This is a genomic window from Enterococcus sp. 3H8_DIV0648, from assembly GCF_002140655.1.
In the GTDB taxonomy this organism is placed as follows: domain Bacteria; phylum Bacillota; class Bacilli; order Lactobacillales; family Enterococcaceae; genus Enterococcus_A; species Enterococcus_A hulanensis.
On sequence record NZ_NGLG01000002.1, the window covers coordinates 759,064 to 800,308 of the forward strand.

Below are 41,245 nucleotides of genomic sequence, written 5' to 3' on the forward strand. Positions count from 1 at the left end.
AGATGTGTATAAGAGACAGGTATAATAGAGAATAAAAGGGGTGTGTTTGATGGGGTTCTCGATTTTAGTGGCAGATGATGAACAAGGGATCATTGATTTTGTTACTTTATATTTGGAAAAAGATGGGTATAAGGTGTTCACCGCTTCCGACGGCGAAGAGGCGTGGACTTGTGTTCAACAGGAAAAAATTGATCTGGCTATTTTAGATATTATGATGCCAAAAATGGATGGGTATCAATTGGTCAAAAAAATTCGCGCAGAAAAAAATATGCCGATCATCTTTTTGACCGCAAAAGATGCCGGAGCAGATAAAGTGTTAGGGCTCGGTATTGGTGCCGATGATTATGTAACCAAACCGTTTGATCCATTGGAATTAGTTGCTCGTGTCAGCGCTCAGCTTCGCCGCTTTTACTCTTTAGGTGCACAAGAAGCTGCCGAACCAAACACACTCACACTCCATGATCTAATTCTCGACCTTGATCAATGTATCTTGTTCAAGGAAAACCAACAGATCAATTTAACGTCAATCGAATTTAAAATCCTGCGTTTACTGATGGGAACCCCGGGACGTGTTTTTACTAAAAAACAAATCTACGAGGCCGTTTGGGAGGATACTTATATCGTCGATGACAATAATATCATGGTCTACATCAGCCGCCTTAGAGAAAAATTAGGAACCAGAGAGGAGGAATCTTATATCCAAACAATCCGCGGATTAGGATATAAGCTAGTGCCATGAGTAAGAAACCCAAAACATTAGGACGCTTTTTGACAAAAAAGTATCTGACGACCTCTCTTCTATTGCTGGTGCTAATTTCTATTTTTACTTTCGCTTTTCAACTTTTCGTCGTCAGTAACGAATCGCCCGCAAAAGATTTTTCTGCCAATACAATCGTCCGATCTGATTATCATAAAATTGATGTCTCTTCTCTTAAATCTGTCGATGGCTGGGTGGAAATACTTGATGAAAATAATAATGTGATTTATACCAAAGGAACGGCTAAAGAAAGAAAAAATCATTACACTCAAAAACAATTATTGGAAATGGATGGTCTGCAGGCCATTATCGATAAAAATATTTATCAATTGGGCCCTGTTTATTTAGAGCTCAACAGTCTAGATTCTGAATACATGGCGACATTTGCACCTTTTAAAGGAAAAGACGGTAAAAATTATACTTGTATCGCAAAGATGCCAAAAAAAAGCTTGCGAGCAAATATCAGTCCTGTCTATCATAACTTTACTTCGATCCTCACAGCATCAAACTTTAAATGGTTGCCATTCATTTTTATAATGCTACTACTGATTTTCATTTATTGTCTACGGCGCTACTCAAAATCAGTCAAGGAGCATCTCGTCGCACCAAATACCGTTCTGATCGATGGTTTGCGAACGATCAAGAATGGCGAGTATTCCAAGAAAATCCATCTGAATGCGGAATACGAATATGTCGAGATTGAAGACTCCTTCAATCATATGGCAAAGCAATTGGCAGAAGCGGAACAACAACGAATCTCTTATGAAAAGGAACGGCAATTACTCTTTGCCAACATGGCTCATGATCTGCGCACACCGATCACCACCATTCAAGGCTCCGCCAAAGCAGTAGCAGACGGCTTAGTTGGTGACGATAAACTAGATCAGACGATGAAAACCATCATCGCGAAAACGGATCATATGAATGAACTGGTCAATCGATTATTGATTTTCTCAAAACTAGAAAGCCCTGATTATCAACTCCAGCGTCAAAATTTAGATTTGTCAGAATTAATTCGCCAAATCTTATTGGAACAGCTTGAACCAGCAGAAAAAAATGACATTGCATTGACTTTTGATCTGCCGGAAACTCCTTTAGAAATTTCTGGCGATCCCGTCGAACTGCGTCGTGTTTTTGATAATTTGATTAGCAATGGTATTCAGCACAATCCAGCAGAGACAACTGTGCACATTCAACTTTACCCACTAGAAAATCAAGTGATTTTTGAGATCAAAGACAATGGAACCTCCATTCCAAAGGAACTGCAAGAACAGCTATTTGAACCCTTTGTCAGCGGAGACAGCTCCCGTTCCACTCAAAACGGCAGCGGACTTGGCCTCGCCATCAGTAAGAAAATCGTGGAAAAACATGGCGGAAGGATTTCTTTTGTGGAGTTGAATGAACACGAGAAGATGTTTCAAGTGGTGTTGTGGCGGCAACAAAAAAACGCTTAAACACTATGTTTAGACGTTTGGAATTTTGTATAAAAAATTTAAAGACGGAAAGGCGTTCATCGCTTTCCGTCTTCATTTTTATCTCCAAGAACCTATTCAAACAAAGAAGCACCATTAGTAGCAATAACCCTGCTGTACCAGTCAAATGATTTTTTCCTATATCGTTTCAGAGTTCCTGAACCATCATCGTTTTTATCCACGTAAATATAGCCATAGCGTTTGCTCATTTGGCCTGTTGAAGCGCTGACTAGATCCACACAGCCCCAAGAAGTGTAGCCAATCAAGCGAACGCCGTCTTTTATGATCGCATCATGCATGGCTAACATGTGTTTTTGCAAATAGTCAATTCGATAATCATCGTTTACTTTTCCATCGATAAGCTCATCCTTTGTTCCTAGACCATTTTCAACAATAAACAACGGCTTTTCATAACGTTCATACAATGCATTTAGAGTAATCCTTAATCCTAATGGATCAATTTGCCAGCCCCATGGACTGATCTCTAAATGAGGATTTCTCAATGTTGGGATCACATTACCAGCCGTTTTCTCTCCAGCTTCTGGATCAGCACTGGTTAATCGAGACGCATAATAACTAAACGAGATGAAATCAACCGTATATTCTTGAAGCAGCTCTTCATCACCTGGCAGCATATCAATGGTAATGCCTAAATTATCAAGTTTTTGTTTCGTGTAGTCCGGGTAATGACCACGTACTTGGACATCACTGAAAAAGAACGTTGCGCGATTTTTCTCTAGCGCATCAAAAACATCTCTTGGATCAGATGAATACGGATAAAACTGACCAGCCGCCAACATACAGCCAATTTGATAATCAGAATCGATTTCTTTGGCTAATTTTGTCGCTAAAGCTGAGGCAATCAATTCATGATGGGCTACTTGATATTTTACCTTTTCCTGATCTTCATCAGGTCGGAACATAATTCCAGCCCCCATAAACGGCATATGCAAAAGCATATTGATTTCGTTGAAGGTGATCCAATACTTCACTTTTCCTTTAAAGGTTTCAAACAAAACTCGGCAATATCTCAAATAGGCATCAATGACTTTACGATCACGCCAAGAACCATATTTTTCAATCAAATGCAGCGGCATATCAAAATGGCAAATCGTGATTAATGGTTCAATCCCATTATCTACTAACTTCCGAACGATTTGTTTATAAAAATCCAAACCTTCTTGATTAGGTGTCTCTTCTTCCCCTGTTGGAAAAATACGACTCCAAGAAATGGAAAAACGATAGACTTTAAAACCCATTTCAATCATATAATCAATGTCTTCTTCCCAATGATGATAAAAATCCACAGCTTCTCTTCCTGGATAAAGGCAATCATTTGGCAAATCTCGATAGTGGAACTTGCCTTCCATCACTTCACGGCGTTTTTCGCCCGCGGGAATCACATCTACCAAGGCCTTCCCTTTGCCGCCTTTATTATAGCCACCTTCATATTGGTTGGCGGCGGTTGCTCCACCCCATAGAAAATTATTAGGGAAACACTTCTTCGTACTCATTATTTCCCCACCTCTAATAATAATTTACCCGCAAGAATATCTTGTTTTGGTGCGGTTCTAATTGTAGAAAACGCATCAAAATTGGTCATAATGATCGGCGTGGTTGTTTCATACCCTTCATCAATAATCATCTCTAAGTCAGCTTTTAGTAATGGATCACCTTTTTTCACTCGATCTCCGCTTGCAACGAATACTTCAAACGGTTTGCCACCCATTTTTACTGTATCTAATCCAACATGAATCAATAGCTCTGCCCCATTATCTGATTTAAGCCCAATCGCGTGTTTCGTTTCAAAGACCATTTCGACAGTGCCATCTACAGGAGAGACAAACAAACCGTTCTCAGGAATAATGCCGCACCCTTTACCAATCGCTTCACTAGAAAAAGCGGCATCTTTAATCTCTGTCAAAGGAATCACCTTACCATCTGCTGGGGAAAAGATGCTGATACTGTTTGCTGGATTACTTTCCGTATATTGATCGTCTAGCAATGTGTCCAATTCTTCAATCGTGTCTTTTTCGATATTTTTTTCTTTATACAATACGAAAGAAACAACGAAAGCTACCGCAAAGGCGATCGCCGCTCCTAAACAAGCAAAAATCAGATTGCGGAAGCCGTCTTCACCAATGTAAACAGGTAAAGTCATCAAACCGGGAGAACCAGACGCGTATCTTTTAACTCCAAATAGTCCGATAAACAGGCCACCCACAGCACCGCCGATCATAGATGAATATAAAGGTGTTTTGAAGCGCATATTGATCCCGAATAACGCCGGTTCTGTGATGCCGCAAACTGCTGTGATTCCGGCGGATACTGCTAATTCCTTAATCGCTCGATCCTTTGTTTTCAATCCGACTGCTAAAGAAGCCCCGCCTTGGGCAATATTTGAAGCCAAATTCCCTGGTCCAATCATCGCATCATAACCAACAGTCATGATATTATTTGCGCCAATTGGAATAATTCCGTAATGAGTACCTGTTAAAACTAATAACGGGAATACTCCGCCAATAACCATTGGTACTAACCAGCCTACGTGTAAATCAAGGAACGTAATACCTGCCGCGATCCCATTACCAATGATATAGCCAACAGGCCCTAACACAACTAAACTCACAATTCCTGTTACTAAGATCGTTATCAAAGGAACCGTGAAGAATTTAATCATTTTGGGTGAATAGCGGTCAGCATATTTTTCAATATAAGACATGAACCAAACCGATAAAATAATCGGTACGACCGATGAACCGTAAGTAGCGTTATAGATCGGTAAAAAGCCTAAACTCAATGCTTCGCCGCTTTCAATTGACGCAGCGACCATCGAAACAAAATTCGGATGAAGTAAAATCCCGCCAACCATCATCGCTAAGTAAGGGTTGCTGCCAAATTTTTTCGCTGCGGAGTTCGCCAGTAAAATCGGTAAGAAATAAAAGCCCGCATCTGCCATGAAATTGATGATCTGATAAGCTTGAGCAGTATTATCCACCCAATGAAAAGCAACTAAAAGTGCTAGCACCGCTTTAATCATCCCTGATGCAGTAATTGCTGGTAAAATCGGTGTAAAAATACTGGAAATCGTATCTAAGAAACGAGCACCAATACTCTTCTTTTCACCGGATTCATTACTGTCGTTGTTTTTTTCCAACTGATTACCGAGCAAACTCATGATTTCGTTGTATACATGTCGAACCTCGCTGCCGATAATTACTTGATATTGACCGCCGCCGACAGTCACACCTACAACGCCAGTCATTTGTTCAATAGCTGATCGATCAGCCTTTTTGTTATCCTTCAAATTGAAGCGCAAACGAGTTGCACAATGAGTCAGGTTGCTAACATTCTCTTTTCCACCAACGTGGTGAATGATTTCTTCCGCTATTTTTTTATAATCCATCATTTTTCCTCCTGTAAAAATCAACCATTAAAAAAAGAAAATACCTAAACAAACTCGCGAAAAACTGCGAGTTTGCTTAGGTATAGCCCTCAATCGGTAACAATCCTAATCTTGATTGGTTATTCTTTTTATGTGTATGGTTAGATAAATCAATTCGTCTTCGTCCAACGGTCTGTTAAAAATACTTTGAACATAATTACTAATTTTCATTGCACAAGCATATTCCTTTTTGTACTGCTCCTTGATTTTCATCATGAATTGAATCGTTTCAGAGTCATTTAAGCGCGCACCGCTGAAAAGTCGTTGAATGAAAAATTTCAAATGAGTCACAAATCGTTCATAGTTCAACGAGTATTCATCAATCTCAACATTAAAATGATACTTAACGATATTCAAGATGTTCTGAATGATCTCGGCCATCTCAGATACTTGACCAATTTCATCCATATCAAGGTTGGCATTGACAATATGCAAAGCAATAAAACCTGCTTCATCTTCCGGCAAAGTCACACCAAGCCTATTTTGAATAATGGACAATGCTTCTTTTCCTATCAGAAATTCATGATTATAGAATCGTTTGATTTCCCATAGTAAAGCATTCTTGATTTCCATTCCCTCTGATTTTCGTTGAATCGCATAGTGGATGTGATCCGTCAATGTCAGGAAAAGATTTTCGCTTAGTTTTTTTCCAAGCGAGACTTTTGCAAAACTGATGATCTCATTGGCAACTTGAATATGTTCTAATGGAATGTCTTCCAATAATCGAATCAACTTATTCTCGTTCCACTCTTTGGTAACAACGTATTTCTTTTCGATATTTGCTGAAGGAATGCTGTCTCCAATCTTCTTTTTGAAGCCAATGCCTTTGCCCATGATAATCATCTCATTATTTGACGCATCTGATGAAATGACTATATTGTTGTTTATTATCTTTTTAATAAACATCTCAGGCTCCCTACATTTATCCAATATATTGAATCTAAATTAAGTATAGCCCGCTATTTAAAGCGGTAACAATCTCCAACTGAGCATAGCATCACTTTTTTTGAATGTCAATAGACTTTAGAATTTTGCCTGATTTATCTTTTTATAAAGTTCGGACGTTATTTTAAAAGTCAAGAAGCTGAAACTAGTTTCTTTTTTAAAGAAATATTACTTGATAAAAAGTGCCTTTTGCTTAAATCTTGATTATTGAGATTGAGGCGTTTGTAAGGAATAAAAATAACGAAAAATGCGGATTACTTTTATAAAAAAATAATCCGCAGTCGATAATTTAATTCAGTTTTTCCCCATTCGTTTCGATCACTTTCTTATACCAATCAAACGATGCTTTTTTCGAGCGATCCAAGGTACCATTGCCTTCATCATCAAGATCTACATAAATGAAGCCGTAACGTTTACTCATTTCACCCGTCGAAGCACTCACTAGATCAATACAGCCCCAAGGTGTGTATCCCATCAAATCGACACCGTCATCTACAGCTTTCTTCATGGCTTCAATGTGTTCCCGCAAATAATCGATCCGATAGTTATCTTCAATCGTGCCATCTGGTTGAACTTCGTCAATTGCGCCTAGTCCGTTTTCTACAATAAATAACGGTACTTGATAACGCCCATATAACTCGTTCATCGCAATGCGCAAACCTTCAGGATCAATTTGCCAGCCCCACTCACTAGCTTTCAGGAATGGATTTTTCACTCCGCCCAGTAAGTTGCCGGATACGCCTTCAGTCTCTTCAGAAGTCTCGTCCACGACCATGGACATATAGTAGCTGAAACCAATGTAATCCACTGGATAAGCTTTTAAGATTTCTAAGTCTTCCTCAGTAATTTCAAGTTCGTTTTGATCGACACCAAACTTATTGTATAAACGTTTCGTATAAACCGGGTACTCGCCGCGAACCTGCACATCGGTACAGAAAAAATTGAATTCTTGATTTTGGACTAGGTTCGCCGCTTGATTGATTGGGTTTGAATCGATACTGTACGTTGTCGCGTAAATGATCATACAGCCAATTTGCAGATCAGGATCGATGTCGTGAGCGATTTTCACTGCTAAGCTGCTTGCGACAAACTGATTGTGCCAAGCTTGGAAGACATTTTGCATCTCGCCGCCGCCATTGGAGATTACCATTCCTTGGCTTAGCGCCGGAAAATGGAAAGCGGAGTTGATTTCATTGAAGGTCATCCAATACTTCACTTTTTTTCCATAACGAGTTAAGACTGTTTTGGCAAAACGTTCGTAAAACGTGATAAGTTGACGGTTTTTCCAGCCGCCATATTCTTTTGCCAGATGCAGCGGCATTTCATAATGAGAGATCGTGATAACTGGTTCGATATTATATTTTAAACATTCGTCGATCAAGTCATCGTAAAATTTCAACCCTGCTTCATTAGGCTGCTGCTCATCGCCCTTAGGAAAAATCCGACTCCATGCAATGGAAAAACGATAACATTTGAAACCCATTTCCGCAAACAAGGCAATGTCTTCACGAAAACGATCGTAATGGTCGATTCCACGATGATTAGGATAGACGTATTTTTCCTCATCAATTTCCCAATCAAACTCAGGTGAACCGATCACTTGAAACCGCTGCTTGCCGCCCGGCATAGTATCCGCCACAGATAAGCCTTTTCCATCTGCCTGATAGGCCCCTTCTAATTGATTCGCAGCAGTCGCGCCGCCCCATAAAAAATCTTTTTTAAACATGAAAAATCTCCCTTCTTTTTTTACAAAAGCTAGTTCGTCTCAACTAGCAGCCACAAGATACAACCTGTTGAGATAAACTGAAATCACCACATAATACACTCGAGAATTTTGAAAATAACTGCGAAAAGTTGCACTGACAGCTAACTCGATCTGAGAAAATCATTTTCCGAAAAACGCGGAAAATGAGTTTTATTCTCATCACGCATACGATCACACTAAACAGCATATTCCTAATTACGAAGATAACCAATTTTTTTCTTTAGACCATATATACTGCAAAAAGTGCGACTCGCAACTAATTCGTTTTGAAGAATGAACTTTTTATAAAGCGAAAAAGTTCGTTTTATTCTCATCACGCATACGATCGCACTAAACAGCATATTCCTAATTACGAAGATAGCCAAGTTTTTCTTTAGACTATATATACTGCAAAAAGTGCGACTCGCAAAAAAAGGCCAAACCAAAATAAGACTGATTGTCTTATTACGGTTTAGCCTGCTTTACCAGTCACTATCCTTTTGCAAAATTATAACAATAAAAACGTTTCCACGCAAATGACACTATTCGAAAAAAGTGAGATTTAAAACTAAATTACTTATCGCTCTGTGGCAAGTTTTCATAATTTGAAAGGTTCTCAAAAATCGAAATGAATTTCTGCTTTCCCACTCTCATCGACTGTGCTGATTTCATAAGACCTTATACCTCTGCAGAGACAGCTCCGGTTTCAATATGAAAAATTTTAAATCAACGTTTCCGCATTGGTTCGAATGACACTTTTATACCATTCGAAACTTTTTTTCTTATAGCGTTGTTTCGTGCCTTGCCCAAAATCATCTTGGTCAACATAAATGAAGCCATAGCGTTTCTTCATTTCTCCTGTTCCAGCACTGACAATATCAATCGGTCCCCAAGACGTATAGCCTAGAACATCGACACCATCTTCATCCATCGCTTGTTTCATCGCCTTAATATGTTTTTTTAGATAAGCGATTCGATAATCATCGACAATGGCTTCTTTGTTGGATACATCATCAAAAGCCCCTAAACCGTTTTCGACGATCATGATTGGTTTTCGATAACGATAATAAAGCTCATTCAACGCATAACGCAGACCAGTCGGATCATTTTGCCAGCCCCAATCGGAAGCAGTCAAATAAGGATTATCAACCACATTGGCGCTTGATTTATAAGAAGATGCTTGATCCTGTAATACCCTAGAACTCACCGTATTGGACATGTAATAGCTGATAGAAATATAATCGACAGTCCCATTTTTCAAGGTTTGCAGCTCTTCCTCAGAAAGATCGATCACGATTTTTTTACGTTCCCATAAGCGTTTTGTATAATTAGGGATCTCTCCATGCACATGAACATCCAAATAAAAGTAGCGGCTGCGCATCTCTTGCTGAGCCAACAGGACATCTTCAGGGTGGCTAGAAAATGGGTAGACGGGAATAAATGCCAGCATACAGCCGATTTCAAAATCTGAACAAATCTTTTTTCCAATCTCGACTACCTTGGCACTGGCAATCAACTGGTTCATTGAGGCTTGATACATGACTTGCAGTTTATTTTCGTCTGCTTGGTATTGAAGACCGCCAGTCACAAAGCTGAAAAATTCGTCCTCAGGATTAAACATATTGTTGATTTCATTAAAAGTCATCCAGTATTTGACTTTACTTTTGTAGCGTTCAAAAACGACTTCTGCAAAACGAACAAAACAATCGATCACCTTTTTACTGCGCCAACCGCCATAAGCTTCGACTAAATGATAAGGCATCTCAAAATGCGATAAGGTAATAATCGGTGCCATTCCTTTTTCAATTAAGCTGTCAAACAGATCATCATAAAATTGTAAGCCCGCTTCATTGGGAACCGCCTCATCCCCATTAGGAAAAATTCTAGTCCAAGCAATCGACGTTCTAAAACCATTAAAGCCCATTTCTTCAAACAACTTTAAATCTTCCTGATACGTGTTATAAAAATCAATCCCAAAATGATTGGGATAATTTTTTCCTGCGATGATGCCCTTGGTGATTTCTCTTTTTTTCTTGTGATTCCCTGAAGTCAGAACATCCGCCACACTGATACCCTTACCATCTGTCTGCCATTCGCCTTCAGCCTGATGGGCGGCAATAGCGCCGCCCCATAAAAAGTTTTCTCTCATTTCGCTTCCTCGTTTCTTCCTTATAAAGTCAATGTGGCAATTTCTGAGCCTTCGTTAATTGATTGGTTAAAGGAACTAAGATTTGCCACATTTTTGTAGCTTTCACGATTCGTGAAGACCACTATGACTGTTGGATCTAGCCCTGCTTTTTTAATTATTTCAGGATCAAAGTCGATCAATAGATCTCCTTGTTTTATTTGATCTCCTTCAGAAACATGTTTCACAAATCCTTTGCCCTTCATAGAAACCGTATCAATTCCGATATGGATCAAAACTTCGAACCCTTGGCTATTTCTGATTCCTAGCGCGTGTCCAGTTGGAAAGACCATCGTGATCTCACCCTCGATTGGTGCGACAATTTTCCCGCTGGTTGGTCTTACCGCAAACCCCTCGCCCATAGCCCCAGACGAAAAGGTCTCATCACCAACTTTTTCTAATGGAAGCAGCTCGCCTGCCACAGGAGAAATAATATTCGCCTCATCAGTTGTTGCAATTGTGTCCTCTGCTTCAAATTCTTTCACACCGCCAAAGAAATAGGTCAGCACACAAGCCAACACTAAGGAGAAGAAATAACTGAAGGCGTAAGCAGCAAAGCCTTTGCCGAAATAAGCCGGGAAAGTAACAAAACTCAACGTTCCGAAAATGGTTGATCTTGAACCCGCAGCACCTATAATCGCTCCGCCAACTGCCCCGCTGATAACCCCCATGATGAAAGGTTTCTTTAACCGCAGATTCACACCATAGATGGCCGGTTCTGTTACCCCGAATAGTCCCGTGATAAATGCAGAAAATGATAATGATTTAAATTGTTTGTCTCTGCTTCGCAAAAATACGCCCAACGCAGCACCGGCTTGCGCAACTACCGCTGGTGTACACATCGCCATCAACGTATCCGAACCTAGATTGGCGATATTATTGATCATGATTGGAATAAATGCCCAGTGTAAACCGAAGATGACAAAAACTTGCCATAGAGCACCGATGATGATCCCTGAAATAATTGGACTCAACTTGTAAATCAATAGATAGCCATCTGCTAGAGCATTTCCGACATACGTTGCGATTGGCCCAACTACGATCAAGGTCAGCGGAACCATGATGACTAAACAGATCATCGGAGCAATAAAGGTTTGGATACTTTCATGCAGGAAACGTTTTACAAACGGTTCAACCTTGGAAAGAATCCAGACAGAAAACAAAATCGGGATTACAGAACTGCTGTAGTTCGCAAGAATAACTGGAATTCCGAAGAAATTAACCGCTTGTCCACTATTGAGTGCTTCCACGATCGTCGGATGCAGCAAGGCTCCCGCAAGCACCACCGCTAAAAACTGATCAGTTTTGAATTTTCTAGCTGCGGAAATCGCTAAAATGATTGGTAAAAAGTAAAACAAGCTGTCCGCCGCCGCACTTAAAATCAAATAAGCACCAGAATCTGGTTGAAGTCCCACAAATGTAGCGAGTAAAATAATACCTTTTAATAAACCAGATCCAGCTAATAAACCAAATGCTGGCGCAAATGTTCCAGATAATAGATCGATCAAACGATTCAAAGGGCTGATTTTGTTTTGACTTTTTCCAGCAGCTGCCGTTTCAGTCGATATGTTCAGATCTTGGGTCATTACATTATAAAGATCCTTTACCTTATTACCGATGACCACTTGAAACTGCCCGCCGCTTTCTACCACGCTGATCACGCCTTTAAGCGTTTCGACTTTTTTCTTGTCGGCTTTCTTCGGGTCATTTAAAATAAAACGCAATCGTGTAGCACAGTGATAAAATTCTTGAATATTTTCTTCTCCACCGATATTGTCCAAAATGCTTTTCCCTAAAACGTTATAGTCCATTTCGTACACTCCTTCTTTAAATTACTAAAAAGAAATTTCATTTAAATCTCAGCGCTTTCATTTCCTTTTGGTATCTTCATTTTAGGGTGAAACCAACGGATTACAATCGAATCTCTCCAGCCTGTAACAGGATTCGCTTTTTTCTGATCATTCACTTTGATTTTTGCAAATTTCATTTCAAAATCGGCTAAAAAATTTACTTGGACAGTGTGAATCGCTCTTGATACACTAAGGATAAGAAAAAAAGACTCGAGGGGATTCTATGCTATTACACGAAAAAATGGAGACTTTTCCCTTCTCGAATTCCGAGAAGAAAGTAATTGCCTATATGCTGGAAGAAAAAGCCCGAATCAAAAAAGAAACTATAAAAGAAATCGCAGCCAAAAATTACACCGCGCCCTCCACCCTGATACGAATCGCTAAAAAATTAAATTTTTCTGGCTGGAATGATTTTCGCGATGCTTTTTTGGATGAAGTCAGCTATTTGAATGAACATTTCAAGGATGTTGACGCCAACTTTCCGTTTGTCGAAAAAGACGATTTTTCTTCAATTGCAAGTAAACTGATGCACTTGAACAATGAAGCCGTTCAGGATACGAATCATTTAATCGATCAAAATGATCTCTATCGGGCAGTAAAATTACTTGAAAAATCTCAAGAGATTTATATTTTTGCTACCAGCGGCAACCTGCTGATTGCTCAAGACTTCCAAGTGAAGATGTCGCGCATCAAAAAGAGGGTCACAATCTGCACAACGGAGGGCGAACAATTATTCGCAGCGTCTAATTTACGAAAAGATGCCTGTGCCATTGTGATCTCATACAGCGGAGAAACCAACTCCGTAATTAAGTTGGCAGAGATTCTATACCTCAATCACGTTCCGATCATTTCTATCACTAGTATCGGAGAAAGCTCTCTTGGTAAATTCGCAGATATCAAATTGCGAATCTCGACTCGCGAAAAGCTGTACTCCAAGATTGCCAATTTTGCGGTCAATGCGTCAATTTGTTACTTATTAGACGTTTTATATGGTTGTTTTTTCTCGTTGGATTATCAAAAAAATCTGAATTACAAGTTAATGGTCGCTGATATGGTCGAATCCAACCGGACCTCCACCTCGGATATCATTGACGAAAAAAGACAACGAATCACTGATGACTAATTGAACCCTTTATTTACCTAAACTATCAAAAAGAAAAGCGGCTTATTAATTTATTAGATTATTTACGACAGAAAGTGCCTCTGATATTCTGAGTGTACCTTAGCGCGAGGGTGTGAATAAAGATATCTAGGAGGAACGATTATGTCAGTAAAAGCTTATTTAGAGATCACTCTTTTTATCAAGGAAGAAAAACGCCCAGCCGCAGTGAAGGTTTTCACCGATTATCGAGGACCCTTTTTAGAGGAAATTGACGGTGCATGTACAAAAGATTTACTGGTACGAGACGAAGATGTCCAAGTCTTGCACGGCTTTGACAGCACGGAAAAAGCACAAGCTTACTTAGAAACAGAATTATTCACTAAAGACGTGGTGGCAGGATTGCAGCCGCTATGGTTCAAGGACCCAGAAATTAAAATTTACGGTGTTGCCTAATTATTGATCGAAACACAAACGGCTAATCAGCTTTTCTATTTTTGATAGAAGCTAATTAGCCGTTTATTTGTTTAGGAAACATGATGATAATCGCATTTTTGACATTGCATCAAGGCTTTTTCGTTGTCTACTTTGTGATATGCCCCTGACCACTCGCAAATATGCTGGAGGATCGGAACAACGGACTGACCTTTTTTTGTGAGTGAATACTCGACTCTCGGAGGAATCTCGTTGTACTGTTTGCGTTGGATAATATCGTTTGAAAGCAGTTCTTTAAGTGCCGAAGCCAAAACCGCATCCGTGATATCGGTCATCTCTTTTTTCAGCGTATTGTAGCGCAAAACTTCCTTTTCAGCTAACACACAAATAATCCGCGATTTCCACTTGCCGCCAAAAATATCTAAACCGTATTCCAACGGACAACGAATCTCCTTTTCCAACTTTGGTTCATACATCTTGTTCCCTCCTATACCGCGCTTTAAATTAGCCACAGTATAACAACCATTACTCTGATTCGCAATGTTACTATGGAAATCATTAGTGACTATTCTTTTAATTAGTCCCAAGTTGATCCAACGAAAAAAGAGACCAGCTGTCAACTGATCTCTCATAGGGGTGGATAAATCTATCTATGCACTCACACTCGCGGATTGTTTTTCTACACTTAGGGTTTCCTCAGGTTCTTCCAACTCTTGTTCATCAGCAAGATATTGGCGGTCCAAGGTTTTGATAAATGGATAGTAGATACAACCGGAAAGTATGGATACAACAATTTGTAACATGCCGCCTTTCCAACTGCTGGTCATTAACCAGCCGCCGATGAAGACGGGCGTTGTCCAAGGGATCGTGACCCCTGTTGGATAAGGTACTAATCCGCTTGACATGGCTAACCACGATACCAAGATCGAAACAAGCGGTGCCAATACAAATGGGATCAGCATCATTGGATTCAAAACGATCGGCAAACCGAATATGACCGGCTCATTCACATTGAAAAATCCAGGCAGCATCGATAATTTCCCTAGATCCTTTAACCGCTGCGAGCGACATTTGAACGCCATCAATAAGGTTAATGGAAAGGTTAAGCCGGTTCCGCCTAAATAAATGAAGAAATTCGCATAATCCATTGTTCCAATAAACGGTCGAACAAGACTTGCCCCTTGTTTGAAAATTTCCAAATTCTCAAATTGCGCCGCATACCATAACGGATCCATCACCGCTCCTACTACGGCGGTCCCATGGATACCGAAAAACCAGAAAAAGGTATTGAAGAAGGACGCAATCGTAGTTCCAACCAAAGTTGAGCCGACTCCTACTAAGGGCTTTTGCACAATATCGATCAAAAAATTGGTAAAGGTTCCATACGGCGACGCTTCAAATGCCAAACGAACGATCAAGAAAATCGGAATAATTATCGCGGCCGGAATAATCGCCGAAAATTGATTGGAAACAAAATCCGGCACCCCCTTAGGCATTTTGATCCGAATATTGTGTTTGAGTAAAAAAGCATAAAGCTCGCCGCAGATCACCGCCGTAATGATCGCCATAAAAAGTCCGCGGGCTTCAAAATCGGAAGCACTAAAGCCGCCGTCTTTTGTCTGTACCAACAGTACAAAGAACGAACAGATCGAGATGACGATCGCCGGAGTCGCGTTGACATGGTTCTGCTCGCAAAGTGAATTTGTGACACCAACGATCGCCAACAACGACATCAAGCCAATCGTCGACGGAACCACGATATCCCACGCCCATTTAGTCCAGATATCGCCCAAAGTATTGACCATGAACTCTTGAAAAATCGGAACGGGGAAATCGGCGATAATAATACAGACTGACCCAAAAATCAGAATCGGCAAGGTCGCCATCAGCCCATGACTTAAAGCGGTCAAATATTTATTACTCGCCAATTTATTGGCAAAGGGCGTTAAGGATTTATCAATTAAATTTGTGAAAGCTTCCATTGTAATCCTCCTAACTGAATGTTGGGAAATACTGTCCGTTCGCCTCGATGTATTCGTCTAAGATCGTCTTCGCTAAGTCCGTATCAACAACTGTGCGATTAGCCACTAAAGCCTGCAGACATTTTTGATAAGAACCTTCCAGTGTTGCCTCCACCGTTAATTTTTCATACGCATATTGTGATTCCAATAAACCTTTTTCAAAGGTTCCGACTGGACCATAGGCCAGCGGCTGTGCTCCATATGAACCTACCCGACAAGCAACTTCCAACATCATGCCCTCTTCCAAGTTTGGAATGACACCCTCATTTTTCACCATTAATAAGAAAATATCATGCTTGTTATATGCCAAGCTCTCAGCCAGTTCGATAATATAGGTCGCATGTGCATCGTTATTAGCAACCGAGGCTTTTTCATTTTCATTATCAGCATTCTCGCCATAACGCAGGTCTAAATCATGTTTGGTGCCCTTCATTTTGCCCAGCTTGACGATTTCACGACAATAAGCAAACACATTCTTTTCCCGATTATCCATCACATAATTGGCACGGGTATAATTTGGATCGCTATGCTCCACCATTTCCTGCGGGTATAGATAATACTGCATGTAGGTATTCGGTAATGAGTAAGGATAATCCTTGACCATTTTTTCGAGATGATTGAAGGTGAAATTCCAATAATCATCATTTTTAGCGGTAAATCCTAGCTTGTCGCTGGCGTTTCCTGACAATAATTCCTGCAAGATTGTCGGCAGAACATCTTCCCCAGTTTCTTTGTCATACATCGCCGTAAACCAGCCAAAGTGATTCAAACCAAAGTAGCGCGGTTCAACATCCTGACGTATTTTATCAGCCAATGGACAGAACACATCCATAATATCGATCGGCATATCACAAATATTGATGATGCGGTGGTCATCTGGGAATAACAGCTTACACGCTTCGGCTACGATCGCTGCTGGATTGGAATAATTTAAGATCCACGTATCTGGTGAATAGCTGCGAATATCCTCGATCAATTCTTTCATTGCCAAAACACTGCGGATGCCGTAAGCAAAGCCGCCAGGTCCACAAGTTTCCTGACCGATCACTCCATACTTCAATGGAATTTTTTCATCTTGCTCCCGCATCTTTAAGCCGCCTGCACGAATTTGGACAAAAGCAAAGTCCATATCTTTGAAGGCGGTCGCTTTATCCGTCGTATAAACATATTCTTCTAATTCTGGATAATACTCACGGAATAAAACTTCGCCATATTGACCGATCGGCTCTTGGCGTTTTTCATCATTGTCGTACAGTACGATTTTTTTCACCGGAAATGTTTCCTTCACTAAACACATCAATTCCATCATGTCGGGGGTATAGGTACTTCCGCCTCCCACAAATACTACATTAAACTTTTTCATCTGACTCCATCCTTCCTGTTTGTCTCAATGTTTTCTTGGATCTGAACTCACTATACAACAGCAGGAAGGATTAAATTTTTTTAGACCAGTTATAATTGTAACTACTTGTCCAACTCCAGCAGGACGTACTCAAATAGAGCTAAACACTTACTATCGAACAAGTCAGGAGCATTCGGTTCACGTTCGGCACTAATGACTTGAGTATAGGTTACATGTGTACCAATTGTACTTTTTTCCGCTGCAGTGAGGAGAACCGAAACAGAAACATTGGATTTGACCTTCTTGGCGATTTCTAAAACATCCTCTGTTTCTCCGCTTTTACTGATAAAAATCACTAAGTATTCTTGATAAGGAATCGTCATATCGATCGGCGACCCGCTGTTAACAAACAAGCCCAACTTCGAAAGCTTCTTTTGCAGGTAGTCCGCTACGATTGCCGAATAACCGATCCCGAAAACAAAGATAATTTTATCTGAAAATTGCTTAATTAGCGCTGCCAGCTTTTGGACCTCCTCAGTATCAAACATGACAATCTCTGAATTATTAGGCGTTTTGCCTAAGCGTTGTTTATATTTATTGACGTAAATCATTTCACTGAACCCGGAATAGCCGATTTTTTTGGCTAATTTTACAATATAAGTTGTCGAAACATAATTTTCTTCGGCTACTTTCGTCAGCTTCGGCAATTCACCTTGCTCAATCGCTTTCATTATTTTCTTGTAGATTTTATGTTCAGTATGATTCAACTGATAGACCATCCCACTCACCTCTTTTTGATTTTATTATAGCATTTAAGCAAATTCGAAAATTAGCCAACAAAAAAGCTGATGAGGAAACTTCCTCTCATCAACTAATTAATCGTTGTTAATTTTAACAGATATGACGGATGCTCCAGCCCTGTCGGCTCATAAAAATTCTTCGACTGAAATTGAAAACCGAGTTTTTTTAATAATTTCTCCGAAGCCTGATTATACGGATGATGGCCGGCAAATAAAGCCGTTAAATCCGTTTTGTTTACCGCATAATTGATTACACCTCTCGCTGCCTCTTCGGCAAAGCCTTTTCCCCACGCCGACGGCACTAAGTGAAAGCCCAGCTCGGCTATCCGATTTTCCAGATCATAAGCATGCAAGCCGCAACAACCGACAAACTCTTCAGTCTCCTTTAGAAAAAGCGGCCAATATTGAAAACCAAAAGCCTTTTGACTTTCAATTTCTAATGCTAATCGCTGAAGCACTTGTCTTTTTGACAATTGCCCATCTTTGGCAATAAAGTGCGTGACTTTTTCATCGCCCCATAATTTATCCGCCAGATCTTTGTCTTCTTCTGTCCAATTAGAAAAAAATAAACGGTCGGTTTCTAGTTGCTTTTTTCTCACGATTCCTCCCCCTCAATTAAAAATGTCTTTTCCTAATTTTAACGAACATTATTTCTACCATGCAATAAAAAAATACCCAAGCAGACGAAATGTTTCTAAGTCTCCTTGGATATTATTTTTAAGTTAATTTTAGTATACGCGGACACCGAAGTCTGGTGCGTAATATTGAGTTGAACCGTATTTCACGTTTTCACCTGGTTGTGGTGCGTGAATGTATTGGTCGCCCCCTGCTGAGATCGCTACGTGGTAGCTTGATCCTTGGTCGCCCCAGAATAATAGATCGCCTTGCTGTGCTTGGCTGACATCGATTTGTGTGCCTGACGATTCTTGTGCAACCGTCCAAACACCGATATCTTGTCCAGTTACTTGTTTGTAAACATATTGAGTAAGACCAGAACAGTCAAAGCCGCTTGTATCTTTTCCACCCCATACATATGGTGTGCCGATATATTTTTCAGCTTCGTTAACGATTTGTTCTCCCCGAGAAGCTTCAGTCGTTTGAGTTGTTTGATCAGTAGTCGTTTGTTGTGTTTGGTCTTGCTGTGTTGTTTGTTGTTGAGTCTGATCTTGCTGTGTTTGCTGCTCTTGTTCAGGTTGTTTTTCCGGTGTTGTTACTTGTGTTTCCGGAGCAGGTGTTTGAATCGCTTGCTCTTCTTGAGCAGGTGCCTGTTCTTCCTGAACGGTTGGAGCTGTTTGATCATTTTGAACTACATCTGGAGTCACCACTTGTGTTTCGGGTGCTGGTGTTACATCCTGCGTTGCAGTATCAGCTATAGTCTGATCAACCACTGGTGTCGTATCAACAGTGGTTGCTGGAGTAACAGGAGTCACTTCTTCAGCTGGTGCTTCGGTTACGGCACCGTTGCCAACAACTACATTTTGGCCAGCATAGATGTTATTTTCAGTGATGTTGTTCCAATCAGTAAATTCTTGAACACCAATCTCAAATTGATTCGTGATAGAATTAACCGTGTCACCAGATTGAACAGTATATTCTGTTGGCTGTGCTGGTGTTTCAGCAGCTGGTTGTGCTACTGGCGGTGTCACTGGTTCAGTTGCATCGTAGCTAGTTAAATCGTTCTCTTGAATGGTTGAAACTAATTTTTGAACGTAGTCTTGATCACCATTGAAGCGGCCTTCCAATGCAGCTGCTGCTGTTTGGTAGTCTTTGGCGTTACTGCGCCAAGTTCCGCTAAAGTAGTTTTCATTGCCGTCGCGAGAAGTTGTCTTAATGATTTCAATATAGTCTTGGATTGCTTCTTTATAAGAACCATATTGTTTCATTTCTTTCTTTTCAGTCTGGCCGGTTTCTGCGTTCTTCTTGTCTAACATTGCAGACTTGCCTTGATATTGACCTTCTAAACCAAATAGATTGTAATAAGGCGCTTGCGCGTAATCGGTTTGGCCCCAATCACTTTCAATGATGGCTTGTGCAATCATAATCGAAGCGTAAAGGTCATGTTTTTCGGCTAACGGTTTGATTTCATTTGAAATCTCATTGATAAAAGCTTTTTTATCAACATTTGATGTAGTTGCAGTCGTTTTGCCTTCAACAGCTTCTACCTCATGTGTGTTTAGCAGTGGTGCCGCTACCGAAACCGCCACTAAGGCTGTACCTACCACAGCCGACCCTTTTTTTAGATAGCGATAGTTAGGGGTCTTCTGTCGTTTTTGTTGACGCAGTTCACGTCGGGTTAAAACTTTATTTGACATTTAACATCTCTCCATTCTCTCTCTCATTGCTTTCTTAACGTAATTAATTATAACACAATAGAAATGGCAGGTCATTGTTAAAGAACTGCATTTCTTGATATTTTAGATTATTTTTTCAGAGAATAGACCAAAAACACCTACTTTTCAATTATTTTCAAAAATCTAAAAAAATTGATTCTGGAACAACCCTTTTAAAAGTTGTTTAAAAATCTTTTTTGTCGAATCAAACAAATGAGGTGCTCATATGCTAAAAGAGAAAATTAAGAATCTGCCAAAAACGCCTGGAATCTATAAGATGAAAAACAGTCGCGGGGAGATTATCTACGTTGGAAAGGCCAAAAATTTGAAGCAGCGGATCGGTTCCTACTTTATTCAAAACAAGCAGCATTCACGTAAAGTTCAAGAGATGGTTCGCTGGATTGCTGACTTTGATTACGAGTTAGCGGCAACAGAATTCGATGCTCTCTTATTAGAATGCCATTTAATTCATCAAATTCGCCCACGTTACAATCGAATGATGAATTACTATGAAGGCTACGGCTATTTTCAATTTATTGATAAAGCCCCCTACCTGAAAGTCCTAAGCGAGTGGTCTGAGGAGGGCTTAGTGATTGGTCCCTTCTATAAACAAAGCAAGATCCAGGAATTGAAAGAGATCATCAATAGTACGTATCGCTTAGACGGACCGTTGAAATACGTAGCGGGCATCGTTAAAAACTATGACGAGATTTCTCCTGAAGCAGAGTTTGATCTGCGGATACAAGAGATCAAGGAGACGCTTTTAGGTCAGTCCACCGCCCTGCTTACGCGGATCGACCAGCGGGTACAGGCTGCCAGTGAGCGCCACGATTATGAAGCCTCTGCGCAATGGTGGAATAATTATTTGACCGTTCAGCGCTTTTTGCGGCGCAATAAACAGCTGATCCAGATCATGCAAAACCAAACATTTGTCGGTATATTGCCGGAAGACGGCGTTTATTACTGCTACTTATATGCTAAAGGAGAATTGCTGAATCGGGTGGTTTATCAACGCGAACCTAGCATTGAGCAAGCCAAAAAGCGATTAGAAAAAGTCGTTTCAGCTAAGACCTGGCAGCGGCTGGAAGCCAAAGAACGATTGGATAAAGCCGATGTTGACTTGTTTCCTATCTTCTTTAATTATTTGAATCAGCATGGACAGGTCAGAGGCTTCTCCCCGCAGGAAAAATAGCTCGTATTTGTATTCGATTTCATTCCTTGTTACAATCAGCGTAGGAGTTTTAGAAACGGGGGATGACTATGCAGATTGAGAAGATCACTAAACCAGCACAAACGATCGTTTCGATGTCCACACATATTTCACATGAACATTTACCAAATTACATCGGAACCTCTTTTGTAGACCTGTTAGAATATATTCAAAAAAATGAAGCTGAGCTTGTAGGGACACCATTTATTTCTTATTTGAACCTAGATGAGACCGGCCAAGCTAGAGATGAACTCTTAGCTGTCGAAATCGGCTTTCCTATTAATAAGGAAATTCCTTCAACAGAAAAATTCCAAAGCTATGTCCTGCCCAGCTATCAAGCCGTCCGAACACTCTATGTCGGTGACTATGATGATTTGACGGATTCTTATAAGGAATTAATCGATGCCATCAAGCAAGAAAATGGAATCTTCACCTTCCGCAGCTATGAATACTTCCTGACGGATGCCTCCGTACCATTAGAGGATCAAGAAACCATGATCGAATTGACCTATCGCTTAAAACAAAAAGCATCACTTACAGAATGACCGAATCAAAATTAAAATAAAATGAGAGTCCATCAATTAGAAAATTGATGGACTTTTTTTAGCTTTTATTCATTTGCAGAGACTTACTCTCAGTAAAAAGTCTGTTCTTTTATCTCTTAACGTCTTTTTCTCCTGCCAAATAAAAAAACACTTTAGCAAAAAACGCCAAAAAGTCTTTTAAAAGTTATTTATAACTCCTATCCATTTTCACTCGATTAATAAGATGGACTTCATGGATGATTGTCTTTTATTCAATCACTTATAAGCAAAAATTAAGCGATTCAGTCGATTTCCGCTTGATGATCAAATGCTAATTTTTATTATTTTTAACAGAATAAAAAAGTCCGAAAATAACTAAAACGATTACATAGGTCTTCTGCCAAAAACAGATGCAAGAATTAACTAGTTCTTTTTGTAAATGTCCAAAAACTAACTAAAAAACCATAAAGTAGATTTTCCACTTCAAAAAAATAAGCATACAATGACATTTATGCCATTATATGCTCAGCTTATTCACTAAAAGGTTTGACCCCATGTTTCAATGTTTGTTTTCTCTTTTGAATAGGTTAAAATCGTCAGGCTCGAATTATCTACGATTCCACTCTCGCGAATTTTTGCTAAGGGCACACCTTTTAGCGTATTCAATAATGCCACCAGCAAAATTCCATGACTAACTACCAAGACCTTTTTATTCGGATGAGCCTTTGCTACCTCTTCGATCACCTTGGTACTTCGAGTGATCAAACTGGTATAAGGTTCCGCGTGAAATTTCTCGGCCGCAAACAAATCCGGACGGGTCCGATAATTTTTCAAATCTTCGGGATAGGCGGCTGTGATCTCATCGATCTTTTGACCATCCCAATCGCCTAGACGCATTTCACGCAAATCTTCGACGATCGTCAATTCCGGTGCCTGTGCATTTTCTGCTAGAATGATTTTCGCAGTCGTTTGCGCCCGCATTTGAGGCGAAGTCAAGGCTAGATCAAATGGGGTAGTTTTCAAGTGTTGAGCCATTCGCTTCGTTGCTTCTACACCAGATGGGATCAACGGAGAATCAACTGTTCCTCCATTGAAGCGACCTTTCGCATTAATTTCCGTTTTTCCATGTCGAACAAAATAAAATTGAGTCACACTCTCACTCCTCGTATACGATGTTTTTTATATTTTAAGTTCCCTGCTAGCTGCTCTTTCCGATTACTTGAAACAATCAAGAGCTCCTTATTCGTTTGCCAATCGATTAATACAGCAACTTTCACTCATCCAGTATACACTAATAATCAGTGATTTATACCAAAAAGAATGCGCATTTCTGACAACGATTCAAAAAATAACTGTTTTATTAAGGAGTAGGTGCGGATATGCGTGACTTTGTAATCGGATTCATTTATAATAAAAACAACACTACTCGTGATATTGACCCGATTTTGCTTAATTTAAGGGCGATTAAAGCTTAAAAAGAGCAAAGTTTTAACTCGGAATTAACTTTAAAATTAGCTTGAGGGCTTAATCTATAGAATGGAGGGCAACGCATGGAAAAGGAAAGAAAACAGACCAGCACAGATTTGGCGCTAGCCACGGCCGGCATTTTCAGTATGATTCTTTTCAGCATCTTAATGCTCGCGCGTGTGATCGATGATCGCGAAGTCATGGATCTGTTTAGTCTCTTTACCGGTGCCGCCGCCGCCTTTTGTTACGGGAAATTCCTTTGGCTCAAACAGAAAAGCTGGTTGACAGTCTCTGTTGTCCTTTTTGCCTTATGTATTTTCTTTTTTATTCGGTATTTATTCTAACCTGCTGTCGGTAAATTTGACCGACAGTTTTTTTCTGCTGAAAATTTTGCTACTATTATATAGGAGAATATTTCAACTTAAATTTAAGGAGGCAATTATGTCTGATTTTGCGACACTGGTGGATTATCTGACGACGGTTCAGGCTAATCCTGATTTTCACTCTGATACACTGCTGATAGCTGGCAACAGCCTGCCTCATTTGATTGTTTCTGCTGCGAAATTTTGTGAAACGGAAGCTGAGATTCATCGCGTCATTTTTGTCGGCGGAATCGGGCATGGCACGGCACCGCTGATCGCAAATTGTAAGAAAATGTGTCCGGAACTGGTTCGACCAGAATGGCCGCAGCTTTCGGAAGCGGAAATTACGCAGGAAATCTTTTTGCATTACTGTACTCGTGAGCTTACTTTACTATTAGAAAAGAAATCAACCAATACGGGAGAAAATGCCCGCTTCTCTTATGAGCTGTTCACTCAAGATGCACCGAAAAATTTTTGGCTGGTTCAAGACCCGTTAGTGCAGAAGCGCTCCCATGTCACCTTCAGTAAAGAATGGGGGTTGCCGTTGTCGGCGATTCAACCGCTCTTTTTTGAACAACCAAAGCTGATTGATTTTGATACCCGCCCCCATTTTGAAAATAATGAAATGGACGGCTGGTGGGAAGCCGATTATTTCTTATCCTTAGTCATTGGTGAGATTCGGCGATTGAATGATGATAGCGAAGGCTATGGTCCAAAGGGCGCCAACTTTATTCCACATGTGGACGTGCCAGAGAATGTTTTGGCGAGTTATCAGCGCTGTCGAAAATATTTAGACGGAAATACCCGAAAATAAAAAAGGATCATCCTACCTTAGTTGGGAGGATGATCCTTTGTGTTCAACTTAAATCAGAGTTTTCACGGTCCGGCTTCACGAACTAGCTTTTGAGCGCGTTCGCGCGGCCTTTCTTCCGATCCGGCATTTGTTTTTTGCCGTAACTGTTATGGAGTAATTTGGACTCTTCATTATACGGAGCGGCTTATTCTGTTTGCGATCTTCTTTATTGGGCGGGTCGTATTCAGTCACAAAATCAATCAAGCGTTTTTTGGCGCGAATAGTTAAAATCGCACAGGTTGTCAGCCGATTTTGTACTTTGCGTGCCAAAAGGCTTGAAAAATTATCTTCAGGGCGGCCATTAAGCCGTTCGTTGATTCGTTCAACCTCATAGAAAAGATCAAGGACAGATTGGAAAGGACGAGGCTTATTCTTTTTTTCAGCGGAATGTTTGAATTTCCCTTTTTTATTCTTTTCATTCACGAATGCTTGCTCTGTAATTTCTGGGACCATTCCCATCGTCCTCCCCTCCCATTACCTTCTAATCGATTGATGTATATATCCTGTCTCTTATACACATCTATATGTTATTAAAAATAAAGGAGGAAGGACGATGACGTTTTTTGAACAAGAAAAACCCTACCGCGTAACATTTGATTTAGAAGAAAACATTTTTATTGTTTATTCTACTGCTACCGGTCAACAAGGAACTGGAATCACCATTGAACAAGCGATCTACGACTTAAAAAAATCTGCCTAAGGAGCGCATCTCAATGAATGAAGCCTATAATTAAAAGCCTCTGCTTAAAAATCAAAAGCAGGGGCTTTTTTGGTGTCTTCAGCTTACATAATTGTTCGTTTTCCATAAGGTAAATGAATGTCTTCTTTTATTATTTTCACGGTATACTGAGTTAACGAAAAGACGGAGGTTGAAAAGAATCATGAAAATTTTGTTATTTCCATTCTTCGCAGTCAGTTATTTGTTGGCCCATGTCACCCTTCATTTGTCCCTCTATCCAATTCATTGGATAGCTAGCTTATTTCAATAATAGGAGTGAAAAAAATGACAGATTTTATTATTTCCGACATTCTCAACTATTTATTATCTGCCCAGCTCTAAAAATTCACGAGTCCTTTAAAAAAGGGCTTTTTTTTCTTGACTATCTCCGCTTTTTATTAGATGATGAGAAATTGAGTAAGAAAGTAGGAGAAACATGAGTATCTTAGATTTAACAGGGATCGCTCAGCAATTTGGCGACAAGATCCTGTATGAAGATTTAGAATTGCATTTGAATAAAGGGGAACATCTCGGCCTGATTGGACAAAATGGCGCCGGAAAAAGTACCTTGATCAAGATCATTACCGGCGAACAGCTGCCGGATGAAGGCACTATCGCATGGCAAAAAAATATCCACGTGGGATATTTGGACCAATATGTTGAAGTTGATCCGACCTTGTCGATCAAGGATTTTTTGAAAACCGCTTATGCGGCGGATTTTGCAAAAGAGGAAAAAATCGGTGAACTCTATATGGAATACAGCGAATCGCTGGATGATAAGCTGCTGGAAAAAGCCGGTCGTCTGCAGACGGAATTAGACCAAGGCGATTTCTATCAAATCGATACCTTGATCGCTGAAATGAGCAGCGGTTTAGGCTTGGATATTTTAGGGATGGACACTCCGCTGGAGGATTTAAGCGGCGGACAACGGTCAAAACTGATTTTAGCAAAATTATTATTGGAAAAACCGGATGTCTTGATCCTCGATGAACCGACGAACCACTTAGATGACGAGCACGTCGCTTGGTTAAGTCAATTTTTACAGGATTTTGCCGGAACGTTTGTGGTGATTTCTCATGATCGCGAATTTTTGAACCAGATCACGACCCACATCGCCGATATCGAGTTTGGAAAATTAACCAAATACACCGGAAATTTAACGAAGGCGCTGAAGCAAAAAGAGCAATTCCAAGAAACCTATCTGAAGCAATACGCCGCGCAAAAACGCCAGATCGAAAAAACCGAAGCCTATATTCGCAAATACAAGGCCGGTTCTCGTTCAACGATGGCAAAAAGCCGTCAAAAACAATTGGACAAGGTGGAGCGCTTGACGCCGCCCTCTTCCAATGCGGTCGCTCGTTTTGAATTCCCCTATGCCCCGATCGTTACGACGCTAGCTCTTGAAACGACGGATCTTGAGATTGGTTACCAAAAACCCTTATTAGCACCGATTAATATCACGCTGCGCTATGGCGAAAAGGTCGCGATTCGCGGATTTAACGGTATCGGTAAATCAACGTTGCTGAAAACATTGATCGGCGCGATCCCGAAAATCGCAGGTGAATTCCATCTTCCAGCAAACACAAAGATCAATTATTTCGAACAGGACCTGCAATGGGAGAACCCTTACCAAACCCCATTACAATACCTAAGCGAGCATTATCCGAAAGAAACCGTCAAAGAATTACGGAAGCATTTAGCCAAAGCTGGTCTACCCAACCAATTAGCCCAAGAACCGATCAGCACCTTGAGCGGTGGCGAACAAACCAAGGTCAAGCTTTGTCAGATGACTATGCAAAAGGGTAATTTGCTGATCCTCGATGAACCAACCAACCATATTGACCAAGCGACAAAGGATAGTTTGCGTGAGAGCCTAGCGAATTTCACCGGAACTGTCATCGTCGTTTCCCACGAAGAAGCCTTTTATCAAGATTGGACCGATCGTGTGATTGAGATCAGCCAGAATTAATTTAGCATACTTAATCGCTCCAGCAGCCGCCAGCGCCTTTTTCTCGGCGTGTCTGTTGGAGTTTTTTTAGTTATTTGTCTATCCGGCGGCGACTCCAGCAGTTGATTTGCGCTGACATAACTCCCCGCCAACACAGCACCATCCGGCGTTTGCGTGCCAGTCACCTGTGTCGAAAGTCCTATGATTTTTGTACCCAATTGGACAAATTTCTCTGCCAACCAATTTTTGACCGACGTCAGCCGAACAGCCAACTTCCGCCATTCCCGAGCAGAAAAATACTCCTTAAAATAGCTAAACAGGCGGCGCTGTATCCGCGATGCCTTTGTTGTCAGGAATATTTTACGGACCAAATCCTTCATCATCCAGCTGAAGTCCTCGATTGTAAGTTCCTCCCTCACCTGTAAAACCAGCAGATATTGAATGGCTGTATCCCCATCCTGCGTTTCCTGATAATAATTTGTTAGTCTTTTTTCCAGTGTTTTCCTTTTTAGCTGAAATAATTGCTGAATCGTGAAAAGCGGCTTTTCCATGTTGTTTCCTCCCCCTAAAAACTTATCTGCCTATACTGTAATTCTCCCAACAACTTTTTTCAAACAACCTCAAAATGGCGATTTCACAAATGGGAGCACTACGTCTTATCGCAAAAAGCGGATAAATTTATGATTTTTTTAATTGGAAAAGCGAAAAATTCGGAACTTTTATTGTTTAAAAAAAATAAAGTTTATGGATTGAGGCGGACGCTCTCCCCCAATCTTTTTTCCGCAGTCATCAATAAAACGGTATATAATAGTATTTAAGCAGGAAATCTAGGACTCAACTGTTGGTTGAGTGGCTTTTTAGCACATTCAATCAATGGTTTATTGCCTATCAAGTGCTCTGGAGGGTAAATTTATGGTAGCGATCGGAACGAATATTAGAGAATTGAGAGTCGCCAAGAAGATGTCGCAAAAAGAACTGGCAGAGCATCTGCACGTCACTCCCCAAACAGTCTCTAAATGGGAACTTGATAAAAGTTATCCTGATTTGGACACCTTGCTTCAGCTGAGTGATTTTTTCCATATCTCGACAGATAAACTGCTGGGAAATTCGAAGCCGTCATTTCTTGAAGCCCTCTTTTCTAAAAAAGGAGCAAACACCATGAAAAACAATGAAACTGATTCTAAACCGAAATATCTAGAAGGAGAAGTTCCCAAGGCGGTCAAAGTCGAGAACGCTGCAAATATTTTGGTCATCACCTTCGACAATGGCGAAATACGCTACCTGAAATCCCATTATATCAATGACTACTTAGACGCTTACTCATTGAAGAAAGGCCATGGCAAACGCCGTTTATTGCTAGGCGGCCCAGCAACCATGTGGTTAGGAACCGAAATTGAAGTATTAGAAGATGGTTCCGTCCTGATATTTGGCAAGGACAAATACTCTCCACAAGAGCTTTGGTACGAAAGCCAGCCAAGTATTACACTCTTATAAGAACACAAAAAAAGGCTTCTCGGTTGAGAGGCCTTTTTGTTAACGCCATTGAAGCTCGTTGCTTTCTTTTAAAGTCAGACCAAAACTTTCGTAATGTGTCAATACTCGTTCTCGCAAATTCGGTACGTTTGTCCCTTTTCTGATTAAAACATCCACTCCGGCGGGTGTCACCAAAGATTTTTCGAAACGGATCACCAATACATCGCCCTTAATTGTCACGACCTGCCAGCGGCTGCTTAAAACTTTCAACACACCAATCCCCCGCCAGATAAACTGCTCTCCAGCCAAGCGATCAATCCCTTTGATTTGCTTGGGCTTGCCCTTAGCTTCATATTCCACCAAGTCGAGTAATTCCACCGCATTTTTCTCCGTTTTCTTATACGTGATCCGCGGATTCTTTCTTTTATTTGATAACCACATAGGAAAAGTCGTTCCTTTGATTTCCCATGTGCCCTCAAGTTGTGGTAACCATTCTGTCATGAGCTCACCTCATTTTCTTCTCTTCAGTGTAAAATAGATTTGATTTTTGGTAAAAAAATATGCTTTTTAAAAATTTTAGGCACACCGAATCTTTTTCTTTTATTTTCCTGAATTTGGGTGTATGATGGCATCGTAGAAAAGTTAGAGAAAGGTGGAAACATCTTGAGTACAAATAAGCATCCCCTAATAAAACATACAAACGGACTTTCTTTAGAAGAAGTTAATGGTACCGTCGAAGTACCGAAAGGAAAAAGTTTTTGGCGCACATTGTTAGCCTACTCTGGTCCAGGAGCGTTAGTCGCTGTTGGTTATATGGACCCGGGAAACTGGTCGACCTCTATCACCGGCGGGCAAAATTTCCAATACTTATTAATGTCTGTCATCTTACTTTCCAGTTTAGTAGCGATGCTTTTGCAATACATGGCAGCCAAACTAGGGATCGTCACACAAATGGACTTGGCCCAAGCGATTCGCGCCAGAACTAGTAAATCGTTAGGAATCGTCCTTTGGATCTTGACTGAATTGGCCATCATGGCAACTGATATCGCAGAAGTTATCGGTGCAGCCATCGCGTTGTATTTATTATTCAACATCCCATTAGTCATCGCCGTTTTCATTACCGTCTTTGATGTACTGGTTTTATTGCTATTAACAAAAATCGGTTTTCGAAAAATCGAAGCGATCGTCGTCTGTTTGATTTTCGTAATTCTCTTCGTCTTTATTTATCAAGTCGCTTTATCCGATCCTAACTGGGGAGATGTCTTGAAGGGCTTTGTTCCAACCAATGAAACCTTCGCCAACGCCCCTGCTATTGGTGGTCAAACACCGTTGACTGGCGCTTTAGGAATCATCGGTGCGACGGTCATGCCGCATAATTTATACCTGCACTCCGCAGTTTCACAAACACGGAAAATCAATCACGAGGATGAAGATGAAGTCGCCAGCGCCGTGCGCTTTACTACTTGGGATTCCAACATCCAGCTATCGATGGCTTTCATCGTTAACGCATTGCTGCTGATTATGGGTGTGGCAGTGTTCAAAACCGGAACGGTCAAAGATCCTTCCTTCTTTGGATTGTACGAAGCATTATCGAATCCAGCCACCATGAGCAACGGTATCTTGATGAACGTGGCAAAAACAGGGGCATTATCAACCTTGTTCGCAGTCGCTTTGCTGGCATCCGGTCAAAATTCGACGATTACCGGTACCTTGACTGGTCAAGTTATTATGGAAGGCTTTATTCATATGCGGATGCCGATTTGGTTACGCCGTTTAGTAACTCGCCTGATCTCCGTCGTTCCCGTATTACTCTGTGTCTTGCTATTTAGCGGAAAAGGCGTGATTGAAGAACATGAAGCCTTGAATAATTTGATGAATAATTCGCAAGTCTTCTTAGCCTTCGCTTTGCCGTTTTCCATGCTGCCATTATTGATGATGACCAACAGCTCAGCAGAAATGGGCGAACGCTTCAAAAACAAAAAAATCATTCAACTCCTTGGCTGGGTCTCAGTCATTGGCTTGACCTATTTAAATTTGATCGGATTGCCAGGTCAAATCGAAGGATTCTTCGGCGATAACGCCTCAGCCGCAGAGATCATGACTGCAGATACGATTGCTTATGTTTTAATCGCCGCCGTTTTAGCACTGCTAATCTGGACGATCGTTGAACTGCATAAAGGCAATAAACGCGTCGCTGCCGCTCATGCACAAACTGTACTGGATGAAGATTTTTCTGAAGATTAAACGAAATAAAAAGCCGAAATCAGCTGATTTCGGCTTTTTATTTATTCGGATACCAATTGATCCCTGCTTTTTTTGCTTGGGAAAATAATTGGCGATAATTCAGCTGATAGTCTTGACCATCCTTGATAAAATGGGTGCCGCATTGACGAAACTCGAAGGGAATTCCCCGTGCGATCGTTTCCTCCCGCAAGTTCAAAATCCAATCGTAATTCAACGGGCGCGCATTTTTATGGTACTCGCCCCCTGCCATCACTAGTTCCACATCCTCTAAGTAATCACTGATAGTCATTTCTGCAATCAAGGGCTGGCAAATAATATTTTTGTGTTTGATCGGAAGCTTTTGAAGCAGTTTCAGCCGTTGATCCGCTCTTTGCTGATTCTCCACTGAGACACCGATCGTGACATTGTCATACCCCTCACCCCAATCATCGGGTACGACGGACAGCAGTCGCTCGATCCGCTTCGTCAGAAAAATAAACTCTAAATCGGGGCGTTCCTTGATCATCTGCCAGCATTCGTCCCGCCACGGATCAGCCTCTTCAATCAAAAAGTCACTGGAAAAGCACACATAAACCTTCTGTCCGCCCTTCATTTTATAGCCGTTTTTCGTTTTTTTGATTGGCGCGTCAAACTGCGCTGATTTTTCGATCTTGCTGGTATCCACATCCCGCTTTTTGTCGCCTTCATGAATGAAGCAATACTTGCACCCCTCACTGACTCGCCGACAGCCGCGCCACGGATTCCAAAATGCCATGCTCTCACCTGCTTTTTTCTTTTATCTTATCAAACTTTCGTTGTAATTCGCGAGCTATTTCATTTAACAAGACGTAAAAAAGAATCATGCCCCACTTAAAAGTGAAGCATGATTCTTTTAAAATACCGCTTGAATATCCGTTAAGTATTCTCTTATCCCAGAGATTCCACCTTCATTGAACTGTTTGATAAACTCTGATCCAACAATCGCTCCATCTGCTCCATTGGCTAAAAGACTGGCAATATCTTGCTGATTTTTAACCCCAAAACCAACAAATATCGGTAAATCAGTCTTCTTTTTGACGTAAGGCAAAATTTTTGTATATTCCTCTGGAAGCTGATTAAACTCTCCCGTTTTCCCTTCGCCAGAAACAAGATAAATGAATTGTGAGCTTTGGGATAATTGTGAAGCAATCAGTCCTTGATCCATATCTTGGCTAAAAGTGTGAACAAAACCAGGATAATTGTCTCCAGTTAAATTTTTATCGACGCATAAAATCGCATCATAAAGTCTTCGAGCAAGTTTCTCTAATTTAAAATGTTTCACACCCTCATAATAAGTCATCAAAATCGTTTTGAAAGAATAACGTTCCCGTATTTCACTCAACACCTCTGCGATTTTTTCAGCGCTTAAATCTGAAATAACTTTTTCTTGCGACTTCCTAACTACTGATCCGTCTAAATGTGGATCGCTGACAGGAATCCCAATTTCAACGTACCCGATTTGAAATTCTTCAATGACATCTAAAATTTCAAAAAAAGATTGTTGCGTCGGATAATTAATCGTCAAATATAAGACAAGATTTTTCATTAAGCACCTCCCAGCAGCTGCAGAACCCAACCTAAAATTGGTCCATAAACGGTATAATCGGTTTCACTGAGAATTCGCATAATCGGTGCATAGCTGCCGACCATCGGAAGCAAGAAAGCTTGTCCAAAAATTAATAGAAAACCATTTGCCACTGAACCCAAAATGGCTCCTCTGCGTCCTCCATGAGCATTCCCGAAAATCGCTGTCGCAGCTCCCGTAAAGAAAGTCGGAATTAGTGCTGGAAATACAACCACCGGATAATTCAGCGCACCTAGTATCAGCATCCCTGCTAAACCAGAAACCAGACTGCACAAGAAACCAACAATCACTGAGGTTGGATAGTTTGGAAATAGCAGCGGAATATCCAAGCCGGGCTTCGAATTTGGAATAATTTTATTCGCGATTCCGTGAAAGGCCGGAATAATTTCCGACAACATCATCCGCACACCTGTAATAATGACCGTGATCCACATTCCGAACTCAACACCACGCAATAATGAAAAGACAATAATATCTTGCCCGCCAGTGATATTTTCCATCGTCCAGCTAGGTGTTGCAAAAAGACTCACCAATAAGAATAAGACAGTCATAACCAATGTCAAAGCAATCGTCATTTCTCTAAGAAAATTCAACTTCTTAGGAATTTCCATCTGCTCTAAGTCATGTTCCTTATTACCGAACAATTTAGCCAACAAAGTAGCTACTAATAAACCAGAAGAGCTGGAATGTGCTAAGGTAAAGCCTTCTCCTCCTTTGACTCCCTTAATACAGACAGCTACGTAGGCACAACTAAAAGTCATATATAAACCTAACATAATCGCCCCAACAGCAACGATACCGGTAAATGGCAAAGTAGTATTGAATTTCAATAATGCTGCAATCAAGCCGGCAAAGAAAAAGGAGACATGAGCAGATAAATGAACATACTTAAAACGAGTGAAACGCGCCAGCAAAAGATTGATCAGAAAGCCGAAAGCAAAAATCAACGACATTTCTGTCCCAATGTCCGCAAAACTTTCTGCCTGAGCCGCGCCGATATTTGATGAAAAAGCCTTCATATCAAATATCTTTGAAATCATTTGCTGGAGCGGCAGCAAGGCGCCACCCAGTGTTTGACCGCCAACATTGATCATCGTAAAACCAATCATTGTCTTGATCGTACTTGGCAAAATTTGATCCCAGCTCTTTTTTTGAGCGACCATACCAACGATGACTACCATACCAATGATAAAAACTGCTTGGCTCAATACATTATTTACAATATATAAAAAGACCGACATTTTTAGCCCCCCTATTCATTGATCGTCCTTAAAAGCTGCTCTTTCAAATACTCTTTATCCATCATATTATCGATTCGCACAATTTTAGCTGTCGAATCCCGTAAAGTGTCAGCAAAATCTGAAGTCGTAATCAAAATGTCATAACTATTTGGATCAACCGAACCGATATCTGCTGCGTCAACAGAGGCTTCAATATTTTCAGCATCCAAAATTTGCTGGGTGAACAATCTCATCATCATGCTGCTGCCAACACCCGCTCCGCATACCGTTACAATCTTTATCATGATTCATTTCCTCCTTTAACCATCATCAAAATTTCTTTGGCTTTTTCAGCATTCAAAAAACGCTCGACATTTTCTTCATGAGATAAAATCTCTACTAGTTCTGCTAGGGCCTTCAAATGCGTCTGATGATCGACCGCACATAAGCCGATTACGATTCTTACTGGATCGTTCTTAGGATGACCAAATACTACAGGCTCCTGTAAAGTAACAATGCTAAAACCAATATCCAATGCTCCTTCTTCCGGACGCGCGTGCGGCATAGCGATCCCAGGTGCAATTACGATATACGTTCCATTTACTTCAACATTCTTTATCATTCCATCAATATAACTTGGTGCCGCCAAATCGTTTTCTACCAACAATTCGCCGCTTCTTCGGACTGCTTCATCACGATTTTTAGCGTGGTAATGAAGATCAATTAAAGATTCAGTCAATATTTCTTTAAGCATAGGCTGATACTCCCTTTTCAAATTTTCACCTGATTTAAGATTCAAATATTCTTTAAAATCTTCCGACAAATTCTGAACTTGCTGCGGTGTTAATCCCGCATATTTTTTTACCATTTTCAACAATTTTTCTACACTGACCTCATGAAAAACAGGTTTAATAAATTCGCTGATGATGCTGATGTCTTCTTCTGATAAATAAGGATTCACCTGCACAAACGGAACACTTTTAAGCTCTAAGGAAATAGTAGTAATCACTAGATCGACTTTATGATCCGCCAACCAATTGATCCCTTCCTTAGCTCCAAAAGTTCCCACAACATCGACATTAAAAATATTTTTTATTTTGCTTTTCAAAATCTCTGAGGTGCTGATGCCGGCATGACAGATGATCACTATTTTGGTTTTATGGGGAACATAAAACTTTTTACGTTCCAATGAAGCTGCGAAAAATAGCGTGAAGAAGCTTATTTCGTGATCAGTAAACTCAACCTTCAGCATTTTTTCTATTAATGAAATATGCTTGCGAATAAGCAGATGCAAGTCATGATAGTGGTCTAAAACATAGTCATACATCGGATTTTCCAAGGTTTCATTCGCTAACGTTCGCTTATAAGCCGGGCGCAAATGATTGATCAACCCCTCATACAGTTTTTTATCCCCTTTGAAATCCAACTCAGGAAGCTCCTTATTCACTGCTGTAATGAAGGTTTCAATCACTAAATTGAAGGTTACCCATTTGTCGAAAAGCAATTCTTGAGACTTAGTGATCGAAGCTTCCGAAAGTTTATTCGCTAAATAATTTCGTTCTGTCATGCTGACCGGCTGGTTGAACAATTCATCTAATTCTTCGCAATATTCAAGCAAGATCTGCTCTTCTTTACTTAATAAATCCTTTTCAGCGACTGTCGTAAGAACCTTGCCTAATTCCATTCGTTTCTTAGTGATCCAAAAATGTACGATCACCTTTTGAAAGGCTTCATCACTTAATTGAATTCCCAGCTGATTACAAATTTTCTCAATGAATTCTTCAATCGATAATAATACTTGCTGCTCCGTTTCATAATGCTCTGTTTCAAAAAGCAGCGGATCTTGTTCAAGTGTGGCAGCTAATAAATTGCGAATCCTACTCTCATCGCCAAGGATTCGATAGCCTCGAAATGGAATACTCTCGAGCACAATCCCATTTTTCTCCAGCTTTTTTCGAATTGCCTGCAAATCACTCAACAAAGTATTTTTCGAAACAAGCGTCTTCTTCAGCAAATCCTCCGTGCTGAAAATAGCTGTTGAAAGTAAAATCTCCTCTAAAATACGAATCCTTCTGATAAGCTTATCGCTGCTGACAAAATCGCTATTTTTGAGCAATAATTTTTCAATTGCAGCAGGATTTTCCACGTTGTAGTACACACGCGCTTTTTCAATGACAATGATCTCTTGACCAGCCGCAGCCAGTGTTTCATTTAGTTTATTGATATCGTTATAGATCGTACGCGTACTTACTTGAAATCTTTTGGCCAATTGATTGATTTCAAATGTCTTTCCTTGTTTTGCCAGCAAACTATATAAATTTGATAATCGATTATCCATAAGCTTTCCTCCTGAATTTAGTATAAGGCATCACAAACGTCATGAAAAAGAACAGTTCATTTCAAAAAATTTGAAACGAACTGTTCCAGTAGTTTGCCCAATTTAGCCGCTATTTCGTTATCAGAGCATTAATTGCGTAAAAATGCTAAAATTAAGTGAATGATTTTATAAAAGGAAGTGATTTTTTGGAAGAATATCGCGGCTTGTTAGAAAAAACGATTTTATTGCAAGAAAAGCCGATCATGATGTCATTATTGATTATGAGTGATGGTGAGAATAAGACCGAAGTCTTGATCAAAGACCGCTATTTATCGAGTTATGTTTTCCGCCTGCCGGAAAATAAATATATGATCCACATTGAAGGTCGCCGCAACAAACGCAACCAGCTCGTTGCCAAGCATTTTGAAATTATGAATCCTGACGAATACATCAAGATCATCGGCGCGCCGGAATAACGCGGCAGATATTAAAAGAATAGGAGCAATTCCCTTGTCAAAGAAAACTAAACTAGTTGCTGCGATCATGATTGCGGCAGCTAGTTTCGCTGTGTACAGCGGAAAAAATTATTTTCAAGAACCCCAATCATCAAAAAGTACACCAACCCAAACACCATCGCAGGTTATCTCGGCCCAACAGGATTTAGCCAAGCTAGAGTATGAAGGCACCCAAACGATCGAGATTAATCAAAATAATCCGACTTTTTCTAAAGAGGATCTCTCTACCGCCAATGGTCCGTGGGCGAAATACGGCGACTTAGATCAGCTGAATCGAGCAACAGATGCCGAAGCCCTGCTGAATAAAAAGCTGATGCCCACCGAAAAGCGCGGCGAAATTTCCAGCGTCACCCCCACCGGCTGGCACAATAAAAAAATCAACGGGCAATATTTATTCAATCGCTCCCATTTGATCGGCTACCAGTTGACAGGCGAAAATGCCAACTGGAAAAATTTGATCACCGGCACCCGACAGTTAAACAGTCCGGAAATGCTGCGTTTTGAAATGGATATTAAATATTATTTAGAAAAAAGCCCTAAGAACTATGTGCGCTATTCCGTCATTCCGGTTTTCCGTGGAGATGAACTATTGGCGCGAGGCGTTCATATGATGGCTCAATCGATTGGCAGCGATGACATCCAGTTCAATGTTTACATTTTTAACGTACAAAATGGTGTAACGTTGAATTATGCGGACGGTACCAGCACAGTTGGAACGACTTCACAGACTTCCACCTCAGAGGCAGCTCCTCTCGATAAAGAATATGTCGACAGCAACGGCAAAGGCCTGATCAAAGGATCGAAAAGCGGTGTCTATCACCTGCCCGGCAGTAAATATTACGATAAGACCACTAATCCCCGCGCTTGGTTCAAGACGATCGACGAAGCGAAAAAGGCCGGCTATCGCGCGGCGAAATAGCGTTGAAACCAATAAATACTCATTAAATCGTCAGCTAATACTTGGTTTCGGGAAACAAAATGAATAAAAATTAAAAAGTTTTCATTTTTATCTTTACAGATACATTTCTTATGTTACAATAATGTTACGAAAAGATTAAGGAGTGATTTTTGATGAAAAAAATTTTGTTAACCTGTGCGCTATTACTTTTATTCCCCCTGAGCGCCAATGCTGAAACTGAGGCTTTAAATACATCGGAGGATTCTACCGTAGCAACCGAACAAACTACGGATACATCTTCGGAAAATCAAAGCGACACTACCGCTACAGAAGAATCAAGTACCACTGCAACAACTGAGGATACGACTGCTACTACGACTTCTTCAAGTGAACTAGAAAATGTTGAAGTAAAGGATATTGAAAAAGCGAAAGAAAAAACCATTAAAAAAGCAGAAAAAGAGATGGGCGTGAAGAAAACAGATACTCCAGTCAATGACGACTTGAGTCCTGACAAACTTCGCGAGACTTTAAAAGATCCATCATTGAAGGACATTTTTACAGAAAAAGAGATTGATAATTTTTCCGATCAACAATTAACAAACGCTATGACTCTGTGCATGAGAATGGGTAATGACACTTTCGGATTAGACATAGGTGGATACGCTCGCATAGTGAATGCTTTATACAAAGACAAAACCCTCTCTTGGGATAAGATCGAAAATATTTTAAATTTTAATCCTAACAATTACAGCAACGCCATAGAAATGATCGATGACGTCGACAGTTTACAGGCTTACTTGAATGCTCTATACCCTAGCGATAGTTCATTCATGGCTGTTCGTAATATGAGCCGCGAAGAATTGATCAATGTATTGAAATACATTTCTCCGATTCAAGAAGAAATGATCGGTACAGGAAATTCATTCTTCCCTGGAATCATCGCTTGGATTAGCCGTTACGCTGAAGATGATGACATTCGTAATGGTGTAACACCAAGTACGACAACCAATGACTCAGTTTCCGGCTCCACTTCAGAAGAGATTGCTTCTTCCACTAGCGCTGCTGAAAACAAAGCGCCTGCTCAAGACGATAAAAATGATAAAGTTTTAGGCTTCTTACCAAAAACTGGTGAGGAAAGAAGAACTTGGCTGACAGTCGCTGGTGTCATCATTCTAGCGCTGATCGCCTTCATCATGATCCGTCGCAACCGTAAAAGATAAAAAAAATCCGTGAGCGAATTTCTGCTCACGGATTTTTTATTATTTTTTTGATTGAAATGCCTGCCAATCTGCCTCGAATTGAGCGATCCCGCTAGTCGTCAGTGGATGACTCCATAGCTTAGGAAACAGATTGCCCGGGATCGTCGCAATATCCGAACCGGCCAACGCCGCTTCTTCTACATGCCCCAGATGGCGAACACTCGCCGCGATAATCTCTGTATCAAAAGCATAAATATCAAAAATTTCACGCAAATCACTTACCAGCTGGATGCCATCGGATGCTATATCATCCAATCGGCCTAAGAATGGGCTGACATATGTTGCCCCGGCTTTAGCCGCCATCAAGCCCTGCGCCGCCGAGAAAATCAACGTGACATTGGTTTTGATACCTTCTTTTGAAATCGTGTGGACTGCCTGTAGACCTTCCTCTGTCATGGGAATTTTGACTACGATATTTTCTGCCCATTGACTGATCTCTCTTGCCTCGCGAATCATCCCTTCACTGTCTAAGGATGTGACCTCCGCACTGACAGGACCGGCGACCAATCCGCAGATTTCTTTGATCACCGACTCAAAATCCTTGCCCTCTTTTGCGATGATCGTTGGATTCGTCGTAACCCCATCTACCAAGCCCAGCCGATTGATTCGTTCGATCTCTTCAATGTTCGCCGTATCTAGAAAAAACTTCATGTTTTCCTCCTATACTAGGTTGTTCCCTCAGCAACATTTTCATTTGCCCTTGTCCGACACCTCACCAAATAAAACGCTTTCTTTCCTATATAAAGTATACTCACTCCGGATAATTAGTTCAACAGCCAGCCAAGCTTGTGACAATTTTGTTAGGCGCAGATAGGTCCCTCGCCCGATTTTCCCAGAACGTGTTCTTGATAAGCTAAATGTAACAAGTTTGAAGGGATGGTCATTCAACTCATGATCAAAAAAATAATTGGATTCATTGCATTTATCATCATTTTATTATTTGGCACCATGCTTTATTCAAAAAATTCATCTAGCGAAGTCGCTGGTGTCTTGGATCAATTCAATCCATTAGTCCCAAAAACTGAGCTTTATGTAAAAACAACAACGCCGCAATCTGTAAATGTTTACGGAACCGCAACTTACAAGCAAATGGCCGCGAATAAAAATGGGAAAACACGGAGGATCACCTTTGACGGCCTCACTGAATTAAAAACGGATCGTTACTTAAAAATCATCAATAAAGGGGCCCACATAGAATCCTACGAGGAAGTTCTTCGGTATCAAGTCCCGGAAAAAGCCTTAAAGGAAATTGATCCGCGCTAAAAAAAATACTGGAATGGCAGAAAAGCCACTCCAGTATTTTTAATTTTTGTCATAAGCTTCTAAAGCAGTAGGCAGTGCATTGATCACTTCATTTCCCACCGCCGGCAAACCGATCATGATCGTGCTGATTACTTCTTGTCGAGTAGCCCCCGCTTTTTTTGCCAGCATCACGTGAAATGGCAGGCCGCCCGTTTTTCCTGTTGCCGCCAAGACTGCCAAATACGCTAAATGCTGCGTTTTGTCATCTAAAACACTTTTTTCTCCCCATGAATGAATCAGCTCATTGAACGCCTGTTGATACTCTGGTGCTTCCTTCGCGAAGGTTTCAAAAGAATTACTTATTGTCATGTAACACCACTCCCTTTTTGAATCAGTGTACCAGACCAGCAGCGTTTTAAGCTAGGTCATCTCGCAGCGCTTCAATTTCTGATCCAAGCTGATCATTAATTCCACGGGGATTATAACTCTCAGGTCTTGCATATTATTTATAAAACAAAAATGAATCCGCTTTCTAAGTTGAGATAAACTATGGTAAACTTATTAAGTAATGTTTTGAATATAAAAATTGGTATATATCGATAATGTTAGGAGTTGTTTTTTTATGGAAATGGATAAATTCAAAGAAGATTTGAAACAATTGGGGAGACGTGTAATTGAATTAAAGGATAGCATTGGTACAGAAGAAGCAACTAAAACTTCTTTAATCATGCCTTTTTTTGCTGCCCTGGGATACGATCTTTTTAATCCGACAGAATTCGTACCTGAGTTCACTGCTGATGTTGGAATAAAAAAAGGAGAAAAAGTTGACTACGCTATTGTTCTTGAGGGAAAACCCACAATCTTAGTTGAAGCAAAATCAATTAACGAGCAATTAACAAAGCATGATTCTCAATTATTTAGATACTTTGGAACAACTGAATCAAAATTTGGAATCTTAACAAACGGA

Annotated in this window: 40 protein-coding genes; 17 read left to right on the forward strand and 23 right to left on the reverse strand. The window is 40.5% G+C overall.

Translation table 11 applies throughout. The features are described 5' to 3' along the window. Window positions 1-49: 49 nt before the first annotated feature. Complete coding sequence (locus A5875_RS19810) at window positions 50-739, forward strand: response regulator transcription factor (protein ID WP_088935289.1); 690 nt, start codon at window positions 50-52, stop codon at window positions 737-739. Further along, window positions 736-2,211, forward strand: a complete 1,476-nt coding sequence (locus A5875_RS19815) for a sensor histidine kinase (RefSeq protein WP_088935290.1) — start codon at window positions 736-738, stop codon at window positions 2,209-2,211. Before A5875_RS19810 ends, A5875_RS19815 begins: the two co-directional genes overlap by 4 nt. Before the next feature lie 92 nt (window positions 2,212-2,303). Here the strand turns inward: A5875_RS19815 and A5875_RS19820 are convergent, their stop codons facing one another. The 6 genes from A5875_RS19820 to A5875_RS19845 form a co-directional block, all read right to left on the reverse strand. Next, on the reverse strand, window positions 2,304-3,743 hold the full coding sequence (locus A5875_RS19820) for a 6-phospho-beta-glucosidase (RefSeq protein WP_088935291.1): 1,440 nt from the start codon (window positions 3,741-3,743) through the stop codon (window positions 2,304-2,306). Further along, on the reverse strand, window positions 3,743-5,638 hold the full coding sequence (locus A5875_RS19825; protein ID WP_217809362.1) for a beta-glucoside-specific PTS transporter subunit IIABC: 1,896 nt from the start codon (window positions 5,636-5,638) through the stop codon (window positions 3,743-3,745). The genes A5875_RS19820 and A5875_RS19825 overlap by 1 nt, the downstream gene beginning before the upstream one ends. 102 nt (window positions 5,639-5,740) lie before the next feature. Then, window positions 5,741-6,580 carry a BglG family transcription antiterminator LicT gene (gene licT / locus A5875_RS19830; RefSeq protein ID WP_088935293.1) on the reverse strand — a complete coding sequence of 280 codons (840 nt, stop codon included), beginning with the start codon at window positions 6,578-6,580 and terminating at the stop codon, window positions 5,741-5,743. Between the two features lie 328 nt (window positions 6,581-6,908). Continuing rightward, window positions 6,909-8,345, reverse strand: coding sequence for a glycoside hydrolase family 1 protein (locus tag A5875_RS19835; RefSeq protein WP_088935294.1), 1,437 nt, complete (start codon window positions 8,343-8,345; stop codon window positions 6,909-6,911). Window positions 8,346-9,084: 739 nt separating this feature from the next. Next, window positions 9,085-10,512: a 6-phospho-beta-glucosidase gene (locus tag A5875_RS19840; RefSeq protein ID WP_088935295.1), complete on the reverse strand. Its 1,428-nt coding sequence runs from the start codon at window positions 10,510-10,512 to the stop codon at window positions 9,085-9,087. A 20-nt stretch (window positions 10,513-10,532) separates the two neighbouring features. Further along, complete coding sequence (locus tag A5875_RS19845) at window positions 10,533-12,359, reverse strand: beta-glucoside-specific PTS transporter subunit IIABC (protein ID WP_088935296.1); 1,827 nt, start codon at window positions 12,357-12,359, stop codon at window positions 10,533-10,535. A 262-nt stretch (window positions 12,360-12,621) separates the two neighbouring features. On the opposite strand from A5875_RS19845, the gene A5875_RS19850 reads away from it, so the two are divergent. Beyond that, window positions 12,622-13,521 carry a MurR/RpiR family transcriptional regulator gene (locus A5875_RS19850; protein ID WP_088935297.1) on the forward strand — a complete coding sequence of 300 codons (900 nt, stop codon included), beginning with the start codon at window positions 12,622-12,624 and terminating at the stop codon, window positions 13,519-13,521. A gap of 141 nt (window positions 13,522-13,662) precedes the next feature. Next, window positions 13,663-13,953 (forward strand): hypothetical protein, encoded by a 291-nt coding sequence (locus tag A5875_RS19855; RefSeq protein ID WP_088935298.1) that lies wholly within the window; start codon window positions 13,663-13,665, stop codon window positions 13,951-13,953. A 71-nt stretch (window positions 13,954-14,024) separates the two neighbouring features. Here A5875_RS19855 and A5875_RS19860 read toward each other — a convergent pair whose 3' ends face one another. The 6 genes from A5875_RS19860 to A5875_RS19885 all read right to left on the reverse strand — a co-directional run bounded on the left by A5875_RS19860 (window position 14,025) and on the right by A5875_RS19885 (window position 20,407). Continuing rightward, on the reverse strand, window positions 14,025-14,408 hold the full coding sequence (locus tag A5875_RS19860) for a winged helix-turn-helix transcriptional regulator (protein ID WP_088935299.1): 384 nt from the start codon (window positions 14,406-14,408) through the stop codon (window positions 14,025-14,027). Window positions 14,409-14,582: 174 nt separating this feature from the next. After that, window positions 14,583-15,914, reverse strand: coding sequence for a PTS sugar transporter subunit IIC (locus A5875_RS19865; RefSeq protein ID WP_088935300.1), 1,332 nt, complete (start codon window positions 15,912-15,914; stop codon window positions 14,583-14,585). Between the two features lie 10 nt (window positions 15,915-15,924). Continuing rightward, entirely contained in the window at window positions 15,925-17,316 is a 1,392-nt protein-coding gene (locus tag A5875_RS19870; RefSeq protein ID WP_088935301.1) for a family 4 glycosyl hydrolase, read from the reverse strand. A gap of 101 nt (window positions 17,317-17,417) precedes the next feature. Next, window positions 17,418-18,074, reverse strand: coding sequence for a MurR/RpiR family transcriptional regulator (locus tag A5875_RS19875; RefSeq protein WP_088935302.1), 657 nt, complete (start codon window positions 18,072-18,074; stop codon window positions 17,418-17,420). Window positions 18,075-18,166: 92 nt separating this feature from the next. Beyond that, on the reverse strand, window positions 18,167-18,694 hold the full coding sequence (locus tag A5875_RS19880) for a GNAT family N-acetyltransferase (protein ID WP_088935303.1): 528 nt from the start codon (window positions 18,692-18,694) through the stop codon (window positions 18,167-18,169). 129 nt (window positions 18,695-18,823) lie between these two features. Beyond that, on the reverse strand, window positions 18,824-20,407 hold the full coding sequence (locus A5875_RS19885; protein WP_088935304.1) for an NlpC/P60 family protein: 1,584 nt from the start codon (window positions 20,405-20,407) through the stop codon (window positions 18,824-18,826). A 244-nt stretch (window positions 20,408-20,651) separates the two neighbouring features. On the opposite strand from A5875_RS19885, the gene A5875_RS19890 reads away from it, so the two are divergent. Both A5875_RS19890 and A5875_RS19895 read left to right on the forward strand, forming a co-directional pair. Next, on the forward strand, window positions 20,652-21,617 hold the full coding sequence (locus tag A5875_RS19890; protein ID WP_088935305.1) for a GIY-YIG nuclease family protein: 966 nt from the start codon (window positions 20,652-20,654) through the stop codon (window positions 21,615-21,617). Between the two features lie 68 nt (window positions 21,618-21,685). Then, entirely contained in the window at window positions 21,686-22,180 is a 495-nt protein-coding gene (locus tag A5875_RS19895; protein WP_088935306.1) for a GyrI-like domain-containing protein, read from the forward strand. Window positions 22,181-22,696: 516 nt separating this feature from the next. Here A5875_RS19895 and A5875_RS19900 read toward each other — a convergent pair. Beyond that, a complete protein-coding gene (locus tag A5875_RS19900; RefSeq protein WP_088935307.1) occupies window positions 22,697-23,311 on the reverse strand; it encodes a histidine phosphatase family protein in 615 nt (204 codons plus the stop codon). Window positions 23,312-23,709: 398 nt separating this feature from the next. Between A5875_RS19900 and A5875_RS19905 the strand changes: the two genes are divergently transcribed. Next, window positions 23,710-23,970 carry a DUF6442 family protein gene (locus tag A5875_RS19905; RefSeq protein ID WP_088935308.1) on the forward strand — a complete coding sequence of 87 codons (261 nt, stop codon included), beginning with the start codon at window positions 23,710-23,712 and terminating at the stop codon, window positions 23,968-23,970. 97 nt (window positions 23,971-24,067) lie between these two features. After that, complete coding sequence (locus tag A5875_RS19910; protein ID WP_088935309.1) at window positions 24,068-24,802, forward strand: YdcF family protein; 735 nt, start codon at window positions 24,068-24,070, stop codon at window positions 24,800-24,802. A gap of 75 nt (window positions 24,803-24,877) precedes the next feature. On the opposite strand, the gene A5875_RS19915 is transcribed toward A5875_RS19910, so the two are convergent. Then, window positions 24,878-25,300: a hypothetical protein gene (locus A5875_RS19915; RefSeq protein WP_088935310.1), complete on the reverse strand. Its 423-nt coding sequence runs from the start codon at window positions 25,298-25,300 to the stop codon at window positions 24,878-24,880. 94 nt (window positions 25,301-25,394) lie between these two features. Here A5875_RS19915 and A5875_RS23855 point away from each other — a divergent pair, with 94 nt between their 5' ends. Both A5875_RS23855 and A5875_RS19920 read left to right on the forward strand, forming a co-directional pair. Further along, a complete protein-coding gene (locus tag A5875_RS23855; RefSeq protein WP_171004854.1) occupies window positions 25,395-25,541 on the forward strand; it encodes a hypothetical protein in 147 nt (48 codons plus the stop codon). Window positions 25,542-25,995: 454 nt separating this feature from the next. Next, complete coding sequence (locus tag A5875_RS19920) at window positions 25,996-27,528, forward strand: ABC-F family ATP-binding cassette domain-containing protein (RefSeq protein WP_088935311.1); 1,533 nt, start codon at window positions 25,996-25,998, stop codon at window positions 27,526-27,528. Here the strand turns inward: A5875_RS19920 and A5875_RS19925 are convergent. After that, complete coding sequence (locus A5875_RS19925; protein WP_340672800.1) at window positions 27,525-28,058, reverse strand: hypothetical protein; 534 nt, start codon at window positions 28,056-28,058, stop codon at window positions 27,525-27,527. The two genes, A5875_RS19920 and A5875_RS19925, sit on opposite strands and share 4 nt — an antisense overlap. 361 nt (window positions 28,059-28,419) lie before the next feature. On the opposite strand from A5875_RS19925, the gene A5875_RS19930 reads away from it, so the two are divergent. Beyond that, complete coding sequence (locus A5875_RS19930) at window positions 28,420-29,001, forward strand: helix-turn-helix domain-containing protein (protein WP_088935312.1); 582 nt, start codon at window positions 28,420-28,422, stop codon at window positions 28,999-29,001. A gap of 39 nt (window positions 29,002-29,040) precedes the next feature. Here the strand turns inward: A5875_RS19930 and A5875_RS19935 are convergent, their stop codons facing one another. Beyond that, a complete protein-coding gene (locus A5875_RS19935) occupies window positions 29,041-29,481 on the reverse strand; it encodes a hypothetical protein (RefSeq protein ID WP_088935313.1) in 441 nt (146 codons plus the stop codon). Window positions 29,482-29,643: 162 nt separating this feature from the next. On the opposite strand from A5875_RS19935, the gene A5875_RS19940 reads away from it, so the two are divergent. Then, the gene (locus tag A5875_RS19940; protein WP_088935314.1) at window positions 29,644-31,224 is read left to right on the forward strand and encodes an Nramp family divalent metal transporter; all 1,581 of its coding nucleotides are present in this window, start codon (window positions 29,644-29,646) and stop codon (window positions 31,222-31,224) included. Window positions 31,225-31,261: 37 nt separating this feature from the next. Here A5875_RS19940 and A5875_RS19945 read toward each other — a convergent pair whose 3' ends face one another. The 5 genes from A5875_RS19945 to A5875_RS19965 form a co-directional block, all read right to left on the reverse strand. Then, a complete protein-coding gene (locus A5875_RS19945) occupies window positions 31,262-31,978 on the reverse strand; it encodes a DUF5131 family protein (protein ID WP_088935315.1) in 717 nt (238 codons plus the stop codon). Between the two features lie 117 nt (window positions 31,979-32,095). Beyond that, complete coding sequence (locus tag A5875_RS19950; RefSeq protein ID WP_088935316.1) at window positions 32,096-32,788, reverse strand: tryptophan synthase subunit alpha; 693 nt, start codon at window positions 32,786-32,788, stop codon at window positions 32,096-32,098. Continuing rightward, window positions 32,788-34,068 carry a PTS ascorbate transporter subunit IIC gene (locus A5875_RS19955; protein WP_088935317.1) on the reverse strand — a complete coding sequence of 427 codons (1,281 nt, stop codon included), beginning with the start codon at window positions 34,066-34,068 and terminating at the stop codon, window positions 32,788-32,790. Before A5875_RS19955 ends, A5875_RS19950 begins: the two co-directional genes overlap by 1 nt. 11 nt (window positions 34,069-34,079) lie before the next feature. Continuing rightward, window positions 34,080-34,352: a PTS sugar transporter subunit IIB gene (locus A5875_RS19960; RefSeq protein ID WP_088935318.1), complete on the reverse strand. Its 273-nt coding sequence runs from the start codon at window positions 34,350-34,352 to the stop codon at window positions 34,080-34,082. Then, window positions 34,349-36,385, reverse strand: coding sequence for a BglG family transcription antiterminator (locus tag A5875_RS19965; RefSeq protein WP_088935319.1), 2,037 nt, complete (start codon window positions 36,383-36,385; stop codon window positions 34,349-34,351). Before A5875_RS19965 ends, A5875_RS19960 begins: the two co-directional genes overlap by 4 nt. A gap of 185 nt (window positions 36,386-36,570) precedes the next feature. Between A5875_RS19965 and A5875_RS19970 the strand changes: the two genes are divergently transcribed. From A5875_RS19970 to A5875_RS19980, 3 genes are all read left to right on the forward strand, one after another. Then, a complete protein-coding gene (locus tag A5875_RS19970; protein WP_016178166.1) occupies window positions 36,571-36,840 on the forward strand; it encodes a hypothetical protein in 270 nt (89 codons plus the stop codon). 34 nt (window positions 36,841-36,874) lie between these two features. Further along, window positions 36,875-37,798, forward strand: a complete 924-nt coding sequence (locus tag A5875_RS19975; RefSeq protein WP_088935320.1) for a DNA/RNA non-specific endonuclease — start codon at window positions 36,875-36,877, stop codon at window positions 37,796-37,798. 152 nt (window positions 37,799-37,950) lie between these two features. Beyond that, complete coding sequence (locus A5875_RS19980; protein ID WP_088935321.1) at window positions 37,951-38,997, forward strand: LPXTG cell wall anchor domain-containing protein; 1,047 nt, start codon at window positions 37,951-37,953, stop codon at window positions 38,995-38,997. A gap of 39 nt (window positions 38,998-39,036) precedes the next feature. Here the strand turns inward: A5875_RS19980 and fsa are convergent, their stop codons facing one another. Continuing rightward, the gene (fsa, locus tag A5875_RS19985; protein ID WP_088935322.1) at window positions 39,037-39,687 is read right to left on the reverse strand and encodes a fructose-6-phosphate aldolase; all 651 of its coding nucleotides are present in this window, start codon (window positions 39,685-39,687) and stop codon (window positions 39,037-39,039) included. A gap of 240 nt (window positions 39,688-39,927) precedes the next feature. Here fsa and A5875_RS19990 point away from each other — a divergent pair, with 240 nt between their 5' ends. After that, the gene (locus A5875_RS19990) at window positions 39,928-40,299 is read left to right on the forward strand and encodes a YxeA family protein (protein ID WP_088935860.1); all 372 of its coding nucleotides are present in this window, start codon (window positions 39,928-39,930) and stop codon (window positions 40,297-40,299) included. A gap of 39 nt (window positions 40,300-40,338) precedes the next feature. Here A5875_RS19990 and A5875_RS19995 read toward each other — a convergent pair whose 3' ends face one another. Beyond that, window positions 40,339-40,647 carry a carboxymuconolactone decarboxylase family protein gene (locus A5875_RS19995; RefSeq protein WP_088935323.1) on the reverse strand — a complete coding sequence of 103 codons (309 nt, stop codon included), beginning with the start codon at window positions 40,645-40,647 and terminating at the stop codon, window positions 40,339-40,341. 253 nt (window positions 40,648-40,900) lie between these two features. Here A5875_RS19995 and A5875_RS20000 point away from each other — a divergent pair. Continuing rightward, window positions 40,901-41,245, forward strand: a 345-nt coding sequence (locus tag A5875_RS20000; RefSeq protein ID WP_176244762.1) for a type I restriction endonuclease, incomplete at its 3' end; no start/stop codon positions are given.

What these genes read in the sequence shown, in the direction of transcription:
- A5875_RS19995 (WP_088935323.1), bottom strand. Translation starts at nt 40,647, where the DNA reads ATGACAATAAGTAATTCTTTTGAAACCTTCGCGAAGGAAGCACCAGAG.
- A5875_RS19890 (WP_088935305.1), top strand. Translation starts at nt 20,652, where the DNA reads ATGCTAAAAGAGAAAATTAAGAATCTGCCAAAAACGCCTGGAATCTAT.
- A5875_RS19855 (WP_088935298.1), top strand. Translation starts at nt 13,663, where the DNA reads ATGTCAGTAAAAGCTTATTTAGAGATCACTCTTTTTATCAAGGAAGAA.
- A5875_RS19870 (WP_088935301.1), bottom strand. Translation starts at nt 17,316, where the DNA reads ATGAAAAAGTTTAATGTAGTATTTGTGGGAGGCGGAAGTACCTATACC.
- A5875_RS19910 (WP_088935309.1), top strand. Translation starts at nt 24,068, where the DNA reads ATGTCTGATTTTGCGACACTGGTGGATTATCTGACGACGGTTCAGGCT.
- A5875_RS19810 (WP_088935289.1), top strand. Translation starts at nt 50, where the DNA reads ATGGGGTTCTCGATTTTAGTGGCAGATGATGAACAAGGGATCATTGAT.
- A5875_RS19960 (WP_088935318.1), bottom strand. Translation starts at nt 34,352, where the DNA reads ATGATAAAGATTGTAACGGTATGCGGAGCGGGTGTTGGCAGCAGCATG.
- A5875_RS19965 (WP_088935319.1), bottom strand. Translation starts at nt 36,385, where the DNA reads ATGGATAATCGATTATCAAATTTATATAGTTTGCTGGCAAAACAAGGA.
- A5875_RS19815 (WP_088935290.1), top strand. Translation starts at nt 736, where the DNA reads ATGAGTAAGAAACCCAAAACATTAGGACGCTTTTTGACAAAAAAGTAT.
- A5875_RS19905 (WP_088935308.1), top strand. Translation starts at nt 23,710, where the DNA reads ATGGAAAAGGAAAGAAAACAGACCAGCACAGATTTGGCGCTAGCCACG.
- A5875_RS19945 (WP_088935315.1), bottom strand. Translation starts at nt 31,978, where the DNA reads ATGGCATTTTGGAATCCGTGGCGCGGCTGTCGGCGAGTCAGTGAGGGG.
- A5875_RS19825 (WP_217809362.1), bottom strand. Translation starts at nt 5,638, where the DNA reads ATGATGGATTATAAAAAAATAGCGGAAGAAATCATTCACCACGTTGGT.
- A5875_RS19990 (WP_088935860.1), top strand. Translation starts at nt 39,928, where the DNA reads ATGATCAAAAAAATAATTGGATTCATTGCATTTATCATCATTTTATTA.
- fsa (WP_088935322.1), bottom strand. Translation starts at nt 39,687, where the DNA reads ATGAAGTTTTTTCTAGATACGGCGAACATTGAAGAGATCGAACGAATC.
- A5875_RS19925 (WP_340672800.1), bottom strand. Translation starts at nt 28,058, where the DNA reads ATGGAAAAGCCGCTTTTCACGATTCAGCAATTATTTCAGCTAAAAAGG.
- A5875_RS19915 (WP_088935310.1), bottom strand. Translation starts at nt 25,300, where the DNA reads ATGGGAATGGTCCCAGAAATTACAGAGCAAGCATTCGTGAATGAAAAG.
- A5875_RS19950 (WP_088935316.1), bottom strand. Translation starts at nt 32,788, where the DNA reads ATGAAAAATCTTGTCTTATATTTGACGATTAATTATCCGACGCAACAA.
- A5875_RS19930 (WP_088935312.1), top strand. Translation starts at nt 28,420, where the DNA reads ATGGTAGCGATCGGAACGAATATTAGAGAATTGAGAGTCGCCAAGAAG.
- A5875_RS19850 (WP_088935297.1), top strand. Translation starts at nt 12,622, where the DNA reads ATGCTATTACACGAAAAAATGGAGACTTTTCCCTTCTCGAATTCCGAG.
- A5875_RS19895 (WP_088935306.1), top strand. Translation starts at nt 21,686, where the DNA reads ATGCAGATTGAGAAGATCACTAAACCAGCACAAACGATCGTTTCGATG.
- A5875_RS19980 (WP_088935321.1), top strand. Translation starts at nt 37,951, where the DNA reads ATGAAAAAAATTTTGTTAACCTGTGCGCTATTACTTTTATTCCCCCTG.
- A5875_RS19860 (WP_088935299.1), bottom strand. Translation starts at nt 14,408, where the DNA reads ATGTATGAACCAAAGTTGGAAAAGGAGATTCGTTGTCCGTTGGAATAC.
- A5875_RS19820 (WP_088935291.1), bottom strand. Translation starts at nt 3,743, where the DNA reads ATGAGTACGAAGAAGTGTTTCCCTAATAATTTTCTATGGGGTGGAGCA.
- A5875_RS19935 (WP_088935313.1), bottom strand. Translation starts at nt 29,481, where the DNA reads ATGACAGAATGGTTACCACAACTTGAGGGCACATGGGAAATCAAAGGA.
- A5875_RS19865 (WP_088935300.1), bottom strand. Translation starts at nt 15,914, where the DNA reads ATGGAAGCTTTCACAAATTTAATTGATAAATCCTTAACGCCCTTTGCC.
- A5875_RS19875 (WP_088935302.1), bottom strand. Translation starts at nt 18,074, where the DNA reads ATGGTCTATCAGTTGAATCATACTGAACATAAAATCTACAAGAAAATA.
- A5875_RS19835 (WP_088935294.1), bottom strand. Translation starts at nt 8,345, where the DNA reads ATGTTTAAAAAAGATTTTTTATGGGGCGGCGCGACTGCTGCGAATCAA.
- A5875_RS19840 (WP_088935295.1), bottom strand. Translation starts at nt 10,512, where the DNA reads ATGAGAGAAAACTTTTTATGGGGCGGCGCTATTGCCGCCCATCAGGCT.
- A5875_RS23855 (WP_171004854.1), top strand. Translation starts at nt 25,395, where the DNA reads ATGACGTTTTTTGAACAAGAAAAACCCTACCGCGTAACATTTGATTTA.
- A5875_RS19955 (WP_088935317.1), bottom strand. Translation starts at nt 34,068, where the DNA reads ATGTCGGTCTTTTTATATATTGTAAATAATGTATTGAGCCAAGCAGTT.
- A5875_RS19920 (WP_088935311.1), top strand. Translation starts at nt 25,996, where the DNA reads ATGAGTATCTTAGATTTAACAGGGATCGCTCAGCAATTTGGCGACAAG.
- licT (WP_088935293.1), bottom strand. Translation starts at nt 6,580, where the DNA reads ATGTTTATTAAAAAGATAATAAACAACAATATAGTCATTTCATCAGAT.
- A5875_RS19845 (WP_088935296.1), bottom strand. Translation starts at nt 12,359, where the DNA reads ATGGACTATAACGTTTTAGGGAAAAGCATTTTGGACAATATCGGTGGA.
- A5875_RS19885 (WP_088935304.1), bottom strand. Translation starts at nt 20,407, where the DNA reads ATGTCAAATAAAGTTTTAACCCGACGTGAACTGCGTCAACAAAAACGA.